48 protein-coding genes and 9 pseudogenes (2 of these 57 cut by a window edge) are annotated in these 57187 nt (G+C 60.7%); 36 read left to right on the top strand and 21 right to left on the bottom strand.

Annotation, left to right across the window (positions count from 1 at the left end; translation table 11 throughout):
- The 3 pseudogenes from KW062_RS04645 to KW062_RS04655 all read right to left on the bottom strand — a co-directional run.
- A pseudogene (locus tag KW062_RS04645) lies at positions 1–381 on the bottom strand (ABC transporter substrate-binding protein); it reaches 1226 nt to the left of the window's first position.
- A 289-nt stretch (positions 382–670) separates the two neighbouring features.
- Positions 671–2295: pseudogene (locus KW062_RS04650) on the bottom strand (ABC transporter substrate-binding protein).
- Between the two features lie 357 nt (positions 2296–2652).
- Positions 2653–3368, bottom strand: a pseudogene (locus KW062_RS04655) (SIMPL domain-containing protein).
- 323 nt (positions 3369–3691) lie between these two features.
- Between KW062_RS04655 and KW062_RS04660 the strand changes: the two are divergent.
- From KW062_RS04660 to KW062_RS04700, 9 genes and pseudogenes are all read left to right on the top strand, one after another.
- Positions 3692–4958: pseudogene (locus KW062_RS04660) on the top strand (ATP-binding protein).
- Positions 4951–5510: pseudogene (locus KW062_RS04665) on the top strand (response regulator transcription factor). The pseudogenes KW062_RS04660 and KW062_RS04665 overlap by 8 nt, the downstream one beginning before the upstream one ends.
- A 96-nt stretch (positions 5511–5606) precedes the next feature.
- Positions 5607–7335: pseudogene (locus tag KW062_RS04670) on the top strand (ABC transporter ATP-binding protein/permease).
- A 119-nt stretch (positions 7336–7454) separates the two neighbouring features.
- Positions 7455–8207: pseudogene (locus tag KW062_RS04675) on the top strand (FadR/GntR family transcriptional regulator).
- 306 nt (positions 8208–8513) lie between these two features.
- A pseudogene (gene kdgD, locus KW062_RS04680) lies at positions 8514–9429 on the top strand (5-dehydro-4-deoxyglucarate dehydratase).
- A gap of 58 nt (positions 9430–9487) precedes the next feature.
- Positions 9488–10931: pseudogene (locus KW062_RS04685) on the top strand (aldehyde dehydrogenase family protein).
- A gap of 149 nt (positions 10932–11080) precedes the next feature.
- Positions 11081–12442 (top strand): MFS transporter, encoded by a 1362-nt coding sequence (locus tag KW062_RS04690; RefSeq protein WP_027618497.1) that lies wholly within the window; start codon positions 11081–11083, stop codon positions 12440–12442.
- Between the two features lie 11 nt (positions 12443–12453).
- Complete coding sequence (gene garD, locus KW062_RS04695) at positions 12454–14007, top strand: galactarate dehydratase (protein ID WP_027618498.1); 1554 nt, start codon at positions 12454–12456, stop codon at positions 14005–14007.
- Between the two features lie 208 nt (positions 14008–14215).
- On the top strand, positions 14216–15157 hold the full coding sequence (locus KW062_RS04700) for an AEC family transporter (protein ID WP_027618499.1): 942 nt from the start codon (positions 14216–14218) through the stop codon (positions 15155–15157).
- On the opposite strand, the gene KW062_RS04705 is transcribed toward KW062_RS04700, so the two are convergent.
- The 6 genes from KW062_RS04705 to gatC all read right to left on the bottom strand — a co-directional run bounded on the left by KW062_RS04705 (position 15154) and on the right by gatC (position 20391).
- A complete protein-coding gene (locus tag KW062_RS04705) occupies positions 15154–15549 on the bottom strand; it encodes a carboxymuconolactone decarboxylase family protein (RefSeq protein ID WP_027618500.1) in 396 nt (131 codons plus the stop codon). The genes KW062_RS04700 and KW062_RS04705 overlap by 4 nt on opposite strands.
- Positions 15546–16628, bottom strand: a complete 1083-nt coding sequence (locus tag KW062_RS04710) for a calcium/sodium antiporter (protein WP_256351108.1) — start codon at positions 16626–16628, stop codon at positions 15546–15548. Before KW062_RS04710 ends, KW062_RS04705 begins: the two co-directional genes overlap by 4 nt.
- Before the next feature lie 33 nt (positions 16629–16661).
- Entirely contained in the window at positions 16662–17033 is a 372-nt protein-coding gene (locus KW062_RS04715; RefSeq protein WP_027618502.1) for a septal ring lytic transglycosylase RlpA family protein, read from the bottom strand.
- A gap of 146 nt (positions 17034–17179) precedes the next feature.
- The gene (gene gatB, locus KW062_RS04720; RefSeq protein WP_105755065.1) at positions 17180–18625 is read right to left on the bottom strand and encodes an Asp-tRNA(Asn)/Glu-tRNA(Gln) amidotransferase subunit GatB; all 1446 of its coding nucleotides are present in this window, start codon (positions 18623–18625) and stop codon (positions 17180–17182) included.
- Positions 18626–18635: 10 nt separating this feature from the next.
- Positions 18636–20087, bottom strand: coding sequence for an Asp-tRNA(Asn)/Glu-tRNA(Gln) amidotransferase subunit GatA (gene gatA / locus KW062_RS04725; RefSeq protein WP_027618504.1), 1452 nt, complete (start codon positions 20085–20087; stop codon positions 18636–18638).
- Positions 20088–20103: 16 nt separating this feature from the next.
- Positions 20104–20391: an Asp-tRNA(Asn)/Glu-tRNA(Gln) amidotransferase subunit GatC gene (gene gatC / locus KW062_RS04730; protein WP_027618505.1), complete on the bottom strand. Its 288-nt coding sequence runs from the start codon at positions 20389–20391 to the stop codon at positions 20104–20106.
- A 210-nt stretch (positions 20392–20601) separates the two neighbouring features.
- On the opposite strand from gatC, the gene mreB reads away from it, so the two are divergent.
- From mreB to tldD, 8 genes are all read left to right on the top strand, one after another.
- Entirely contained in the window at positions 20602–21639 is a 1038-nt protein-coding gene (mreB, locus tag KW062_RS04735) for a rod shape-determining protein MreB (protein WP_002555108.1), read from the top strand.
- Positions 21640–21781: 142 nt separating this feature from the next.
- Complete coding sequence (mreC, locus tag KW062_RS04740) at positions 21782–22885, top strand: rod shape-determining protein MreC (protein WP_081786350.1); 1104 nt, start codon at positions 21782–21784, stop codon at positions 22883–22885.
- Positions 22885–23367: a rod shape-determining protein MreD gene (gene mreD / locus KW062_RS04745; protein ID WP_027618507.1), complete on the top strand. Its 483-nt coding sequence runs from the start codon at positions 22885–22887 to the stop codon at positions 23365–23367. Before mreC ends, mreD begins: the two co-directional genes overlap by 1 nt.
- A gap of 46 nt (positions 23368–23413) precedes the next feature.
- On the top strand, positions 23414–24025 hold the full coding sequence (locus KW062_RS04750) for a Maf family protein (protein ID WP_105755066.1): 612 nt from the start codon (positions 23414–23416) through the stop codon (positions 24023–24025).
- A gap of 40 nt (positions 24026–24065) precedes the next feature.
- The gene (rng, locus tag KW062_RS04755; RefSeq protein WP_105755067.1) at positions 24066–25523 is read left to right on the top strand and encodes a ribonuclease G; all 1458 of its coding nucleotides are present in this window, start codon (positions 24066–24068) and stop codon (positions 25521–25523) included.
- 69 nt (positions 25524–25592) lie between these two features.
- Positions 25593–29393: a YhdP family protein gene (locus tag KW062_RS04760; RefSeq protein ID WP_105755068.1), complete on the top strand. Its 3801-nt coding sequence runs from the start codon at positions 25593–25595 to the stop codon at positions 29391–29393.
- Positions 29394–29456: 63 nt separating this feature from the next.
- Complete coding sequence (locus tag KW062_RS04765; protein ID WP_105755069.1) at positions 29457–30305, top strand: carbon-nitrogen hydrolase family protein; 849 nt, start codon at positions 29457–29459, stop codon at positions 30303–30305.
- A 16-nt stretch (positions 30306–30321) separates the two neighbouring features.
- Positions 30322–31764 (top strand): metalloprotease TldD, encoded by a 1443-nt coding sequence (gene tldD, locus KW062_RS04770; protein WP_027618512.1) that lies wholly within the window; start codon positions 30322–30324, stop codon positions 31762–31764.
- A 48-nt stretch (positions 31765–31812) separates the two neighbouring features.
- Here the strand turns inward: tldD and yjgA are convergent, their stop codons facing one another.
- On the bottom strand, positions 31813–32337 hold the full coding sequence (gene yjgA / locus KW062_RS04775) for a ribosome biogenesis factor YjgA (RefSeq protein ID WP_027618513.1): 525 nt from the start codon (positions 32335–32337) through the stop codon (positions 31813–31815).
- A gap of 108 nt (positions 32338–32445) precedes the next feature.
- Here yjgA and pmbA point away from each other — a divergent pair, with 108 nt between their 5' ends.
- The 6 genes from pmbA (at position 32446) to KW062_RS04805 (ending at position 37719) form a co-directional block, all read left to right on the top strand.
- A complete protein-coding gene (gene pmbA, locus KW062_RS04780) occupies positions 32446–33792 on the top strand; it encodes a metalloprotease PmbA (RefSeq protein WP_027618514.1) in 1347 nt (448 codons plus the stop codon).
- 158 nt (positions 33793–33950) lie between these two features.
- On the top strand, positions 33951–34346 hold the full coding sequence (locus tag KW062_RS04785; RefSeq protein ID WP_027618515.1) for a hypothetical protein: 396 nt from the start codon (positions 33951–33953) through the stop codon (positions 34344–34346).
- Positions 34339–35715, top strand: coding sequence for a class II fumarate hydratase (locus tag KW062_RS04790; RefSeq protein WP_105755070.1), 1377 nt, complete (start codon positions 34339–34341; stop codon positions 35713–35715). The genes KW062_RS04785 and KW062_RS04790 overlap by 8 nt, the downstream gene beginning before the upstream one ends.
- A 26-nt stretch (positions 35716–35741) precedes the next feature.
- A complete protein-coding gene (locus KW062_RS04795; protein ID WP_105755071.1) occupies positions 35742–36179 on the top strand; it encodes a hypothetical protein in 438 nt (145 codons plus the stop codon).
- Position 36180: 1 nt separating this feature from the next.
- The gene (locus tag KW062_RS04800; RefSeq protein WP_027618518.1) at positions 36181–36792 is read left to right on the top strand and encodes a superoxide dismutase; all 612 of its coding nucleotides are present in this window, start codon (positions 36181–36183) and stop codon (positions 36790–36792) included.
- A 33-nt stretch (positions 36793–36825) separates the two neighbouring features.
- Positions 36826–37719 (top strand): ZIP family metal transporter, encoded by an 894-nt coding sequence (locus tag KW062_RS04805; protein ID WP_105755072.1) that lies wholly within the window; start codon positions 36826–36828, stop codon positions 37717–37719.
- A gap of 18 nt (positions 37720–37737) precedes the next feature.
- On the opposite strand, the gene KW062_RS04810 is transcribed toward KW062_RS04805, so the two are convergent.
- From KW062_RS04810 to KW062_RS04855, 10 genes are all read right to left on the bottom strand, one after another.
- A complete protein-coding gene (locus KW062_RS04810) occupies positions 37738–38010 on the bottom strand; it encodes an HPr family phosphocarrier protein (RefSeq protein WP_027618520.1) in 273 nt (90 codons plus the stop codon).
- A 15-nt stretch (positions 38011–38025) separates the two neighbouring features.
- Complete coding sequence (gene rapZ, locus KW062_RS04815; RefSeq protein ID WP_027618521.1) at positions 38026–38883, bottom strand: RNase adapter RapZ; 858 nt, start codon at positions 38881–38883, stop codon at positions 38026–38028.
- Between the two features lie 2 nt (positions 38884–38885).
- Positions 38886–39350, bottom strand: a complete 465-nt coding sequence (ptsN, locus tag KW062_RS04820; protein WP_027618522.1) for a PTS IIA-like nitrogen regulatory protein PtsN — start codon at positions 39348–39350, stop codon at positions 38886–38888.
- Between the two features lie 12 nt (positions 39351–39362).
- Positions 39363–39671, bottom strand: a complete 309-nt coding sequence (gene hpf, locus KW062_RS04825) for a ribosome hibernation-promoting factor, HPF/YfiA family (protein WP_027618523.1) — start codon at positions 39669–39671, stop codon at positions 39363–39365.
- 108 nt (positions 39672–39779) lie between these two features.
- Complete coding sequence (locus KW062_RS04830) at positions 39780–41273, bottom strand: RNA polymerase factor sigma-54 (RefSeq protein WP_027618524.1); 1494 nt, start codon at positions 41271–41273, stop codon at positions 39780–39782.
- Between the two features lie 181 nt (positions 41274–41454).
- Complete coding sequence (gene lptB / locus KW062_RS04835) at positions 41455–42180, bottom strand: LPS export ABC transporter ATP-binding protein (RefSeq protein WP_027618525.1); 726 nt, start codon at positions 42178–42180, stop codon at positions 41455–41457.
- Positions 42181–42729 (bottom strand): lipopolysaccharide transport periplasmic protein LptA, encoded by a 549-nt coding sequence (lptA, locus tag KW062_RS04840; protein WP_027618526.1) that lies wholly within the window; start codon positions 42727–42729, stop codon positions 42181–42183.
- Complete coding sequence (gene lptC, locus KW062_RS04845) at positions 42716–43288, bottom strand: LPS export ABC transporter periplasmic protein LptC (protein ID WP_105755073.1); 573 nt, start codon at positions 43286–43288, stop codon at positions 42716–42718. Before lptC ends, lptA begins: the two co-directional genes overlap by 14 nt.
- Positions 43289–43295: 7 nt before the next feature.
- Positions 43296–43820 (bottom strand): KdsC family phosphatase, encoded by a 525-nt coding sequence (locus KW062_RS04850; RefSeq protein WP_027618528.1) that lies wholly within the window; start codon positions 43818–43820, stop codon positions 43296–43298.
- Positions 43820–44794, bottom strand: coding sequence for a KpsF/GutQ family sugar-phosphate isomerase (locus tag KW062_RS04855; RefSeq protein ID WP_105755074.1), 975 nt, complete (start codon positions 44792–44794; stop codon positions 43820–43822). The genes KW062_RS04850 and KW062_RS04855 overlap by 1 nt, the downstream gene beginning before the upstream one ends.
- A 278-nt stretch (positions 44795–45072) precedes the next feature.
- On the opposite strand from KW062_RS04855, the gene KW062_RS04860 reads away from it, so the two are divergent.
- The 10 genes from KW062_RS04860 to hisC all read left to right on the top strand — a co-directional run bounded on the left by KW062_RS04860 (position 45073) and on the right by hisC (position 53275).
- A complete protein-coding gene (locus KW062_RS04860) occupies positions 45073–45882 on the top strand; it encodes an ATP-binding cassette domain-containing protein (RefSeq protein WP_027618530.1) in 810 nt (269 codons plus the stop codon).
- The gene (gene mlaE, locus KW062_RS04865; protein WP_027618531.1) at positions 45882–46679 is read left to right on the top strand and encodes a lipid asymmetry maintenance ABC transporter permease subunit MlaE; all 798 of its coding nucleotides are present in this window, start codon (positions 45882–45884) and stop codon (positions 46677–46679) included. The genes KW062_RS04860 and mlaE overlap by 1 nt, the downstream gene beginning before the upstream one ends.
- Positions 46679–47146: an outer membrane lipid asymmetry maintenance protein MlaD gene (gene mlaD, locus KW062_RS04870; RefSeq protein ID WP_027618532.1), complete on the top strand. Its 468-nt coding sequence runs from the start codon at positions 46679–46681 to the stop codon at positions 47144–47146. The genes mlaE and mlaD overlap by 1 nt, the downstream gene beginning before the upstream one ends.
- A gap of 11 nt (positions 47147–47157) precedes the next feature.
- Positions 47158–47799 (top strand): MlaC/ttg2D family ABC transporter substrate-binding protein, encoded by a 642-nt coding sequence (locus KW062_RS04875; RefSeq protein ID WP_027618533.1) that lies wholly within the window; start codon positions 47158–47160, stop codon positions 47797–47799.
- Positions 47796–48101, top strand: a complete 306-nt coding sequence (locus tag KW062_RS04880) for an STAS domain-containing protein (protein WP_027618534.1) — start codon at positions 47796–47798, stop codon at positions 48099–48101. Before KW062_RS04875 ends, KW062_RS04880 begins: the two co-directional genes overlap by 4 nt.
- Positions 48102–48215: 114 nt before the next feature.
- On the top strand, positions 48216–48467 hold the full coding sequence (locus tag KW062_RS04885) for a BolA family protein (RefSeq protein ID WP_027618535.1): 252 nt from the start codon (positions 48216–48218) through the stop codon (positions 48465–48467).
- 22 nt (positions 48468–48489) lie between these two features.
- Positions 48490–49755 carry a UDP-N-acetylglucosamine 1-carboxyvinyltransferase gene (murA, locus tag KW062_RS04890; protein WP_027618536.1) on the top strand — a complete coding sequence of 422 codons (1266 nt, stop codon included), beginning with the start codon at positions 48490–48492 and terminating at the stop codon, positions 49753–49755.
- A gap of 127 nt (positions 49756–49882) precedes the next feature.
- A complete protein-coding gene (hisG, locus tag KW062_RS04895; RefSeq protein WP_027618537.1) occupies positions 49883–50518 on the top strand; it encodes an ATP phosphoribosyltransferase in 636 nt (211 codons plus the stop codon).
- Positions 50519–50894: 376 nt separating this feature from the next.
- The gene (hisD, locus tag KW062_RS04900; protein ID WP_027618538.1) at positions 50895–52220 is read left to right on the top strand and encodes a histidinol dehydrogenase; all 1326 of its coding nucleotides are present in this window, start codon (positions 50895–50897) and stop codon (positions 52218–52220) included.
- 2 nt (positions 52221–52222) lie between these two features.
- The gene (gene hisC, locus KW062_RS04905; RefSeq protein ID WP_105755075.1) at positions 52223–53275 is read left to right on the top strand and encodes a histidinol-phosphate transaminase; all 1053 of its coding nucleotides are present in this window, start codon (positions 52223–52225) and stop codon (positions 53273–53275) included.
- 80 nt (positions 53276–53355) lie between these two features.
- Here hisC and algW read toward each other — a convergent pair whose 3' ends face one another.
- On the bottom strand, positions 53356–54516 hold the full coding sequence (algW, locus tag KW062_RS04910) for a Do family serine endopeptidase AlgW (RefSeq protein WP_027618540.1): 1161 nt from the start codon (positions 54514–54516) through the stop codon (positions 53356–53358).
- A 102-nt stretch (positions 54517–54618) separates the two neighbouring features.
- Here algW and KW062_RS04915 point away from each other — a divergent pair, with 102 nt between their 5' ends.
- The 3 genes from KW062_RS04915 to cysN all read left to right on the top strand — a co-directional run.
- Positions 54619–55377, top strand: a complete 759-nt coding sequence (locus tag KW062_RS04915; protein WP_027618541.1) for a Nif3-like dinuclear metal center hexameric protein — start codon at positions 54619–54621, stop codon at positions 55375–55377.
- A gap of 134 nt (positions 55378–55511) precedes the next feature.
- Positions 55512–56429 carry a sulfate adenylyltransferase subunit CysD gene (gene cysD / locus KW062_RS04920; RefSeq protein ID WP_027618542.1) on the top strand — a complete coding sequence of 306 codons (918 nt, stop codon included), beginning with the start codon at positions 55512–55514 and terminating at the stop codon, positions 56427–56429.
- Positions 56430–56438: 9 nt separating this feature from the next.
- On the top strand, positions 56439–57187 hold the beginning of the coding sequence (cysN, locus tag KW062_RS04925) for a sulfate adenylyltransferase subunit CysN (RefSeq protein WP_027618543.1). Its footprint extends 1150 nt past the window's final position; 749 of the gene's 1899 nt are visible here — the first part of the coding sequence; its start codon is at positions 56439–56441; the stop codon falls past the right edge of the window.

A 57187-nucleotide genomic window follows, 5' to 3' on the forward strand; every position in this document is an offset into this window, starting at 1 on the left:
TCGGCATCGAGCATGCGGTTGAAGGTGAAGAGCACGTCGTCGGCATTGAAGTCGCGGCTCGGTGTGAAGTACTTGGTTGGTGGTGTGAAACTTCACCCCTTCGCGCAGGTGGAAGGTGTAGGTCAGGCCATCCTCGGATATATCCCAGTCGGTCGCCAGGCCCGGCACCACGGTGGTCGCGCCTTTTTCGAACTCGACCAGGCGGTTGTACAGCGGCTCGGCGGCATCGTTGTCGGTCGCGGTGGTGTATTGCGCGGTGTCGAAACCGGCCGGGCTGCCCTCGGAGCAGAACACCAGGCTGTTGCTTGCAGCGTGACTGATGGATGTGGCGGCCAACAGGCCGGTGCCCAACAGGGCGGATAAAACCAGTTGATGGCGCATGACGCTCCCTCTCTTATTCGATGTAAACCCTTGTCCCGTCCGGGGGACGTGCGGGTACAGATCCATGGATTCAGCAAAACCGGCTCCAATACGATACGACCGGTCGTCGACGGTAGTCAGTCGAGGCTCGGGTAGTAAAGTAAATGCGTAAGGTCCGAAAGACAGGTAAGAAAAGTCGACGCGTCGTAGCCCTGCGAAGTAGTTCGCAATGCTATGGATGTGTAGGCAAAGTCCGCTGTCTGGGCAGGTTGCGCCGTGGCGACGTCATTGACGTCGCCACGGCTGACCCTTACTTGCTGACGCTGACGCCGTAGAAGGAGTTCAAGCCAAACGGGCTGATCTTGAAGTCCTGCACGGTGTTGCGCATGGGTTGATACACCGTCGAGTGCGCGATAGGTGTCATCGGGACTGCATCTTTGAGGAGGTGTTGCGCCTGCTTGTACAGCTCGGTGCGTTTGGCAACGTCGGTGGTCGCCTTGGCTTCCTTGATGATGGTGTCGTACGGCTTGTCACACCATTTCGAGAAGTTGTTACCGCTCAGGGAGTCGCAGCCGAACAGCACGTTCAGCCAGTTGTCCGGTCACCATTGTCACCGCTCCAGCCAATGATCATGGCCTGGTTCTCGCCACCTTTGGAACGCTTGATGTACTCGCCCCACTCGTAGCTGACGATGTTGACCTTGAGGCCGATCTTCGCCCAGTCCGACTGCAGCATTTCAGCCATCAGCTTGGCGTTCGGGTTGTACGGACGCTGGACCGGCATGGCCCACAGGGTGATTTCGGTGCCCGGCTTGATGTCGGCCTTTTTCAGCAGTTCCTTGGCCTTTTCCGGATCGTACTTGGCGTCCTTGATGGTGTCGTCATAGGACCACTGGGTCGGCGGCATGGCGTTGACCGCCAACTGGCCGGCGCCTTGGTAAACCGAGTCGATGATCTGCTGTTTGTTCACCGCCATGTCCAGCGCCTGGCGAACTTCGAGCTTGGCCAGCGGGTTGGCGTCGGTGCGGCCCTTGAGCACCGGCATCACGTTGTAGGCGATGTAGCCGAGGTTGAAGCCGGCCTGGTGCGGCAGTTGCAGGTTCTTGTCTTCGCCCAGGGCCTTGAGGTCGGCCGGACGCGCGGGAACAGGGTGACCTGGCACTCGTTTTTCTTCAGCTTCTGGATACGCACCGACGGGTCGGTGGTGATGGCAAAGATCAGGTTGTCGATCTTCACGTCTTCAGGCTTCCAGTAGTCCTTGTTGCCGGTGTAGCGGATGTTGGAGTCTTTCTGGTAACTCTTGAACACGAATGGACCAGTGCCGACCGGCTTCTGGTTGATGTCGCCGGGCTTGCCTTCCTTCAACAGTTGCGCGGCGTATTCGGCGGACTGGATCGAGGCGAAACTCATGGCCATGTTCTGGATGAATGCGGCGTCGACAGTGCCCAGGGTGAACTTGACGGTCTTATCGTCGATTTTTTCGATGTTCTTGATGTTGGTGTCCATCCCCATGTCCGTGAAGTACGGGAACTCGGTGGTAGGCTTTGCGGAACGGCATGTCCTTGTCGATCATGCGGTTGAAAGTAAACAGCACGTCGTCGGCGTTGAATTCACGGGTCGGCTTGAAATACGGTGTGGTATGGAACTTGACCCCTTCGCGCAGGTGGAAGGTGTAGGTCAGGCCATCCGGGGACACGTCCCAGCTGGTCGCCAGGCCAGGCACCACGGCGGTGCCGCCACGTTCGAACTGGCTCAGGCGGTTGAACATGGTTTCTGCCGAGGCGTCGAAGTCGGTTCCGGTGGTGTACTGGCCTGGGTCAAAACCGGCCGGGCTCCCTTCGGAGCAGAACACCAGGTTAGTCGCAGCGGAGGCGAAGGGTGCGCTAGCTAGCAAGCTGGCGCCGACTAAAAACGGAATGACCGCGTGTTTGAGCATGGTGGCCTCATGATTTGTTGTCATTTTTGGAATTAGAGGACGACCTCGTGAGTCGACCTGCGGATACTTATGCAGGGGCTATACCCAATGCAAGATGCCGAGCGGCTACAAGGATTAAACAGTGGTACGAACGTACCTTAATGTCGCATATGTATAAACTTTGCCGCATTTGACCGTTTGCGCAGGGTTTTTTTTCAGTGCAATGGTCGCACCAATATGGTGCCTGGGCGGTAGCGATCGCCCCCTGTTGGGGCGGCGGTGTTACCGAACTATACGTACAGCCTAGACGGCTTTTTCGTGTTGGCGAGAGGGAAAACAAACCCGCAGGAGGCCCTGCAGGTTTTGTCGCGCGAGGGGTTACGGCATCAGTACTTCAATCGAGCCATCGGCGGTCATGCTCACCTGGCTGGTGCCGGCTTCGACATCCGGGGTGACGGTGCTGAATCCATGGCGGCGGCCTTCATCATCATCGGCGCGCGCATGTAGGGCTGTGGATAACCGTTGGTGTTGAGGTTCAGGTTGACGATCTTGTAACCCTTGCCGCCCAGGGCTTCGGTGGTCAACTGGGCGCGAGCCTTGAACGCGTTCACCGCCTGCTTGAGCAGGGCATCTTCGCTGGCCTTGCGGGTCGGGTCGGCAATGGCGAAGTCCATGCCGGCCATTTTCAGTCCGGTGAGCAATTCGCCGGTGAGCTTGGACAGCGCGGCGAAGTCCGAGCTTTCCAGGCGCAGTTCGGCGCGCTCACGCCAGCCGGTGATTTTCTGGCCCTTGTCGTCGTAGATCGGGTAGCTGTTGCGGCTGCCCTGGCGCAGGGTCACGTCCTTGACCTGGCGGGCCTGGCCGAGGGCCTTGTTCATGGTGGTGCTGATGTCGGCGGCGAGCTTGGCCGGATCGGTGTTCTGCTCTTCGGTGTAGAGCGTCACGATCATCAGGTCGCGGGCCACTTCCTGGCTGACTTCGGCGCGCAGGGAAATCTGGTTGTAGTGCAGTTCGTCCGCGGCCAGGGTCGGGAGGCTGGCCACGGTGCCGGCGCTGAGGGCGAGAAGGGCGACGCTGCGGCGAAAAGTGTGCATGAAAGCTCCTTGGATAATGCGCAGGGATAATGATCCGAACCTGCGTTGACCCATCAGACTCTAGCTTTTAATGTCCGGTTCACCCAGTTACAACTTCTATACAGATCTGAATGTGGCAGCGGAAAAAACCTCGTAGGAGCGAGCTTGCTCGCGAAAAGCGTAAACGATAACGCGGTCCTTCTGAACAAACGTGGCGCTCTCAAGTTTTTCGCGAGCGGGCTCGCTCTTACAGACCTGTGGCGCTTTGCCGCACTTTTGCCTGTCGGCGCCCCTGCTTGGTTATACTCGACGCGATCCGCCTGGAGCGCTCATCAGGAGAGCTCATGCTCGCCCCCGTACAACTACTATCCGCAACGCGCCAGAACCTCTGGCGTCTGACTTTCATCCGCACCCTGGTGCTGGCCGCCCAGGCCGGTTCGGTCGGGCTCGCCTATTGGTTCGATCTGCTGCCGCTGCCCTGGCTGGAGCTGGCGGCGACCCTCGGTTGTTCGATGCTGCTGTGTGCGCGTTCACCGCCATCCGCTTGCGCACCTCCTGGCCAGTGACTGAGCTGGAGTACGCCGTGCAGCTGGCCTGCGACTGTTTATCCACAGTGCGCTGCTGTACTTCTCGGGCGGCTCGACCAACCCGTTCGTTTCCTATTACCTGGTGCCGCTAACCATCGCCGCGGTGACCTTGCCCTGGCGTTATTCGGTGATCCTCTCGGGCATCGCCCTGACCATGTACACCTTGCTCCTGGCGCAGTTCTATCCGCTGGAAACCTTCCCGATGTACCGGGAAAAAATGCAGATCTACGGAATGTGGCTGAGCTTCGCCCTGGCGGCGGCGGTGATCACCTTCTTTGCCGCGCGCATGGCCGAAGAGTTGCGACGCCAGGAAGAGCTGCGCGCGATCCGCCGTGAAGAGGGCCTGCGCGACCAGCAACTGCTGGCCGTGGCGACCCAGGCGGCCGGTGCCGCCGCCCATGAATTGGGCACACCGCTGGCGACTATGAGCGTGCTGCTCAACGAGATGCAGCAGGATCATCAGGATCCCTTGCTGCGCGAGGACCTGGGCGTGCTGCAGGACCAGGTCAAGCTGTGCAAACAGACCTTGCAGCAACTGGTGCGCGCCGCCGAGGCCAATCGCCGGCTGGCGGTGGAGATCCAGGACGTGAGTGTCTGGCTCAAGGAGGCGCTGGATCGCTGGCATCTGATGCGCCCGGAGGCGACCTACCGCCTGCTGCACATGGGCATGGGCGAGGAACCGCGCCTGGCGCCACCTCCGGATCTGACCCAGGCGCTGCTGAACCTGTTGAACAACGCCGCCGATGCCTGCCCCGAAGGGCTGGAAGTGACGCTCGACTGGGACGCCCTCGAGCTGACCATCAGCATCGCGCGACCACGGTGCCGGCGTGCCATTGGCGATTGCCGAGCAAATCGGCAAGCCATTTTTTACCACCAAGTAAAGGTTTCGGCCTCGGCCTGTTTTTGAGCAAAGCCAGCGTGACACGCGCCGGTGCTCTCAGTGAAACTCTATAGTCATGAGGAAGGCGGTACGCTCACCGAGCTGCGCCTGCCCCGTTCCGCACGAGGAGACGAACATGAGTGAAGAGATCCAAGTCGAAGGCGAAGACCTGCCGCATCTGTTGCTGGTAGACGACGACGCCACATTTACCGGGTCATGGCTCGCGCCATGAGCCGTCGCGGTTTTCGCGTGAGCACCGCCGGCTCGGCCGAGGAAGGCCTGGTCATCGCCCAGCAGGACCTGCCGGACTACGCCGCGCTCGACCTGAAGATGGACGGCGATTCCGGGCTGGTGCTATTGCCCAAGCTGCTGGAACTCGACCCGGAAATGCGCGTGCTGATTCTCACCGGCTATTCGAGCATTGCCACCGCCGTCGAGGCGATCAAGCGCGGCGCCTGCAATTACCTGTGCAAACCAGCCGACGCCGACGACGTGCTGGCCGCCTTGCTCTCCGAGCATGCCGACCTCGACACCCTGGTGCCGGAAAACCCGATGTCGGTGGACCGCCTGCAATGGGAGCACATCCAGCGCGTCCTCACCGAGCATGAAGGCAATATCTCCGCCACTGCCCGGGCCCTGGGCATGCACCGCCGCACCTTGCAGCGCAAGTTGCAGAAGCGCCCCGTGCGCCGCTGAACCTGCGCTGAACGAAATTTGCCGGCCTTCGCGACAAACCGAACCGATCATCTATGATCGGTTCGTACATCCTGTATTTTCTACCGAGCCTGAACCATGAATCAGAACGCTGAATATTCCGCGGTCAACGATGCGGTGCGCGGTGATTTTTTCCGCCGTGTCTGGCAGATGATCACGCCGTACTGGCGCAGTGAAGAAAAGGGCAAGGCCTGGGTGCTGTTGATTGCGGTGATCGGCCTGTCGCTGTTCAGCGTAGCGATTTCGGTGTGGATCAACAGTTGGTACAGGACTTCTACAACGCCCTGCAGAAGAAAGACGACGCGGCGTTCTGGAGCCTGATCCTGTATTTCTGCGGGATCGCTGCGGTGGCGATCCTCGGCGCGGTCTACCGCCTGTACCTGACGCAGATGCTGACCATCCGCTGGCGGGCCTGGCTCACCGAAAAGCACTTCAGCCGTTGGCTGGCGCACAAGAACTACTACCAACTGGAGCAGGGCGGCTACACCGACAACCCGGACCAGCGGATCTCCGAAGACCTCAACAACTTCACCAGCAACACCCTGAGCCTGGGCCTCGGGCTGATCCGCACCGTGGTCAGTCTGGTGTCGTTCTCGATCATTCTGTGGGGCGTGTCCGGCAGCATTGAAGTGTTCGGCTACACCATCCCCGGCTATATGTTCTGGTGCGCCCTGGTCTATGCCCTGGTGGGCAGCTGGATCACCCACTTGATCGGCCGCCGGCTGATCGGCCTGAACAACCAACAACAACGCTTTGAAGCCGACCTGCGTTTCTCCATGGTTCGCGTGCGCGAGAATGCCGAGAGCATCGCCCTGTACAACGGCGAGGCCAATGAAAACCAGCGTCTGAGCACCCGTTTCGGCAGGGTCTGGCACAACTTCTGGGACATCATGAAAGTGTCCAAGCGCCTGACCTTCTTCACTGCCGGTTACGGCCAGATCGCGATCATCTTCCCGTTCATCGTTGCCGCGCCGCGCTACTTTGCCGGCAAAATCGAGCTCGGTGAGCTGATGCAAATCAACTCGGCCTTCGGCAACGTCCAGGAGAACTTCAGTTGGTTCATCAGCGCTTACGCCGACCTCGCGTCCTGGCGCGCCACCTGTGACCGACTGCTGAGTTTCCGCCAGGCTATGAGCGAAAACGAAGAGCGCGCGCGCCGGCCATCGATGTGCAGCAGCAAGGACATGAACTGAAAGTGCAGCACGTTGGCCTCGATCTGGCGGACGGCCGGCATCTGTTGACCAGCGCCGACATGACCGTGGAGCAGGGCGACCGGCTGATGCTCAGCGGCCGCTCCGGCAGTGGCAAAAGCACCTTGCTGCGGGCCATGGGTGGCTTGTGGCCGGCCGGGCATGGGGCGATTCGCCTGCCCAGCGCGCGCTATCTGTTCCTGCCGCAAAAGCCTTATTTGCCGATCGGTACCCTGCGCGAGGCCCTGAGTTATCCACAAGCGGGTGATACCTATGCCGCCGAGCGCTATGAGCAGGTGCTGGAAACCTGCCGACTGCCGCACCTGATCCCCCGCCTGGACGAAGCCAACCACTGGCAGCGTCTGCTGTCGCCCGGTGAACAGCAACGTCTGGCCTTCGCTCGCGCCCTGTTGTACGCGCCGCAATGGCTGTACATGGATGAAGCCACGTCGGCGATGGATGAGGAGGACGAAGCCAGCCTGTACCAGGCGCTGATCGATCAACTGCCGGGCTTGAGCATCGTCAGTGTCGGCCACCGCAGCAGCCTCAAGCGCTTCCACCCACGGCATGTGCGGATCGAAAACGGCCATTTGCAGGAACAGGCCGTGATCGCCTGAACCGGCGATTGACCTGCAATGCACGCATAAAAAACGCGGACATTGCAGGTCAGCAGTGATCGTACAACTGCGCTGCGCTATGATGTGTCAATCACTGCTCGCCTGAGACCGATGTTGCCATGGAAAACCCGATCGACACCCCCCGTCTGCCCCGCAAGCGCCGCAGCCTCGCGCAGGAGCTGGTGACGGTGCTGACCGAGCAGATCCGCGATGGGTTGCTCCAGCGTGGCGACAAACTGCCCACCGAGTCAGCGATCATGGAAGCCCATGGCGTCAGTCGCACGGTGGTGCGTGAAGCGATCTCGCGCTTACAGGCGGCGGGCCAGGTGGAAACCCGTCATGGCATCGGCACCTTCGTCCTCGACACCCCGAGCCCGAGCGGATTTCGCATCGATCCGGCCACCGTGGTGACCCTGCGCGATGTGTGCTGGCGGTTCTTGAACTGCGCATCAGCCTTGAAGTGGAGTCCGCTGGCCTGGCCGCGCAACGCCGCAGCCCCGAGCAACTGGCACTGATGCGCGCAGCCCTGGATGCGCTGAACGAAAGTGCGGGCCCATGCCAGCGACGCGGTGGCCTCGGACTTCCAGTTCCACCTGCAGATTGCCCTGGCCACCGGCAACCGCTATTTCACTGACATCATGACCCACCTGGGCACCAGCATTATCCCGCGCACTCGCCTCAACTCGGCGCGCCTGGCCCATGATGACCACCAGCACTACATGAGCCGCCTGGCCCGTGAGCACGATGAAATCTACGACGCCATCGCCCGCCAGGACTCCGACGCCGCCCGTGCCGCCATGCGCCTGCATCTGACCAACAGCCGCGAACGCCTGCGCCACGCCCATGAAGAAGCCCAGGCGCAGCACGGCTAAGCGCCTTTTCCGGCCCATCGTTGCGCATTGATCAGCAGTCGAGCCCTCGACTGCTGAGTGTCGGACATCTCATGACTCTCTCGATGATCACGTCCTGTGGTGCATGAAATCGAATTTCCAATTCGATTTATTTATTCTTTTAAAATCAATTAGATATCTAAAATTTAGGCGCGTGATCGGGAGAAATATCCCGACGGCGGATGAAATGCAGTTGACGGTTGTATTTTTAAGTTGTACGATGACATACAACTTCAGCCAAGGCTGAGCGGCTTTTCATCACAACGTGCAACCCAGGGTGTTCGAATAATGAATCCACAAGAACTGAAGTCCATCCTCTCTTCCGGTCTGCTGTCCTTCCCGGTCACCGACTTCAATGCGCAAGGCGATTTCAACCGCGACGGCTACATCAAGCGTCTGGAATGGCTGGCGCCGTACGGTGCATCGCGCGCTGTTCGCCGCCGGTGGTACGGGCGAGTTTTTCTCCCTGGCCGCCAGCGAGTACTCGCAGATCATCAAGACCGCCGTCGTCGACACTTGCGCCACCAGCGTGCCGATCCTCGCCGGTGTCGGTGGTTCGACCCGCCAGGCCATCGAATACGCACAAGAAGCCGAGCGCCTGGGCGCCAAGGGCCTGTTGCTGCTGCCGCACTACCTGACCGAAGCCAGCCAGGACGGGGTTGCCGCCCACGTTGAAGCCGTGTGCAAATCGGTAAAAATCGGCGTAGTGGTCTACAACCGCAACGTCTGCCGCCTGACCGCACCATTGTTGGAACGCCTGGCCGAACGCTGCCCGAACCTGATCGGTTACAAGGACGGCCTGGGTGACATCGAGTTGATGGTGTCGATCCGTCGCCGCCTCGGTGATCGCTTCAGCTACCTCGGCGGCTTGCCAACCGCAGAAGTCTACGCCGCGGCCTACAAGGCCCTGGGTGTGCCGGTTTACTCCTCGGCGGTGTTCAACTTCATTCCGAAAACCGCGATGGACTTCTACCACGCTATTGCCCGCGAAGATCACGCCACCGTTGGCAAGATCATCGACGACTTCTTCCTGCCGTACCTGGACATCCGTAACCGCAAGGCAGGTTATGCCGTGAGCATCGTCAAGGCCGGGGCAAAAATCTCCGGCTACGACGCAGGTCCGGTACGTGCGCCGCTGACCGATCTGCTGCCTGAAGAATACGAAGCACTGGCCGCCTTGATCGACAAGCAAGGTGCGCAGTAACAACTTGATCAAACAAGGCCGCTGAGCAATCAGCGGCCTTTTGCGTAAGGAGACTGCCGTGGCAGACGTAAAGCGATTCGACAACTACATTGGCGGCCAATGGGTAGCCGGTGCCGACTACTCGACCAACATCAACCCATCGGAGTTGTCCGATGTGATTGGCGAGTACGCCAAGGCTGACCTGGCTCAGGTCAACGCGGCCATTGATGCGGCTCGCGCAGCCTTTCCCGCCTGGTCGACCTCGGGTATCCAGGCGCGCAGCGACGCGCTGGACAAGATTGGCAGCGAAATCCTCGCCCGTCGTGAAGAACTCGGCACCCTGCTGGCCCGGGAGGAGGGCAAGACCCTGCCCGAAGCGATTGGCGAAGTGTCGCGTGCCGGCAACATATTCAAGTTTTTCGCCGGTGAGTGCCTGCGTCTGTCCGGCGACTACCTGCCGTCGGTGCGTCCGGGGGTGAACGTCGAAGTCACTCGCGAAGCCCTGGGCGTGGTCGGCCTGATCACCCCGTGGAACTTCCCGATTGCCATTCCTGCCTGGAAGATCGCCCCGGCCCTGGCCTACGGTAACTGCGTGGTACTGAAGCCGGCTGACCTGGTACCGGGCTGTGCCTGGGCCCTGGCGGAAATCATCTCCCGAGCCGGCTTCCCGGCGGGCGTGTTCAACCTGGTAATGGGCAGCGGCCGGGTGGTTGGCGAGGCGCTGGTCAACAGCCCGAAAGTCGACGGCATCAGCTTCACCGGTTCGGTGGGCGTCGGCCGGCAGATCGCGGTCAATTGCGTGTCGCGCCAGGCCAAGGTGCAGTTGGAGATGGGCGGCAAGAATCCGCAGATCATTCTCGATGACGCCGACATCAAGCAGGCGGTCGAGCTCTCGGTGCAAAGCGCGTTTTATTCCACCGGCCAGCGCTGCACCGCGTCGAGCCGGTTGATCGTCACTGCCGGGATTCACGATCAATTCGTCGAGGCCATGGCCGAGCGAATGAAGTCGATCAAGGTCGGCCATGCGCTGAAATCCGGTATCGACATCGGTCCGGTGGTGTCCCAGTCCCAGCTTGAGCAAGACCTGAAGTACATCGACATCGGCCAGTCCGAAGGTGCGCGTCTGGTCAGCGGCGGTGGCCTGGTGACCTGCGACACCGAGGGCTACTTCCTCGCGCCAACGCTGTTTGCCGACAGCGAAGCCGCGATGCGCATCAGCCGCGAAGAGATTTTCGGCCCGGTGGCCAACATCGTTCGGGTTGCCGATTACGAGGCGGCGCTGGAAATGGCCAACGACACCGAGTTCGGCCTGTCGGCGGGCATCGCCACCACGTCGTTGAAATACGCCAACCACTTCAAACGCCATTCCCAGGCCGGGATGGTGATGGTCAACCTGCCGACCGCCGGCGTGGATTACCACGTTCCGTTCGGTGGGCGAAAAGGTTCATCCTATGGATCTCGTGAGCAAGGTCGCTATGCACAAGTTTTACACGGTCGTAAAAACTTCCTACATCGGATCGTAATTCACGCAATACCTGTGGGAGCTGGCTTGCCAGCGATAGCATTATCCCGGGGTGACTGACACCCCGAGTCGCCTGGATCGCTGGCAAGCCAGCTCCCACAAAAACAAGATTTACCCGCGCATAAAAATAATCAGTGGGAGTACTTTTACATGCAAGCGACCAAGCCGACCCACGTCCGCTATTTGATCCTGCTCATGCTGTTCCTGGTGACCACGATCAACTACGCCGACCGTGCCACTATCGCAATCGCAGGCTCCAGCCTGCAAAAAGACCTCGGCATCGACGCGGTCACCCTCGGCTATATCTTCTCTGCCTTCGGATGGGCCTACGTCGCCGGACAAATTCCCGGAGGCTGGCTGCTGGACCGTTTCGGCTCGAAAAAAGTCTACGCCCTGAGTATTTTCACCTGGTCCCTGTTCACCGTGCTGCAAGGCTTTGTCGGTGAATTCGGCATGTCCACTGCGGTAGTCGCACTGTTCATGCTGCGCTTCCTGGTCGGCCTGGCCGAGGCGCCATCCTTCCCCGGCAATGCGCGTATCGTCGCCGCCTGGTTCCCTACCGCTGAACGCGGCACCGCCTCGGCGATCTTCAACTCGGCGCAATACTTTGCCACCGTGTTGTTCGCCCCGCTGATGGGCTGGATCGTCTATTCCTTCGGCTGGGAACATGTGTTCATCGTCATGGGTATCCTCGGCATTATCTTCTCGCTGGTCTGGCTGAAAGTGATCTACAGCCCGCGTGAACACCCGCGGATCAACGACGCCGAGTTCAAGCACATCGCCGACAACGGCGGCATGGTCGACATGGATCAGAAGGGTAAGAAGTCCGACGGTCCAAAATGGGATTACATCCGCCAGTTGCTGACCAACCGCATGATGCTCGGCGTGTACCTGGGCCAGTACTGCATCAATGGCATCACCTACTTCTTCCTGACCTGGTTCCCGGTATACCTGGTGCAGGAGCGCGGCATGACCATCCTCAAGGCTGGCTTCATCGCCTCGTTGCCAGCGATCTGCGGCTTTATCGGCGGCGTGTTGGGCGGGGTAATTTCCGACTACTTGCTGCGCAAGGGGCACTCCCTGACCTTCGCCCGTAAGGCGCCGATCATCGCCGGCCTGCTGGTGTCCAGCAGCATCGTGGCTTGCAACTATGTCGAAGTGGAATGGATGGTGGTCGGCTTCATGGCCCTGGCCTTCTTCGGCAAAGGCGTTGGCGCACTGGGTTGGGCGGTGGTTTCCGACACCTCGCCGAAACAGATCGCCGGGCTCAGCGGTGGTTTGTTCAACACCTTCGGTAACATTGCCTCGATCACCACGCCTATTGTCATCGGCTACATCATCAGCTCCACCGGTTCGTTCAAGTGGGCCCTGGTGTTTGTTGGCGCCAACGCCCTGGTCGCGGTATTCAGTTACCTGGTGATCGTCGGCCCGATCAAGCGGGTGGTGCTCAAAGAGCCACCAACCAACGGCGGTTCCGAAGCCGCTGGCAAATTGTCTCAAGCGCATTCCTGAGGAGCGGCGTCATGCAGTTGATTGAACATTCCGACTCGCCGCGCTACATCCGCCTGCACGAGCGGGACAACGTGGTAGTAGTGGTCAACGACCAGGGCGTACCGGCGGGGACGGAGTTCCCCGACGGCCTGGTGACCGTGGATTTCGTACCGCAGAGCCACAAGGTGACTCTGCAGGACATTCCCGAAGGCGGCCAGGTGATTCGTTACGGCCAGGTCATCGGTTATGCCTTGCAGCCGATTCCCCGTGGCAGCTGGGTCAAGGAAGATCAACTGCGTATGCCCACCGCGCCGCCGCTGGATAGCTTGCCGCTGTCCACCGAAGTGCCGGCGGCGCAGGCGCCACTCGAAGGCTTTACTTTCGAGGGTTATCGCAACGCCGACGGCACGGTCGGTACCCGCAACATTCTCGGGATCACCACCACCGTGCAGTGCGTCACCGGCGTCCTCGATCACGCGGTCAAGCGGATCAAGGACGAGTTGTTGCCGCGCTACCCCCATGTCGATGACGTGATCGCCCTGACCCACAGCTACGGCTGTGGCGTGGCGATCACCGCCACCGATGCCTATATCCCGATTCGCACCGTGCGCAACCTGGCGCGTAACCCGAACCTGGGCGGCGAAGCGCTGGTGATCAGCCTCGGTTGCGAGAAGTTGCAGGCCGGGCAAGTGATGCATGACAACGACAGCTCGGTGGATCTGAGCGAACCGTGGTTGTATCGCCTGCAGGACGCCAGTCACGGTTTCAGCGAAATGATCGAGCAGATCATGGAGCTGGCCGAAGTACGCCTGAAGAAACTCGACCAGCGTCGCCGGGAAACCGTGCCGGCCTCGGAATTGATTCTCGGCATGCAGTGCGGCGGCAGCGATGCGTTCTCCGGCATCACCGCCAACCCGGCCCTGGGCTTTGCCTCGGACCTGTTGCTGCGGGCCGGGGCGACGGTGATGTTTTCCGAAGTCACTGAAGTGCGCGATGCCATCTACCTGCTGACCTCGCGGGCGGAAACCGAAGCGGTGGCCGAGGAACTGGTGCGGGAAATGGACTGGTACGACCGTTACCTGGCCAAGGGCGAAGCCGACCGCAGCGCCAACACCACGCCGGGCAACAAGAAGGGCGGGTTGTCGAACATTGTCGAGAAGTCCCTGGGCTCGATCGTCAAGTCCGGCAACAGCGCGATCAACGGCGTGCTCGGTCCGGGCGAGCGCTTCAAGCGCAAGGGCCTGATCTTCTGCGCGACGCCGGCCAGCGATTTTGTCTGCGGCACCTTGCAACTGGCCGCCGGGATGAACCTGCATGTGTTCACCACCGGTCGGGGCACGCCTTACGGCCTGGCCATGGCGCCGGTGGTCAAGGTCTCGACCCGCAGCGAACTGGCGCAACGCTGGCCGGACTTGATCGACATCGATGCCGGACGGATTGCCACCGGACGGGCATCCATCGAGGAGCTGGGTTGGGAGCTGTTCCACTTCTATCTGGACGTGGCCAGCGGGCGCAAGGAAACCTGGGCGCAGCGGCACAAGCTGCATAACGACATCACCCTATTCAATCCGGCGCCGATTACCTGAGACCTGTGGGAGCGAGCCTGCTCGCGATGAGGCCATTAGCAACACGTGGCGCCTGAATCGCTGGCAGGCCAGCTCCCACAGGGTCATCAGCGTAATCCTGGGCGCTGGCTTGTCGGGACACCGCACCGGAACGATCCAGCAGACGCCAATGTCCCCGGTGGCTTATCATTAGCCACCTAACGACACCTCTATCCCCAAGGTCCCCGGCATGCTGGCAATTTTCCTGCAAACCCTGAGCATCACCGCCCCGGTGTTTGCCATGTTGTTCCTCGGGGTTTTGCTCAAACGCATTAACTGGATCGACGACAACTTCATCCACGTTGCCTCCTCGCTGGTGTTCAACGTCACCATGCCGGCGCTGCTGTTTCTCGGGATCCTCCACGCCGACCTGCATTCGGCGCTCAAGCCCGACCTGCTGATCTATTTTTCCCTCGCCACCCTGGTCGGTTTCGCGATCGCCTGGGGCTGGGCTATTTTCCGTTGCCCCCGTGAAGATCGCGGGATCTACACTCAGGGCGCGTTTCGCGGCAACAACGGAGTGATTGGCCTGGCGCTGGCGGCGAGCATGTACGGCGCCTACGGGATTTCCCTCGGGGCGATTCTCGCGGCGCTGGTGATCCTGTTCTACAACACCCTGTCGACCATCGTCCTGGCGGTGTACAGCCCGGTGATCAAGTCCGATCCGTGGAGCATCTGCAAAAGCGTGGTGAGCAATCCGTTGATCATCAGTGTGCTTGCGGCGGCGCCGTTCGCCTACTTCCAGATCCCTTTACCGGGTTGGCTGGAAACCTCCGGCAGCTACCTGGCGCAAATGACCCTGCCGCTGGCGCTGATCTGCATCGGCGGCACGCTGTCGCTGGCGGCGTTGCGCAAAAGTGGTGGGATGGCCCTGAGTGCGAGCCTGGTGAAGATGATCGGCTTGCCGATCCTGGCCACGGTGGGCGCCTGGTTCTGGGGCTTTCGCGGGGCGGAACTGGGGATCCTGTTCCTTTACTTCGGCAGCCCGACCGCCGCAGCCAGTTTTGTCATGGCCCGGGCGGCCAATGGCAATCATGAACTGGCGGCAGCGATCATTGTGATCACCACGTTGATGGCGGCGATCACCACCAACATCGGCATTTTCGTACTGCAGTGGGGCGGCTGGATCTAGCGCGCTTCGGCGCTGTAGCTGTCGATCACTTCCTGCGCCGCACGGAAGGCTTCCATCGCCGCTGGCACGCCGGCGTACACCGCGCAATGCATCAGGGTTTCGCGAATCTCGTCGACCGTGCAGCCGTTGTTCAGCGCGCCGCGCACGTGGCCCTTGAGCTCCTGCGGGCACTTGAGCGAAGTCAGCGCGGCCAGGGTGATCAGGCTGCGGGTCTTGAGTTCCAGCCCGCCACGATTCCACACCGCGCCCCAGGCGTGCTCGTTGACGAAGTCCTGGAAGGGCCGGGTCAGCTCGGTGGCGTTGCCCATGGAGCGGTCGACGAACGCGTCGCCCATGACCTGGCGACGTACTTCGATGCCGGTCGGTTTGCTGGAGCTGGATTGATCGGTCATGGCGATTCTCTTTTGTTGTGTTGGCGGCGCCAGGCGCGCAATGACGTGAACAGCAAAAATGCCAGCAGTGCCGGCAGGACATACAGCAGCATCAGCCGCTCGAGTCGGCCGGCCAGCGGCATGCCCATGGTGAACGACACCACGTGCAGACCGTAGACCGCGTACAGGGCCAGCAGCAGCAAGCCTTCGGCGCGGGTGATGCGGTAGCCGGTGTAGAACATCGGCAGGCACAGCACGGTGACGCCGAGCATCACCGGCAGATCGAAATCCAGGGCGTTAGGGGAGACCGACAAGGGTGTGGGTGCCAGCAGCGCGGTGATGCCCAGCACCCCGAGCAGGTTGAACAGGTTACTGCCGATGATGTTGCCCACCGCCAGGTCGCGTTGGCCGCGCAGGGCGGCGATCAGCGAGGTGGCGAGGGCCGGCAGTGAGGTGCCGACGGCGACGATGGTCAGGCCGATGATGCGTTCCGAGAGGCCCAGTTCGACCGCCACGTCCACCGCCGCCGCGACCAACAGGCGACCGGCCACGATCAGCAGGGCCAGGCCGACCAGCATCAGCAGGACGCTGCTATTCCAGGGTTTTCCCGTCGACGCAGATACGCTGAGGGCTTGCTGCGGATCCGCTGCGTGCCGCGACTGGCGCCACAGCAGTCCGAGATACATCACCAGCACGCCAAGCAGGAGTGCGCCGTCGAAGGCGCTGAGTTGTTCATTCCAGGCCAGACCGAAGACCAGCGCGCTGGCGCCGATCAGCAGCGGGATGTCGAGGCGCAGCAGGTGCCGGGACACTCGCAGCGGGATGATCAGTGCGGACAGGCCAAGTGTTACCAACAGGTTGAAGATGTTGCTGCCCATCACGCTGCCGACGGCGATGTCGCTGTTCTGCGCGAAAGTCGCTTGCAGGCTCACGGCCATCTGCGGTGCGCTGCTGCCCAGGGCGACGATGCTCAGGCCAATGATCAGCGGACGTACCTTGAGGTGGGCTGCCACGCGTACTGCCGCGCGTACCAGCATTTCCGCGCCGATGATCAACAGCAGCAGGCCGCTGAGCAGTTGCAGGACGCTGGGCAGGGGCAGGTTGGCTAAAGCGGAAATGGTCGAGGCTCCCGGTCAGTTGTTCAGCGCTTGCACGCGGACTCGGGCGGTGCCGCTGCGGAGCATGCCCAACTGGCTGGCGGCGGCCTGCGACAGGTCGATCAGGCGACCCCGGGTGTGCGGGCCACGGTCGTTGATGCGGACCACGACGCTCTTGTCATTGTTCAGGTTGGTGACCTTCACCCGCGTGCCGAACGGCAGTTGGCGGTGGGCGGCGGTCAGCGAATTCTTGTCGAAACGTTCGCCACTGGCGGTACGTTTGCCTTGGTGTTTGCTGCCGTAATAGGAGGCGGTACCGGTTTCGTCGTAGCCGCGGGGATCGACGTCGTAACTGGCGCAGCCGGCGAGCAGCGAAAACAGGGCGCAGGCACCGAGGAGGCGTTTCATGGAGGGGATTCCGGAGAGCAATTGTGGGCGCGAGGCGGCTCGCGATGACTGTTCAGTGACATTGATGTCGGCTGGCAGTTCATCGCGAGCGGGCTCGCTCCTACAAAAGAAGGGTGAGCCAGATAGAGCAACTGGCTCCATACCCATTAGCCTTCGAGCTTGCTTTTCAGCAGTTCGTTGACTTGTTGCGGATTGGCCTTGCCTTTGGAGGCTTTCATGGCCTGGCCGACGAAGAAGCCAAACATTTTGCCGCGTTTGGCTTCGTCCGCCGCGCGGTATTGCTCGACCTGCTCGGCGTTGGCCGCGAGCATTTCATCGAGAACGGCCGAGATTGCGCCGCTGTCGGTGACTTGCTTGAGGCCACGCTTTTCGATGATCTCGTCAGCGCTGCCTTCGCCGTTGGCCATGGCTTCGAACACGGTCTTGGCAATCTTGCCGGAGATGGTGTTGTCCTTGATCCGCAGGAGCATGCCGCCCAGTTGCCCGGCGGTCACCGGCGCCTCGTCGATTTCCAGGCCCTGCTTGTTCAACAGGCTGCCCAGTTCGACCATGACCCAGTTGGCTGCGAGCTTGGCGTCGCCGGCAATGCTCACGACCTTCTCGAAGTAGTCGGCTTGTTCGCGGCTCGACGCCAGGACGCTGGCATCGTAGACCGACAGGCCGAACTGCTCCTGGAAGCGCTCGCGTTTCTGCGGCGGCAGTTCCGGCAGTGTGGCGCGGATGTCGTCGAGGTAGGCATTTTCGATGACCACCGGCAGCAGGTCCGGATCGGGGAAGTAACGGTAGTCGTTGGCTTCCTCTTTGCTGCGCATGGCGCGGGTTTCGTCTTTGTTCGGGTCGTACAGGCGGGTCTGCTGGATCACCTTGCCGCCGTCTTCGATCAGTTCGATCTGCCGGCGTACTTCAGTATTGATCGCCTTCTCGATGAAGCGGAACGAGTTGACGTTCTTGATCTCGCAGCGCGTACCGAACTCGACTTGGCCTTTTGGTCGGACCGACACGTTGCAGTCGCAACGCAGCGAACCTTCGGCCATGTTGCCGTCGCAGATGCCCAGGTAGCGCACCAGCGCGTGGATCGACTTGACGTAGGCCACGGCTTCCTTGGCGCTGCGCATGTCCGGCTCGGAGACGATCTCGAGCAGCGGGGTGCCGGCACGGTTCAGGTCGATGCCGGTGGCGCCGTTGAATTCTTCGTGCAGGCTCTTGCCGGCGTCTTCTTCCAGGTGCGCGCGGGTGATGCCGACGCGCTTGACCGTGCCGTCCTCGAGCGGGATGTCCAGGTGGCCCTTGCCGACGATCGGCAGTTCCATCTGGCTGATCTGGTAGCCCTTGGGCAGGTCAGGGTAGAAGTAGTTCTTGCGCGCAAACACGTTGTGCTGACCGATTTCGGCGTCAATCGCCAGGCCGAACATCACCGCCATGCGCACCGCTTCCTGGTTCAACACCGGCAGCACGCCGGGCATGCCCAGGTCTACCAGGCTGGCCTGGGTGTTCGGCTCGGAGCCGAAGGTGGTGGCGCTACCGGAGAAAATCTTCGATTGGGTGGCGAGCTGGGTATGAATCTCCAGCCCGATCACGACTTCCCATTGCATGTGTTTCTCCTCAGAAGCCTGTCGGGGTGCGGGTGTGCCAGTCAGTGTTGAGCTGATACTGGTGCGCAACGTTGAGCAGGCGGCCTTCCTGGAAATAAGGGGCGAGCAGTTGCACGCCGACCGGCAAGCCATCGACAAAACCGGCTGGCATCGACAGGCCCGGCAGGCCCGCGAGGTTGGCGGTGATGGTGTAGACGTCTTCCAGGTACGCAGCGACCGGGTCGCTGTTCTTGGCGCCGAGTTTCCAGGCCGGGTTCGGCGTGGTTGGGCCGAGGATGATGTCGACCTCATTAAAGGCAGCCATGAAGTCGTTCTTCACCAGGCGACGGATCTTTTGCGCCTTCAAGTAGTACGCGTCGTAGTAACCGGCCGACAGGGCGTAGGCACCGACCATGATCCGGCGCTGAACCTCGGCACCGAAACCCTCACCGCGTGAGCGCTTATAGAGGTCGGTCAGGTCTTTCGGGTCTTCGCAGCGATAGCCGAAACGCACGCCGTCGAAACGCGACAGGTTGGAAGAAGCCTCGGCCGGAGCGATCACGTAGTACGCCGGAATCGCGTGCTGCATGTTCGGCAGGCTGATTTCCTTGACCACGGCGCCGAGCTTCTGCAGCTCCTTGACGCTGTTGTGGATCAGCTCGGCAATACGTGGGTCGAGACCGGCGCTGAAGTACTCTTTTGGCACGCCGATGCGCAGGCCCTGCAAAGAACCATTGAGGCCGGCGCTGTAGTCCGGAACCGGCTCGTCGATGCTGGTGGAGTCGTTCGGATCGAAGCCTGCCATACCTTGCAACAATATTGCGCAGTCTTCAGCGGTGCGCGCCAAAGGGCCACCCTGATCGAGACTGGACGCGTAGGCGATCATGCCCCAGCGCGAAACACGACCGTACGTCGGTTTCAGGCCTGTCAGGTTGGTAAAGGCTGCCGGCTGTCGGATCGAGCCGCCGGTGTCGGTGGCGGTGGCCGCCGGCAACAGACGAGCGGCAACGGCCACTGCCGAACCGCCGGACGAACCGCCTGGCACGTGCTCCAGGTTCCACGGGTTCTTCGCGGGGCCGTAGTAGCTCGATTCGTTGGCCGAGCCCATGGCGAACTCATCCATGTTGGTCTTGCCCAGGGTCACGGCGCCGGCGGCAGCCAGCTTGGCGACCACGGTGGCGTCGTACGGGGCCTTGAAGTTGTCGAGCATCTTCGAGCCGCAGCTGGTGCGGATGCCCTGGGTGCAGAACAGGTCCTTGTGGGCAATCGGCGCGCCCAGCAGGGCACCGCTCTCACCTTTGGCGCGGCGGGCGTCGGCGGCTTGCGCCTGCTGCAGTGCCAGCTCTTCGGTGAGGCTGATGAAGCTGTTGAGCTGCGGGTCGAGCTGGGCAATACGCGCCAGCAGGACGCGGGTCAGCTCTTCGGAGGAAAATTTCTTGTCGGCGAGTCCGCGGGCGATCTCGGCCAGAGTCAATTGATGCATTGCAGGCTCTTTCCCTTTAGTCGATGACTTTCGGAACCAGATACAGGCCGTTTTCGACCGCTGGTGCGATGGACTGATAGGCCTCGCGGTGATTGGACTCGGTGACAACGTCTGCACGCAGGCGCTGGCTGGCTTCCAGTGGGTGGGCGAGGGGCTCGATACCGTCGGTATCGACCGCCTGCATTTCGTCGACCAGCCCGAGAATGCTGTTCAGGGCCGAAGTGATGTGTGGAAGATCGGCTTCATCGAGGCCGAGGCAGGCCAGGTGAGCGATTTTTTCCACGTCGGAGCGTTCAAGCGCCATGGGATTCTCCAGTGGAAAACAAAACGGATCTCGTCCGTGTGTTAGATTGTCGGAACACTACCGCATTTCTACGGTCATAAGGCCGCGATTGTGGGGGTTGGTGCACGGAAAAGCGGCCAATTTAACATATTGGCGCCTTGCCCAAAATCCCTGTCGTTGTTAGAGTTTGCCGCACTTTTTTACCCACGCGTTGCCTAGGGTCCCTTTCCCATGTTCAAGAAACTGCGTGGCATGTTTTCCAGCGATCTATCCATCGACCTGGGCACTGCCAACACCCTTATTTACGTGCGTGAGCGCGGTATCGTCCTGAATGAACCCTCGGTTGTGGCCATTCGGACGCACGGTAACCAGAAAAGTGTTGTTGCCGTCGGTACCGAAGCCAAGCGCATGCTCGGTCGTACCCCGGGCAATATCGCTGCCATTCGTCCGATGAAGGACGGCGTGATCGCCGACTTCAGCGTCTGCGAAAAAATGCTCCAGTACTTTATCAACAAGGTTCACGAAAACAGCTTTTTGCAGCCAAGTCCTCGTGTGTTGATCTGCGTTCCGTGCAAATCCACCCAGGTTGAGCGTCGCGCCATTCGTGAATCGGCCCTGGGTGCCGGTGCCCGTGAAGTGTTCCTGATCGAAGAGCCAATGGCTGCAGCGATCGGTGCCGGCCTGCCGGTAGAAGAAGCCCGTGGTTCGATGGTCGTCGATATCGGCGGTGGTACCACCGAAATCGCGCTGATCTCCCTGAACGGTGTGGTTTATGCCGAATCCGTGCGGGTTGGCGGCGACCGCTTCGACGAAGCGATCATCACCTACGTGCGTCGCAACTACGGCAGCCTGATCGGTGAATCCACTGCCGAGCGCATCAAGCAGGAAATCGGTACTGCCTACCCAGGCGGCGAAGTGCGTGAAGTCGACGTACGTGGCCGTAACCTGGCCGAAGGCGTGCCACGTGCCTTTACCCTGAACTCCAACGAAGTGCTGGAGGCGTTGCAAGAGTCGCTGGCGACCATCGTTCAGGCGGTCAAGAGCGCCCTGGAGCAATCGCCTCCGGAACTGGCGTCGGATATCGCCGAGCGTGGCCTGGTGCTGACCGGTGGTGGCGCCTTGCTGCGTGACCTCGACAAGCTGCTGGCCCAGGAAACCGGCCTGCCGGTGATCGTTGCCGAAGATCCTCTGACCTGTGTGGCTCGCGGCGGTGGCCGTGCACTGGAAATGATGGACAAGCACACCATGGACCTGCTCTCCAGCGAGTAATTTCGCCGCAGGCTTCTATGCTGTTCGCGCACAGGCAGCACTTTGCAGTGCTGCCTGTTGGCGTTTATCTTCTGTCAATCTGCATCCAGGCCGGTTTGATGCCGTATGAATAAACAGAACATTTGCCTGGGAGGAGCGGCTTATTAAACCGCTCTTCACCAAAGGTCCCTCGTTGGGTGTGCGCTTTCTGGTGCTGGCCGTGCTATCGGTCGCATTGATGGTGGTGGATGCCCGCTTCGACGCCCTCAAGCCTGCGCGCAGTCAGATGTCGCTGGTGTTGATGGACGCCTATTGGATCACCGACCTGCCCGAGCGTTTGTGGCAAGGAGTGAGCAGCCAGTTTGGCAGCCGCACCGAGTTGGTCGCCGAGAACGAAAAACTCAAGACCGAAAACCTGCTGTTGCAGGGCCGCATGCAGAAGCTCGCGGCCCTGACCGAGCAGAACGTGCGGTTGCGCGAGTTGCTCAACTCTTCGGCACTGGTGAATGAAAAGGTTGAGGTAGCCGAGTTGATCGGCGTCGATCCCAACCCGTTTACCCATCGAATCATCATCAACAAGGGCGAACGCGACGGCGTGGTTCTTGGCCAGCCGGTGCTCGACGCCCGTGGCCTGATGGGCCAGGTAGTCGAGTTGATGCCGTACACCTCGCGGGTGTTGCTGCTGACCGACACCACCCACAGCATCCCTGTGCAAGTGAATCGCAATGGCTTGCGGGCAATTGCCAGCGGCACCGGCAATCCGGAACGCCTGGAATTGCGCCATGTTGCGGACACGGCGGATATCAAGGAAGGCGACCTGCTGGTGAGCTCCGGTCTTGGTCAGCGCTTCCCGGCGGGCTACCCGGTCGCCACGGTCAAGGAAGTCATTCACGACTCCGGCCAGCCTTTCGCTATTGTCCGCGCAGTGCCGACGGCCGCGCTCAATCGCAGTCGCTACATGTTGCTGGTGTTCAGTGATAGCCGCACGCCGGAAGAGCGGGCCAATGAGGCTGCCCAGGCTCAGGATGCCCAGGATCAGCACGCCGGCAGCGCCGTGGTGGTGCCGGCGGCCGTGCCTGCGCCTGCCGCAGCAGCACCTGTGACGACCACTGCCCCGGTAACCGCTCCGGCCGCAGCGAAACCGGTGACACCGGCCAAGCCTGCTGCCCACGCCACCCCGGCCAAGCCGGTGGCGACTCCGGTCAAGCCGGCAGCGACCAAGCCGCCCGCGACGACGCCCGCAGCCACTCCTCAGGGTAGAGAATAATGGTCAGTACCCGCTCGCGTAATGGCTGGATGATCTGGATGACCTTCGCCATTGGCATGCTGCTCAGCGTCGTGCCATTTCCCCATGTCGAGATCCTGCGACCGATGTTCCTCGCGCTGCCCCTGGCCTACTGGGCCCTGGAAATGCCGCACAAGATCGGTATGGCCAGCGCGTTTTGCCTGGGCCTGGCACAAGACGTACTGTTCGGCACCCTGCTCGGACACAACGCGTTGATCCTGACCTTGATCACCTTCCTGATCCTGTCGCTGCAGCAGCGGGTGCGGATGTTTCCAATGTGGCAGCAAAGCCTGGTGATCCTGGTGGTGCTCGGGCTCGCACAACTGTTGCAACTGTGGCTCAGCGCCCTGACCGGTAACCGGCAGACGCTGGCGGTTTTGTTGCCCGCGCTGATCAGCGCCTTGCTCTGGCCCTGGGTCAGCTTCGGATTGCGTGGGTTGAGCCGCCGCTACAAAATCAACTAATCATTCGGTCAGGCATTGGCCCGCACCTCGACAGGGAGATGTCTTGATGAATCCGCTTTTCCTCGCCTCAGGTTCACCACGCCGGCGTGAGCTGCTGACGCAGATCGGCGTGGCGTTCAGCGTCATCGGCGCCGAAATCGATGAAACCCCTCTGCCAGATGAATCCCCAGCGGCCTATGTCGAGCGCCTCGCACGGGGCAAGGCCCAGGCCGGTCGTGCGCGACTGAATGCCAATGCCCAGGCTTGTGTGCTGGGTGCCGACACCGCCGTGGTGCTCGACGGAAAAATCCTCGGCAAGCCCCTCGACGAAGCCAATGCGCTGGCGATGCTGATGAGCCTTTCGGGCCAGGAGCATGAGGTGCTGACTGCGATTGCCTTGCTCGACGGCGAGCGCTGCGAATCGCGGGTGGTGCGTAGCCTGGTACGTTTTCGTCCCATCAACGCGGCCGAGGCCAGTGCTTACTGGGCCGGCGGTGAACCCCGGGACAAGGCCGGCGGCTATGGCATCCAGGGGCTTGGTGCGGTGTTCGTCAGCGGCCTCAATGGCAGTTATTCCGCGGTCGTCGGCCTGCCTTTATGCGAAACCGCAGAACTGCTCGGCCATTTCGGCATACCCTGTTGGCAAACCCCAAGCGCGCCCAGCGCCGTACTGACTTGATGCGGCCATAATCGTGAACATGCCTGAACGAGATCCTGCCATGAGTGAAGAGATTCTGATCAACATCACGCCGATGGAGTCACGCGTGGCGGTGGTCGAAAACGGTGTCCTGCAAGAAGTGCACGTCGAGCGCACGCAGAAGCGCGGGATCGTCGGCAACATCTATAAAGGCAAGGTGGTGCGGGTGCTGCCGGGCATGCAGGCGGCGTTCGTCGACATCGGGCTGGATCGCGCGGCGTTTATTCACGCTTCGGAAATCTCTCTGCGCGAAGGGCCTGCGGTGGAAAGCATCAGTGCCCTGGTACATGAAGGGCAGAGCCTGGTGGTGCAGGTCACCAAGGACCCGATCGGCTCCAAGGGCGCGCGCCTGACTACCCAGCTGTCGATTCCTTCGCGTTACCTGGTGTACATGCCGCGTACCGCCCACGTTGGCATTTCCCTGAAAATCGAGGACGAAGCCGAGCGCGAACGCCTCAAGCAAGTGGTCACCGATTGCGTGGCCAAGGAAGGCATCAAGGAAGCCGGCGGCTTTATCCTGCGTACCGCAGCCGAGGGTGCGGGTGCCGACGAAATCCTCATGGACATCCGCTACCTGCGCCGTTTGTGGGATCAGATCGGCGCGCAGATCAAGACCATTGGCGCGCCCAATGTGATCTACGAAGACCTGGGCCTGGCCTTGCGCACCCTGCGCGACCTGGTGAGTCCGAAAATCGAGAAGATCCGCATTGATTCCCGGGAAACCTTCCAGAAAACCACGCAGTTCGTTGCCGAGTTGATGCCGGAGATCGCCGACCGCCTGGAGCACTACCCGGGTGAGCGGCCGATTTTCGATCTGTACGGGGTCGAGGACGAAATCCAGAAAGCCCTGGAACGCAAGGTGCCACTCAAGTCCGGCGGCTACCTGGTGGTCGACCCGGCCGAAGCCATGAGCACGATTGACGTTAATACCGGCGCTTTCGTCGGGCACCGCAACCTTGAAGAGACTATCTTCAAGACTAACCTTGAGGCAGCGACGGCGATTGCCCGGCAACTGCGCCTGCGCAACCTGGGCGGGATCATCATCATTGACTTCATCGACATGGAAGACGAGGAGCATCAGCGCCAAGTCCTGCGCACGCTGGAGAAGCAGTTGGAGCGCGATCACGCCAAGACCAACATCATCGGCATCACCGAGTTGGGCCTGGTGCAGATGACGCGCAAGCGCACCCGCGAAAGTCTTGAGCAGGTGCTGTGCGAGCCGTGCAGCAGTTGCCAGGGCCGAGGCAAGTTGAAGACTCCGGAAACCGTGTGTTATGAGATTTTCCGAGAGATTCTGCGTGAGGCGCGTGCCTATCAGGCGGAAGGCTATCGCGTACTGGCCAACCAGAAAGTGGTGGATCGCCTGCTGGACGAGGAGTCGGGCAATGTCGCCGAACTCGAGGGATTTATCGGGCGCACCATTCGCTTCCAGGTGGAGACCATGTATTCCCAGGAACAATACGACGTGGTGCTGCTCTGAATCGCTGTGTTCCATTCCTCATGGCTGGCCTGTGCTCGCTGAACCTGTTTTCTTTGGGAGCCAACTGACATGGAGCGTCTGATGCGCATTCTGGGCACGCTGACCCGCTGGGGCCTGGGGTTGTGCGCGTTGCTGCTGGTGCTGATCGCGCTCTACGTCAACCTGGGTCGTGAGTTGATCCCGCTGGTCGCTGAGTACCGTGCCGAGGCGCAGGCCAAGGCTCGGGAAGCGCTGGACATGCCGTTGGAGATCGGCAGCCTGGAAGGGCGCTGGAGCGGCATGGCCCCAGTGTTGTTGGCCCATGACGTGACCGTGGGTGAGGGTGCCAATGCCCTGCATCTGGAGCAGGTGCGCGTGGTTCCGGATATTTGGGGCAGCCTGCTGGCGCGCGCGGTGCGTATCGAACACCTCGAGCTCAACGGCCTCAAGCTCAGCCTCAAGGAAGGCGCCGACGGCCAATGGGCGCTGGAAGGTGTGCCGGTGCAGCAGAACAAACCGCTGGATCCCACGCAACTGTTCAATCAGATGCAGATGGTCAGCCGCCTGTCGGTGCTCGACAGTCAGGTCACCCTGCAACCGCTGGACCATGCGCCGCTGACCCTGACCTACGTCGGCCTGACCCTCAAGACCGGCCCCAGTCGCCAGCGTCTCGACGCCCGCCTGACCCTGCCCGATGGCCAGCCTCTGGCGCTGAGCCTGCGCAGCCGGATGCGCACCGATCAGTGGCAGGATGCTGAAATCGAAAGCTACCTGAGCCTGCCGCAAAGTGACTGGGCGCGCTGGGTGCCGGCCAGGGTGACCCAGCAATGGAAGCTCTCTGAGCTCAAGGCCGGTGGCGAGTTCTGGGTGAGCTGGGCCAAGGGCACCCTGCAAAGCGCTGCAATCCGCCTGAACGCCCCGCAATTCAAGGGCGCCTACGCCGAGCGCAAGCCGGTGCAGATCAATAACCTGGCACTCAATGCCTACTTCAAGCGCAGCGGCGAAGGTTTCCAGCTGTCCCTCGATTCGCTGGCGATGAACCTCGGCAAGACCCGCTTCGATACCCGTCTGCAGCTACAGACTACAAACACCGAGAAAGAAGGGGAGCGCTGGCACCTGCAGGCCGATCGCCTTGACCTCACGCCACTGACCCCCATCATCAATGCCCTGGGGCCTTTGCCGGAAGGGGTGGCGACCACCATCGAACGCCTCAAGGTCACCGGTACTCTGCGTAACGTGCTGATCGACATTCGGCCCAATGCCACCGATGACAGCAAATTCAGTTTCGCCGCCAATCTGGAACAGGTCGGTTTTGACGCCTACCACGGCGCACCAGCGGCGCGTAACGTCAGCGGCAGCATCAGCGGCGACCTGGGTCAGGGCGAGCTGCGCATGGACAGCAAGGATTTCATGCTGCACCTGGACCCGATCTTCGCCAAGCCCTGGCAGTACCTGCAGGCCAACGCGCGGCTGACCTGGAAACTCGACAAGCAAGGCTTCACCCTGATCGCGCCGTACCTGAAGGTGCTGGGTGAGGAGGGCAAGATTGCCGGCGACTTCCTGATTCGTCTGCATTTCGACCACAGCCAGGAAGACTACATGGACCTGCGGGTCGGCCTGGTGGAGGGCGACGGCCGCTACACCAGCAAATACCTGCCCAAGGTCCTCAGTCCTGGGCTGGACGAGTGGCTGCGTACGGCCATTCTCAAAGGCGCGGTCGATGAAGGTTTCTTCCAGTACCAGGGCTCGCTGAGCCACGACGCGGGCGAGGCTGATCGCAGCATCAGCCTGTTTTTCAAGGTGCACGATGCCGAGCTGGCGTTTCAACCGGGCTGGCCGCACCTGAGCAAGATCAATGGCGATGTGTTCGTCGAAGACAGCGGCGTGCGTATCGTTGCCAGCCAGGGGCAGTTGCTCGACACCCAGGTTCGCGATGTTTTCGTCAACATTCCCCATGTGCCGGCCGAGAAAAACACCCATATGTACATCGATGGCGCCTTCGCCGGCGGCCTGGGCGACGGGGTGAAGATTCTCCAGGAGGCGCCGATCGGCACCGGTCCGACCTTTGCGGGCTGGCAGGGCGAAGGGGAGTTGCAGGGCAAGCTGAAACTCGACATTCCGCTGGAAAAAGGCGAAGAGCCGAAAATCCTGGTGGACTTCAAAACGGCCAAGGCGCGCCTGAAACTCAGCGAGCCGGAGCTTGAACTGACCCAGCTCAAGGGCGATTTCCGTTTCGACAGCGCCAAAGGCCTGAGCGGTCAGGGGATCAGCGCGCGGGCCTTTGATCGACCGGTGACGGCGCAGATTTTCGCCGACGGCAGCGCCGGCAAACTCAACACCCGTGTCACCGCCTCGGGCCAGGTCACGGTGAAGAAACTCACTGAATGGCTGAAGGTCACCCAGCCGTTGCCGGTTTCCGGAGATATCCCTTATCAGTTGCAAGTCACCCTCGATGGCGCCGACAGCCAGTTGATGGTCAGCTCCAGCCTCAAGGGCGTTGCCGTGGATTTGCCAGCGCCATTCGGCATGCCCGCCGAGCAGGGGCGCGACACGGTGTTCCGCATGACGTTACAAGGCAGCGAGCGACGCTACTGGCTGGACTATGGTGACCTCGCAGACTTCACCTTTGCGGCGCCGAGCAACAATTTTGCCGACGGCCGTGGTGAGCTGTTCCTTGGCAGCGGCAATGCCGTATTGCCGGGCAACAAAGGCCTGCGCGTGCGTGGGGTGTTGTCGGAGCTGGATGTCGAGCCGTGGAAAAACCTGGTGGACAAGTATGCCGGGCAAGATCCGGGCGGCAGTGCCAAGCAATTGCTCAGTGGCGCAGACTTCAAGGTCAACAAGCTCACTGGCTTTGGTACCACCCTGGATCAGGCGCGCGTGCAACTGGATCGCAAGCCCGGTGCCTGGGCCCTGCAGCTCGACAGCCAGCAGGTCAAGGGCAACGTCGGGCTGCCTGATGCCAAGGGGGCGCCGATTGCGGTGAATCTGCAGTACGTGCGCCTGCCGGCACCGGACCCAAAGGTGCAAGCCGACGAAAATGCGCCGGATCCGCTGGCCTCGGTTGATCCGACCAAGGTGCCAGCGCTGGATATCAATATTGCGCAGTTGTTCCAGGGCAAGGACCTGGTGGGCGCCTGGACGCTGAAGGTGCGGCCAACGGCTAAAGGCCTGGCGTTCAATTCCATGAGCCTGGGGCTCAAGGGCATGCAGTTGCAGGGCGCGGGCGGCTGGGAGGGCGTGCCGGGCGCGAGTAGCAGTTGGATCAAGGGTCGCCTGGAAGGCAAGAACCTGGCGGATGTACTTCAGGGTTGGGGTTTTGCACCCACGGTCACCAGTGAAAACTTCCATGTCGATATCGACGGTCGCTGGCCTGGCTCACCAGCCTGGGTCGGGTTGAAGCGCTTTTCCGGCAGCCTCGATGCGTCGCTGAACAAGGGCCAGATGGTCGAAGTCGAAGGCGGTGCCCAGGCCCTGCGGGTGTTTGGTTTGCTCAATTTCAACTCGATCGGCCGGCGCCTGCGCCTGGACTTCTCCGACCTGTTCGGCAAAGGCCTGAGCTACGACCGGGTCAAGGGCCTGCTGGTCGCCAGCAACGGGGTGTTCGTCACCCGCGAGCCGATTATCCTGACTGGCCCTTCGAGCAACCTGGAGCTCAACGGCACGCTGGACATGGCCGCCGACCGCATCGACGCAAAGCTGTTGGTGACCCTGCCGCTGACCAATAATCTGCCCATCGCCGCGCTGATCGTCGGCGCGCCCGCAGTAGGCGGTGCGTTGTTCCTCATCGACAAGTTGATCGGCGATCGCGTGGCCCGCTTTGCCAGTGTCAAATACACCGTCCAGGGACCGGTCAAAGAACCGAAAATCACCTTCGAGAAACCCTTTTGAGGCGATTTTTCACAACCGCCGCCTATGGAGTAGCATGGCTGCATACCTGATACGGAGCGCACCATGTCCCTTGCGGTGATTCAAATGGTCAGCCAGAGCGATGTGCTGGCCAATCTGACCCAGGCGCGACGCCTGCTGGAACAAGCGGCGGCCACAGGCGCACAGCTGGCAGTGCTGCCGGAGAACTTCGCGGCCATGGGCCGGCGCGACGTTGCTGACATCGGGCGTGCCGAAGCCCTGGGCGAGGGGCCGATCCTGCCGTGGTTGAAACAGACCGCGCGCGACCTCAAGTTATGGATTGTGGCCGGCACGCTGCCGTTGCCACCGGTCGCCCAACCTCATGCCAAGTCCAACGCCTGTTCGCTGTTGATCGACGAGCACGGCGAAACCGTGGCGCGTTACGACAAATTGCACCTGTTTGATGTCGATGTTGCGGACAATCGCGGGCGCTACCGTGAATCCGATGACTATGCTCATGGCAGTGCCGTGGTGGTGGCCGACACGCCAGTTGGCCGGGTTGGCCTGAGTGTTTGCTACGACTTGCGTTTCCCCGAGCTGTACAGCGAATTGCGCGCTGCCGGCGCCGAGCTGATTACCGCGCCGTCGGCCTTTACCGCGGTGACCGGGGCGGCGCATTGGGAGGTATTGATCCGCGCACGCGCCATCGAGACCCAGTGCTACCTGCTGGCGGCGGCGCAAGGCGGCACCCATCCGGGGCCGCGCGAGACCTTTGGTCATGCGGCGATTGTCGATCCCTGGGGGCGGATCGTCGCGCAGCAGGATCAAGGTGAGGCCGTGCTGCTGGCCGAGCGCGACAGCAGCGAACAAGCGTCCATCCGGGCGCGGATGCCGGTGTCCAGTCACCGGCGCTTTTTCTCGCAGGGCGCCCAGCGACCTGCTTCAGAACGTTGAATTAAGGCGTAAACCTATGAGCGAGTTGTTGTCCTCAGTCAGTGAACATTTACTAGCGCCGGGCGGCGTGACCCTCGACAACCTGCAAAGTGTGCTGGGTGACCTGGCCGGGCCGGGCATTGATGCCGCCGACTTGTATTTCCAGGGGCAGATTTCCGAGTCCTGGGCGCTGGAAGACGGCATCGTCAAGGAAGGCAGCTTCAACCTCGACCAGGGTGTCGGCGTGCGCGCGCAATCCGGTGAGAAAACCGGTTTTGCCTACAGCAATGCCATCACCCTCGAAGCCCTCGGCGCCGCAGCCAGGGCGGCCCGTTCGATTTCCCGCGCCGGACAGCACGGCACGGTTCAGGCCTTCACCAGCCAGGACGTGGCTCAGCTGTATGCGCCGGACAATCCCCTGGAAGTACTGACGCGCGCTGAGAAGGTGGAATTGCTCAAGCGTATCGACGTTGCGACTCGTGCGCTCGATCCGCGTATCCAGCAGGTGACCGTGAGCATGGCCGGGGTCTGGGAGCGCATCCTGGTGGCAGCCACCGATGGCAGCCTTGCAGCGGATGTGCGGCCGCTGGTGCGCTTCAACGTCAGCGTGATTGTCGAGCAGAACGGTCGGCGTGAGCGCGGTGGCCATGGCGGCGGCGGTCGTACCGATTACCGTTATTTCCTCGCCGAAGACCGCGCCATGGGTTATGCCCGTGAGGCGTTGCGCCAGGCCTTGGTGAACCTGGAAGCGATTCCGGCGCCGGCCGGGACTTTGCCAGTGGTACTGGGCTCGGGGTGGTCCGGTGTGCTGTTGCACGAAGCAGTCGGCCATGGCCTGGAAGGTGACTTCAACCGTAAGGGCAGCTCCGCCTACAGCGGGCGCATGGGTGAGATGGTCGCCTCGAAACTCTGCACCATCGTCGATGACGGCACCTTGGCCGGCCGTCGTGGCTCGCTGAGCGTCGACGACGAGGGGACCCCGACCGAGTGCACTACGCTGATCGAAAACGGTGTGCTCAAGGGCTACATGCAGGACAAGCTCAACGCGCGGCTGATGGGCGTTGCACGCACGGGCAACGGTCGTCGCGAATCCTATGCGCACCTGCCGATGCCACGCATGACCAATACCTACATGCTCGGTGGCGAAAGCGATCCGGCAGAAATCATTGCTTCGGTGAAGAGGGGCATCTACTGCGCCAACCTCGGCGGTGGCCAGGTCGACATCACCAGCGGCAAGTTTGTGTTCTCCACCAGCGAGGCGTACCTGATCGAGGACGGCAAGATTACCGCGCCGGTCAAAGGTGCAACGTTGATCGGCAACGGGCCGGAAGCCATGAGCCGGGTGTCGATGGTCGGCAACGACCTGTCGTTGGACAGCGGTGTGGGGACGTGTGGCAAGGATGGTCAGTCGGTGCCGGTGGGTGTCGGTCAGCCAACCTTGAAAATCGACGCGATCACCGTCGGTGGCACGGGCGCGTAAGGGATGGAGCTGCGGGTGGGCTGCGTCGCAGTCCCACCCGGTCGAGGATCAACGCAGGCCGCGTTGAGTCTCGTCCAGCTCACGGATGTACTTGAAGATTTTCCGGCTGGAAGCAGGCGGTTTGTTATGCGCCGTTTCGTGCTGGGCCTGACGGATCAGCGAACGCAGTTGCTGGCGATCAGCTTCCGGGTAGTCGACGACGAACTTTTCCAGAACGGCGTCGTCGCCGGCGATCAGCCGATCGCGCCAGCGTTCCAGACCGTGGAAGCGTTCGTTGTACTGTTTGGTGGAGGCATCGAGTTGATCGAGCAAGACCAGAATGGCGTCAGTGTCCTGATCGCGCATCAGTTTGCCGATAAAGCTCAGGTGCCGTTTACGCGCGATATTCGCGGTGTGCTTGGGCGCATCGGCCAAGGCCCGGCGCATGGCGTCGGTCAACGGCAGTTTTGCCAGCAAGTCAGGCTTGAGTGTTGTAAGGCGCTCGCCGAGGTCAACCAGAGCATGCAGCTCGCGTTTGACCTGGGATTTGCTTTTTTCTCCCCCGTAGAGGGAGTCGTCGTAAGAATCAACCATGGTGGCAGTCCGCAAAGAAACGCCGCCATGATAACCAGTCGGGGGCCGCTTGTCCGGCCCGGTCGCTCGATGGCCTTAACCGAAAGCAGAATTTGAGTGGAGAACAGCATGAGTGCAGTTGAAAGCGTCGGCCCACAAGCGTTGCCGGCACTGCAGGAGCAAGTCGAGCAGATCATCGCCGAAGCCAGGCGCCAGGGCGCCAGTGCCTGCGAAGTGGCAGTGTCGCTGGAGCAGGGTCTGTCGACCTCGGTACGTCAGCGCGAAGTGGAAACGGTCGAGTTCAACCGCGACCAGGGCTTCGGCATCACCCTCTACGTTGGTCAGCGCAAAGGCTCGGCCAGCACCTCGGCCAGTGGCGCCGAAGCCATTCGTGAAACTGTCGCTGCCGCCCTGGCGATCGCCAAACACACCTCCGAAGACGAGCACTCGGGCCTGGCCGACGCGGCCTTGATGGCTCGCGATCTGCCGGACTTCGATTTGTTCCACGCCTGGGACATCACTCCGGAACAGGCCATCGAAAAAGCCCTGGCCTGCGAAGCCGCTGCCTTTGATGCCGACAGCCGAATCAAGAACGCCGACGGTACTACGCTGAATACGCACCAGGGTTGTCGCGTGTATGGCAACAGTCACGGTTTTATCGGTGGCTATGCCTCGACCCGGCACAGCCTCAGTTGCGTGATGATTGCCGAAGCCGATGGCCAGATGCAGCGTGACTACTGGTATGACGTCAATCGCCAGGGCAGCCTGTTGATGGATTCGCTCACTATCGGCCAGCGCGCCGCGCAGCGTGCCGCCAGTCGTCTGGGCGCGCGCCCGGTACCGACCTGCGAAGTGCCGGTGCTGTTCTCCGCGGAGTTGGCGGGCGGTTTGTTCGGCAGCTTCCTCGGGGCGATTTCCGGCGGTAACCTGTACCGCAAGTCATCCTTCCTTGAAGGCGCGCTAGGCCAGAAGCTGTTTCCCGAGTGGCTGACCATCGACGAGCGCCCGCACCTGATGCGTGCCATGGGTAGCTCGGCGTTCGACGGTGATGGCCTGGCGACCTATGCCAAGCCATTCGTCGAAAATGGCGAACTGGTGTCTTACGTGCTGGGCACCTATTCCGGACGCAAGCTGGGCATGCCGAGCACCGCCAATGCTGGCGGCGTGCATAACTTGTTCGTCACCCATGGCGACGAGGACCAGGCTGCGCTGCTCAAGCGCATGGGGCGTGGTTTGCTGGTGACCGAACTGATGGGCCACGGCCTGAATATGGTGACCGGCGATTACTCGCGTGGCGCGGCGGGCTTTTGGGTTGAAAACGGCGAAATTCAGTTCGCCGTGCAAGAAGTGACCATCGCCGGCAACATGCGCGACATGTTCAAACAGATCGTCGCGGTAGGTAACGACCTTGAGTTGCGCAGCAACATCCGCACCGGCTCGGTACTGATCGAGCGCATGACTGTCGCTGGCAGCTAAGCCTTCTAACTGTTGGAAAAAAGCGCGTCATCTCTTGGGTGACGCGCTTTTTTTACGTCTTGAAAACGGCTTTTCATCAACCCGCCTAATTTCGCGCTCTTGTTTTGGTTCTCATTATCATCTAATAATAAATCTCATTATCGAATGAGCCCTGGGTCATGAGTTCTGCCTTGCACGAGCAGCCTTACCTTGAAAGCTGGCGTTGGATGAGTCGCCAGATCCGTTGCGCGCTGGATCCTGACGAGCCGCGCCTGATCGAACATTATCTGGCCGAAGGCCGTTACCTCTCTTGCTGCACCGCTACCTCGCCGTGGACGGTCGCCGAAACCACCTTCCGTTTGCTGCTCGACACCGCTGCCGATGTCGCCTTGCCCTGGCATTGGCGCAGCCACTGCCTGGATCAGGCCTGGCGCCCGCTGCGCGACCTGGAGCGCCTGGCGTTGTGCAAGTGCCGGCTCAAGCGCTGGCAACGCTACACCTGGCAACTGGCCACCTGCGAGTTGCAGCCCTCGATCCCTCTTATTGAACTGGTGCAAGGATTTCCCGATGAGTAATACCCGTATCGAACGTGACAGCATGGGTGAGCTGCAAGTCCCGGTGGACGCCCTGTACGGCGCCCAGACCCAACGTGCAGTGGATAATTTTCCCATCAGCGGCCAGCGCATGCCGGCACAGTTCATTCGTGCACTGATCCTGGCCAAGGCGGCAGCGGCCAGGGCCAACGTCGAGCTCCAGCAGCTAAGCGAAGCCCAGGGCAAGGCGATTGTCGATGCGGCCCAGGGCTTGCTGGAAGGCGAATTCATGGCCCATTTCCCGGTGGATATCTTCCAGACCGGGTCCGGCACCAGTTCCAACATGAACGCCAACGAAGTGCTGGCAACCCTGGCCAGTCGTTTGCTGGGCGAGACGGTCAACCCGAACGATCACGTCAACTGCGGGCAAAGCAGCAACGACATCATCCCGACCACCATTCACGTCAGCGCCGCGCTGGCGCTGCATGAGCAATTGCTGCCGGCGCTCAAGCACCTGATCCAGGTCATCGAGCACAAGGCCGAGCAGGTTCACCCTTTCGTCAAGACCGGGAGAACACACTTGATGGACGCCATGCCGGTGCGCATGAGCCAGGTGTTGAACGGCTGGGCGCAGCAGCTAAAGGCCAATCTCGGGCATCTGGAGAATTTGTTGCCGGCCCTGCAATCCCTGGCGCAAGGCGGCACGGCGGTCGGCACCGGGATCAATGCGCATCCTCAGTTCGCGGCACGTTTCAGCCAGCAGTTGAGCGCCTTGACCCATGTTCCGTTTACCCCAGGCCAAGACCTGTTCGCCCTGATCGGCTCCCAGGACACCGCCGTTGCGCTTTCCGGCCAGCTCAAGGCCATTGCGGTGTCGCTGATGAAAATCGCCAACGACCTGCGCTGGATGAACTCGGGGCCATTGGCCGGCCTGGGTGAAATCGAGCTGGAAGGTTTGCAGCCCGGGTCCTCGATCATGCCGGGCAAGGTCAATCCGGTGATTCCGGAGGCGACAGCGATGGTCGCTGCGCAAGTGATCGGCAATGACAGCGTGATCACTGTGGCGGGCCAGTCGGGCAACTTCGAGCTCAACGTGATGCTGCCTATCATCGCTCACAATCTGTTGAGCAGCATCGAGTTGCTGGCCAATTCCAGCCGGCTGCTGGCGGACAAGGCCATCGCCAGCTTCAAGGTCAACGAGGCCAAACTAAAGGAAGCACTGTCGCGCAATCCGATTCTGGTGACTGCGCTCAACCCGATCATTGGTTACCAGAAGGCCGCCGAAATCGCCAAGACCGCTTACAAGCAGGGGCGGGCGGTAATTGATGTGGCCCTCGAACACACTGATTTGTCCCGCAGCCAACTGGAAGAGCTGCTAAATCCGGAAAAACTCACTGCCGGCGGCGTGTAATCCCCTCAGCGCATTGGAGGCTCACCATGGAGCATTGGAAACGCACGATCGAAAGGGCCAACCGCTGCTTTATGCTGGGCGAGCTGGTCGATGCCCGCGAGGCTTACTTGCAGGCCCTGGCGCTGGCTCAGGTGCTATTCGAGCGCTGGTCGGACGCCGACGAGGCGGTGGCCGCCTGCGTGATTTCCCATCACAACCTCGCCGACCTGCATTTGCGCCTGAACCAACCCGAGGAGAGCGCCGAGTACCTGTGCGCCATCCACCAACTGTTGCTGCAGACCATGCAGGACCCGCGCCTGGCTCCGGCCCTGCGCGAGGCGGCCTTGCATCAGAGCAGCAAGACTTATGTCGAACTGCTGAATTTCATCAGCGAACACGGCGAATACCCACGTACCCATCGCTTGCTGCACATCGGTACCGCGGCACAGCCGCATGATGCGCGCGCCCAATACGGAGTTCATTGAAATGGCTTTTACCCTGCCTGCATTGCCTTACGCCTACGATGCCCTGGAGCCGCATATCGATGCGCAAACCATGGAAATCCACTACACCAAGCACCACCAGACCTACATCAACAACCTCAATGCCGCGGTCGAAGGCACCGAGTATGCCGAATGGCCAGTGGAGCGCTTGGTGGCCAATGTCCAGCAGTTACCGGAAAAACTGCGCGCGGCGGTAATCAATCAGGGCGGCGGACATGCCAACCATTCGTTGTTCTGGGCCGTCATGGTGCCCAATGGTGGCGGTGCGCCGAGCGGCGACCTGGGCCGGGCCATCGATGAGCAACTGGGCGGCTTCGACAGTTTCAAGGAGGCGTTTACCAAGGCCGCACTGACGCGCTTCGGCAGCGGCTGGGCCTGGCTCAGCGTGACCCCGCAAAAGAGCCTGGTGGTGGAAAGCAGCGGTAACCAGGACAGTCCGCTGATGAATGGCAACACGCCGATCCTCGGTCTCGATGTCTGGGAGCACGCCTATTACTTGCGCTACCAGAACCGCCGTCCTGAATACATCAACGCGTTCTACAACGTGATCCATTGGCCCGAGGTCGCTCAGCGTTATCAGGCGGCACTGGCTTGAGTCTTCACTGTCATAAAGCAATCAAGGCGTTCTATGGGCACTGAGACACTGGCGATCAACAGCGGGCGAATGTTTCGATATGCACTGGGTTCGCTCCTGCTGTTGGCGGGAACCACCTTGCTGGTAGCGCACGGCCTGGCGTGGTTGAACCTTGAGCCGAGGTTGATGCGTGCGCTGCAGGGCGGGGCCATCTGTGCCTTGGGCACGGCCCTGGGTGCGGTGCCGGTGCTGGTGATTCGACGGATGCCCTTGGCGCTCAGCGATACCTTGTTGGGGTTTGGTGCCGGGGTGATGCTGGCCGCCACTGCCTTTTCGCTGATCGTGCCCGGGATTGCCGCCGCCGAGAGCCTGGGGCTAACGCCGTGGGCGGCCAGCGGGCTGATTTGCTTCGGCATCATGCTCGGGGCGATCGGCTTGTTCCTGGTGGATCGCCAGGTGTCCGGTGCATCGCCTGAGATGTTGGTGGGCACCCCGGAACGACCGGTGATCCCGCCGCGCATTTGGCTGTTTGTGTTCGCCATCATTGCTCACAACATTCCCGAAGGCATGGCAGTGGGCGTTTCGGCAGGCGGCGGCATGCCGGACGCCGACAGCCTGGCCATGGGCATTGCCTTACAGGACGTGCCGGAAGGGCTGGTGATCGCTTTAGTGTTGGCCGGGGCAGGGATGTCGCGGTTCAAGGCGTTTTTGATCGGCGCGGCATCAGGTCTGGTCGAGCCGGTTTTCGCCTTGTTATGTGCCTGGCTGGTGAGCTTGGCCGAGGTGATTCTGCCGTTGGGGCTGGCCCTGGCTGCCGGAGCGATGTTGCTGGTGGTGACTCACGAGGTGATTCCCGAATCGCGCCGCAATGGTCACGAGAAGCTGGCCAGCCTCGGATTGCTGATCGGGTTTTGCCTGATGATGGTGATGGATACTGCGTTGGGCTAATGAGAAGGAAGGCGAGTTTTACTCGCCTTCGTCGAAGTAGTTGTTGATCAGTTCGGCCAGCGCGTCCAGCGCCTCTTGCTCTTGCTCACCTTCAGTGAACAAGTGAATCTTCGTACCTTTGCCGGCCGCGAGCATCATCATCGCCATGATGCTTTTTCCGTCGACCATCGACTCAGGCGTGCGCCCGGCTCGAATCTGGCAGGGGAATCGACCCGCTACACCTACGAATTTCGCTGAAGCACGGGCATGCAGGCCCAGTTTGTTGATGATTTCAATTTCCAGAGCAGGCATCGCGGTGTGAATCCTTTAGCTAAGGTCGCGGTGGCGAACCTGGACGTTCTTCAGGGTTTTTTGCAGGATCTGCCCCAGGCGTTCGGTCAGGTACACGGAGCGGTGATGTCCGCCGGTGCAGCCGATCGCAATGGTGACGTAGGCCCGGTTACTGGCAGCAAATCGCGGCAGCCATTTGAGCAGGTAGCTGGAGATGTCTACAAACATTTCCTCGACATCCGGCTGCGCGGCCAGATAGTCGGCAACCGGTTGGTCCAGGCCTGACTGTGCCCGCAGATCCGGAATCCAGTAGGGGTTCGGCAGGCAGCGCACGTCGAACACCAGGTCGGCATCGACCGGCATGCCGCGCTTGAAGCCGAACGACTCCACCAGGAACGCCGTACCGGGCTCCGGCTGATTGAGCAGGCGCAGCTTGATGGTATCGCGCAACTGGTACAGGTTGAGATTGGTGGTGTTGAGCTTGAGGTCGGCGAGGTCGGCAATAGGCCCCAGCAGGGTGGTCTCATCTTCGATGGCTTCGGCCAGCGAGCGATTGGAGCTGCTTAACGGGTGCCGCCGACGTGTCTCGGAGAAGCGCTTGAGCAGGGTTTCTTCGTCGGCGTCGAGGTACAGCACATCACACTGGATGTGGCGGCTACGTACTTCATCCAGCAATTCCGGGAAACGGGTCAAATGACTGGGCAGGTTGCGCGCGTCGATGGAGACCGCGACCAGTGGCTGGCTCAGTTCATTGTGAATCAGTGCGCGTTCGGCCAACTCCGGCAACAGGCCTGCCGGAAGGTTGTCGATGCAGTAATAGCCGTTGTCTTCGAGGACATTGAGGGCCGTACTTTTGCCGGAGCCGGAGCGTCCGCTGACAATAATCAGGCGCATCATCAGTGACCGTTCTGCTCGTCCAGGACAACCTGGTACAAGTCTTGATTGCTGCTGGCGTTGCGCAGGCGATCACGCACTTCCTTACGGTCCAGCATGCTGGCGATCTGACGTAGCAGTTCAAGGTGCGCATCGGTAGCCGCTTGGGGGACCAGCAGGACGAACAGCAAGTCGACCGGAGCGCCATCGATGGCGTCGAAATCAATTGGGGCGTCGAGGTGCATCAGGGCGCTGATAGGGGATGTGCAACCCTTGAGGCGGCAGTGTGGAATGGCGATGCCGTTGCCAAAACCGGTCGAGCCGAGTTTTTCACGGGCAATCAACGCCTCGAAGACATCTTGCATCTCCAGATCCGGGACTTCCCGGGCGATCAGGTTGGCAATTTGTTCGAGGGCTTTCTTTTTACTGCCGCCCGGCACGTTCACGAGGGAACGGCCGGGGGTCAGGATGCTTTCAAGTCGGATCATGGGATGGGGGTGTTAACGACCGGTTGCGCCCTGGAGGAGGCTCTGGGTCTTTTCCTTATGCTTTTTGAGTTGACGGTCCAGCTTGTCGGTCAGCAGGTCAATGGCGGCATACATGTCGTCATGCTCGGCATTGGCAACCACTTCTCCGCCGGGGATATGCAGCGTGGCTTCGATTTTCTGCTTCAGCTTCTCGACATTCATCGTGACCTGCACGTTGGTGATCTTGTCGAAGTGCCTTTCCAGCCGGTCGAGTTTTTCGCCGATGTAGGTGCGCAGAGGTTCGGTAACTTCCAGTTGGTGTCCACTGATGTTGACTTGCATACAGCTTCTCCTTCGTTGCCAGTGCATAAGGCGGCAGGCTGTGATGCCTGCCACTGGGTGTATCCGGAACAATTCCGAACACACCCTGGAACGCGGTGGCGTGGCCCGTTACATCAAACGCTTGCGTTCGCTCGAAGGCGCGATCCCCAAGGATTCGCGGTACTTGGCGACGGTACGACGGGCCACCTGAATGCCTTGTGCCTCCAGTAAACCAGCGATTTTGCTGTCACTCAACGGCTTTTTCTGATTTTCCGCGGCAACCAGTTTTTTGATGATCGCGCGGATCGCCGTAGACGAGCATTCGCCGCCTTCGGAGGTGCTGACATGACTTGAGAAAAAGTATTTCAGCTCATAAATACCGCGCGGGGTGTGCATGAATTTCTGCGTGGTAACCCGCGAAATGGTCGATTCATGCATACCTACCGCTTCGGCGATGTCGTGCAGGACCAGGGGCTTCATCGCTTCGTCGCCGTATTCGAGGAAGCCGCGCTGGTGCTCGACGATCTGGGTGGCGACTTTCATCAAGGTTTCGTTGCGGCTCTGCAGGCTCTTGATGAACCAGCGGGCCTCCTGCAACTGGTTGCGCATGAAGGTGTTGTCGGCACTGGTGTCGGCACGGCGGACAAACCCGGCGTACTGAGGGTTGACCCGCAGGCGTGGCACAGACTCCTGGTTCAGTTCCACCAGCCAGCGCTCGTTGTCCTTGCGCACGATCACGTCCGGCACCACGTATTCGGCTTCGCTGGACTCGATCTGCGAGCCCGGACGCGGGTTGAGGCTCTGTACCAGCTCAATGACCTGGCGCAGTTCGTCTTCCTTAAGCTTCATGCGGCGCATCAGTTGGCTGTAGTCGCGGCTGCCCAGCAGGTCGATATAGTCGGTGACCAGGCGCTTGGCTTCGGCGATCCACGGGGTCTTGGCGGGCAACTGACGCAATTGCAGAAGCAAGCACTCGCCCAGGTTGCGGGCGCCGATACCGGCCGGCTCGAATTGCTGAATGCGGTGCAGGACGGCTTCGATTTCGTCCAGTTCGATGTCCAGTTCCGGATCGAAGGCTTCGAGGATCTCCTCGAGGGTTTCGTCCAGGTACCCCTGGTTGTTGATGCAGTCGATCAGGGTCACGCCGATCAGGCGATCGGTGTCGGACATCGGGGCCAGGTTCAGTTGCCAGAGCAGATGGCTTTGCAGGCTCTCACCGGCCGAAGTGCGGGTGGTGAAATCCCACTCGTCGTCATCGTTGCTCGGCAGGCTGCTGGCACTGGTCTGGTAGACGTCTTCCCAGGCGGTGTCGACCGGGAGTTCGTTGGGAATGCGCTCGTTCCACTCACCTTCCTCAAGGTTATCCACCGTGGGGGCGGTTTCCTGGTAGGAAGGTTCCTGGACGTCGGTGTTGGGTTTCTGCTCGATATTGTCGGCCATCGGGTCGGCGTTATCGAAGTCGTCGCCTTCTTCCTGGCGTTCAAGCATTGGATTGGATTCCAAGGCCTCCTGGATTTCCTGTTGCAGGTCCAGGGTCGACAATTGGAGCAGACGGATGGCCTGTTGCAGCTGCGGTGTCATCGTCAGCTGCTGGCCCATTCTCAAGACTAGCGATGGTTTCATGGCTGGGGCTTAACACCTTATTCGCCGGCGCACGTGCGCCATCCACTACAGGGCGCCGGAGCGCCTAACTTAAGCAAATTATATGCCCGAAACTGAAGTGTTTGCCTAGAGCGTCATGACAATAAAAAGATAGATAGTTTTATTGACATTACGCCCCGGCGGCGTCCAGACGCCTCGTCGCTTACAGGCGGAACTCGTGGCCCAGGTAAACCTCCTTGACCAGTTCATTGGCCAGGATGGTCTCGGCATCACCTTCGGCAATCAGCTGGCCGTCGTTGACGATATAGGCAGTTTCGCAGATATCCAGGGTCTCGCGTACGTTGTGGTCGGTGATCAGTACACCGATACCCTTGGCCTTGAGGTGATGGATGATTTGCTTGATGTCGCCCACCGAAATCGGGTCGACGCCTGCGAAAGGTTCGTCGAGCAGGATGAATTTCGGTGCGGTGGCCAATGCGCGGGCAATCTCGACGCGACGGCGCTCGCCACCGGACAGGCTCATGCCGAGGTTGTCGCGAATGTGGTTGATGTGGAACTCCTGCAGCAGGCTTTCCAGCTCCTTGCGACGGCCTGCCTTGTCGAGTTCCTTGCGGGTTTCGAGGATGGCCATGATGTTGTCGGCAACCGACAGTTTACGGAAGATCGACGCTTCTTGCGGAAGATAGCCGATGCCTGCTCGTGCACGGCCGTGCATCGGCTGATGGCTGACATCGAGGTCGTCGATCAGCACGCGGCCCTGGTCGGCGCGCACCAGGCCGACGATCATGTAGAAGCAGGTGGTCTTGCCGGCGCCGTTGGGGCCGAGCAAGCCGACGATCTGGCCGCTGTCGATGGACAGGCTGACGTCACGCACGACCTGGCGGCTCTTGTAGCTCTTGGCCAGGTGCTGGGCTTTCAGAGTTGCCATTTACGGGGCCTTTTGCTCGTCGGTTTTCTTTTTCGGCTGGATGACCATGTCGATCCGTGGGCGTGCTTCAGTCACCTTGCTGCCGGTGGCGCGGCCGGCACTGGCGAGCTTTTTCTCGGTGTCATAGACAATTTTCTCGCCCTGGGTGACGTTGCCGTCCTTGTCGATGACCTTGGCGCGGTCGATCAATACGACACGGTTTTGCTGGGCGTGGTACTGGATGGTCACGCCGTAGCCCTGGACCGGTTTGGTATCGCCAGCGGTCTGCATCTGTTCGAAGTAGGCCAGGTTGCCCACTGAAGTGACCACGTCGATGTCACCGTTCGGGGCGCGGGTCATGGTCACGGTATTACCGGTCACCTTCATCGAGCCTTGAGTGATGATCACGTCGCCTTTGTAGGTGGCGATGCCGTTGCGGTCATCCAGCTGCGCATCGTCAGCCTGAATGCGGATAGGTTGCTGGCTATCGGATGGCAGGGCCCAGGCGCTCACGCTTCCCAGTGCTGCGCCCAGACTGAGCAAAATAGGGAGGGTTTTAACGAGCGTCATACTGTCCTCTTACGTTCGATAGCAGGTGTATCCTGCTTTCTTTCAAATACGCTTTCATGCCGGTACCCGTCGATACGCCGCCAGCGCCGTCGATTTTAACGGGTTGCTGGGTCTGCGCATATTGCTGCTCCGGGAATACGGTCATGCGGGTGGTGGTGATGAGCATTGGGCGGTTCTTTTCGTCCGTGCGCGAAATGCGTACCGAGTCGATCAGTTCGACCTCGGTGCCGTCCGAATTGACCTCGCCGCGCTCGCTCTGCACGTGCCACGGAAACTCGGTGCCGCGATACATTTTCAGGTCAGGGTTGGTCAGTTGCGTCACTTCACTGGTCTTGACGTGCTCGAGCTTGTCCGACGTCATGTCGTACTGCAGCTTGCCGTCGGGCAGGAACTGCACGCTGTGGGCGTTGATTGCGTAATAGTCGATCTCGCTTTCATTGACGGCCGCTACCGGCTTGTCGAGAAAACGCTCGGGGCTGATGTTCCAGTATCCAACCGCAGCGAACAGTGCGGCAATGGCACCGAAAAACAGAAAATTGCGAAACTTTTTACTCAGCATAAATGACTCACAGGTACGCGGCTTGGGCGGATTCAAGGTTACCCTGGGCGCGTAAGATCAATTCACAAAATTCGCGGGCGGCGCCTTCGCCACCTCGGGCCACAGTGATGCCGTGGGCATGTTCGCGGACGAAGCTCGCGGCATTGGCGACCGCCATGCCCAAGCCTGCGCGGCGAATCACCGGCAAGTCCGGCAGGTCGTCACCCAGGTAGGCGACCTGCTCATAGCTTAGGCCCAGTTGCGCGATAAGCTCGTCGAGCACCACAAGTTTGTCTTCGCGGCCTTGGTAGAGGTGCGCTATCCCGAGGTTTTTCGCCCGTCGCTCCACCACCGGCGTTCTTCGACCGCTGATAATGGCTGTTGTTACACCGCTGGCCATCAACATTTTGATGCCCTGACCGTCCAGTGTATTGAAAGTCTTGAATTCGCTGCCGTCTTCGAGGAAGTACAGGCGGCCATCAGTCAGCACGCCGTCGACGTCGAAGACCGCCAGCTTGATCAACTTGCCCCGCTCGAGCAGGTCCTCGTGCATTACATCACTCCCGCACGCAGCAGGTCATGCATGTTCAGGGCGCCGACCGGGCGGTCCTCGTCATCGACCACGACCAGGGCGTTAATCTTGCTGTCTTCCATGATTTTCAGCGCCTGGGCGGCGAGCATTTCGGCGCGAACGGTCTTGCCATGGGGCGTCATGACGCTGTCGATGTCTGCTTGCCGCAAATCCACCGAGCGATCGAGGGCGCGGCGCAAGTCTCCGTCTGTGAAGATGCCGGCCAGTTTGCCGCCGGTCTCCAGAACCACCGTCATCCCCAAGCCCTTGTGGGTCATTTCCAGCAAGGCATTTTTCAGTGAAGTGCCGCGTAGTACCTGCGGCAAGCCGTCGCCGCTATGCATGACGTCTTCGACTTTCAGCAGCAGGCGGCGACCCAGTGCACCGCCTGGATGCGAAAACGCGAAATCCTCGGCGGTAAAACCGCGGGCTTCGAGCAGCGCGACGGCCATAGCGTCGCCCATGACCAGTGCTGCAGTCGTCGATGAGGTCGGGGCGAGGTTCAGCGGGCAAGCCTCATGCTCGACACGGACGTTGAGGTTCACGTCGGCGGCACGCGCCAGGGGCGAGTCAGGGTTGCCGGTCATGCTGATCAGCGTGATGCCCATGCGTTTGATCAGCGGCAGCAGGGTGATGATTTCCTGGGTAGAGCCGGAGTTGGAGAGCGCCAGCAGGGTATCGTCGCGGGTAATCATGCCCATGTCGCCGTGGCTGGCTTCAGCGGGGTGAACGAAAAACGCCGTGGTGCCGGTACTGGCCAAAGTTGCGGCAATTTTGTTGCCGATGTGTCCGGATTTGCCCATGCCGACCACGACCACCCGACCTTTGCTTGCCAGAATCAACTCGCAGGCGCGGACGAAATCTGCGTCGATCTGGCCCAGCAAGCCTTTTACGGCGTCCAGCTCGAGGCGGATCGTTCGTTGTGCCGATTTGATCAGGTCGCTGGATTGGCTCATGTCTAAAATCGAATAGCCCGGGAAAAGGTGACGATTATAACGGTAATGATCGATTCCCTCACGCTAGTTCGTAGGGGATTTGTGCGCTCTGCGTCACGGCAAGTCCTCAATTAAGCGTTTTTAAGCTTAATTGAAGCTGAATGCTGCGGTCTTCGGCCTTGGGCGCTTTGCGTGGGCAGTGATATAGTTCGTCGCCAGTTCGGCCTGCCCAGGAGGTTTTGTGCTCTCCCACGAGATCACGACGTCCGAGTGAGAGGCTTGCATCGCAAGGAGTTTAGATGAGTGCCGATAACGCCTATGCGGTCGAGCTGAAGGGAGTGTCCTTCAAGCGCGGCGCGCGTAGCATTTTCAATAATGTCGATATTCGCATACCGCGCGGTAAGGTTACCGGCATCATGGGGCCTTCCGGGTGCGGAAAAACCACGCTGCTGCGCCTGATGGGCGCGCAATTGCGCCCTTCCAGTGGCGAGGTGTGGGTCAACGGACAGAATTTACCGAGTTTGTCACGCAGCGATTTGTTCGATGCGCGCAAGCACATGGGTGTTCTGTTTCAGAGCGGCGCACTGTTCACCGACCTCGATGTGTTCGAGAACGTCGCGTTTCCGCTGCGTGTGCATACCGAGTTGCCGGATGAAATGATCCGCGACATCGTCCTGATGAAGCTGCAGGCCGTGGGCTTGCGCGGGGCCACTGAGCTGATGCCCGACGAGCTTTCCGGCGGCATGAAGCGTCGTGTGGCGCTGGCTCGGGCAATCGCCCTGGACCCCGGTATTCTCATGTACGACGAGCCTTTCGTGGGCCAGGACCCGATCGCTATGGGCGTGTTGGTGCGCCTGATCCGCCTGCTCAACGATGCCCTCGGGATCACCAGTATCGTGGTTTCCCATGACCTCGCCGAAACGGCAAGCATCGCCGATTACCTGTACGTGGTCGGTGACGGGCAAGTGCTGGGGCAGGGCACGCCGGCCGAACTGATGGATTCCGACAATCCGCGGATTCGCCAATTCATGACTGGCGATCCGGATGGGCCGGTACCGTTTCATTTTCCAGCGACGGATTACCGCGCAGATCTACTGGGGAAGCGCTGATGCGCAAGACTTCAATTCTGGAGAGAGTTCGCCGATTCGGCCTCGCCGCCATCGACAGCGTCGCGGTGCTCGGTCGCTCCTCCCTGTTCCTGTTTCATGCCTTGCTCGGGCGTGGCGGCATTGGCGGCGGCTTCGGCCTGCTGGTCAAGCAGCTGCATTCGGTAGGCGTGATGTCCCTGGTGATCATTGTGGTTTCGGGGATATTCATCGGCATGGTGCTCGCGCTGCAAGGCTTCAACATTCTCTCCAGCTACGGCTCGGAGCAGGCGGTCGGGCAGATGGTGGCATTGACCCTGTTGCGTGAGCTGGGACCGGTGGTGACCGCACTGCTGTTCGCCGGGCGCGCCGGTTCGGCGCTGACCGCAGAAATCGGCAACATGAAATCCACCGAGCAGTTGTCCAGTCTGGAGATGATTGGTGTCGACCCCCTGAAGTACATCATTGCCCCCCGGTTGTGGGCCGGCTTCATTTCCCTGCCGCTGCTGGCGATGATTTTCAGCGTGGTCGGAATCTGGGGCGGTTCCTGGGTGGCTGTCGATTGGCTGGGGGTATATGAAGGTTCCTACTGGTCGAACATGCAAAACAGCGTGACGTTCAACGGTGACGTGCTCAATGGCATCATTAAGAGCATGGTTTTTGCCTTTGTCGTGACCTGGATCGCCGTATTCCAAGGCTATGACTGTGAGCCCACTTCAGAAGGGATCAGTCGCGCCACCACCAAAACCGTGGTGTATGCCTCATTGGCCGTTCTCGGCCTGGACTTTATTCTGACCGCCTTGATGTTTGGAGATTTCTGATGCAAAACCGCACCCTGGAGATCGGTGTCGGCCTTTTCCTGCTGGCCGGCATTCTGGCTTTGCTGTTGCTTGCGCTGCGGGTCAGTGGACTGTCCCCGGTTTCGAGCACCGACAGTTATAAACTTTATGCCTACTTCGACAATATCGCCGGTTTGACGGTCAGATCGAAAGTGACCATGGCCGGTGTGACCATCGGCAAGGTCACGGCAATCGATCTGGATCGCGACAGTTTCACCGGGCGAGTCACGCTGCAGCTGGAAAAACGTGTGGATAACCTCCCATCCGACTCCACTGCATCTATCCTCACCGCGGGGTTGCTGGGCGAGAAATACATCGGTATCAGCGTCGGTGGCGAGGAGTCGTTGCTCAAGGATGGCGGGACTATCCATGACACGCAGTCGTCGCTGGTGCTCGAAGACCTGATCGGTAAATTCCTGCTCAATACTGTCAGTAAAGAAGCCAAATAAGGAGTTTCTCCATGATCTCTACCTTACGACGTGGCCTGCTGGTCCTGTTGGCGGCATTGCCGCTGGTGGCTAACGCCGTGACCGGGCCTTCAGCGCATGATCTGGTCGAAGATACGACCAAACGCCTGCTCCAGGACTTGGCAGCCAACAAGGAACAGTACAAGAAGGATCCGCAAGGTTTCTACGATGCGCTGAATACCATCGTCGGACCCGTAGTGGACGCCGAAGGCATTTCCAAAAGCATCATGACCGTCAAGTACTCGCGTAAAGCTACGCCGGCGCAGATGAAAACCTTTGAAGAGAATTTCAAGAAGGGTCTGTTCCAGTTCTATGGCAATGCTTTGCTCGAATACAACAACCAGGGCATCACCGTGGACCCTGCCAAGGATGAGTCGGGCGACCGTACCAGCGTTGGCATGACGGTCAAGGGCAGCAGCGGCGCGATCTACCCGGTGTCCTATACCCTCGAGAAGATCGGTGGCGAGTGGAAGCTGCGTAACGTGATCATCAACGGTATCAACATTGGCAAGCTGTTCCGCGACCAGTTCGCTGACGCCATGCAACGCAACGGCAACGACCTGGACAAGACTATCAATGGTTGGGCGGGTGAGGTCGCCAAGGCTAAGGACGCAACCGAGAAGCAAAGCCAATGAGTGAGTCGGCAGTGCGTTTGGGTCAGGCCGGCGAGCTGATGCTCAGTGGTGTACTCGATTACCGCTCCGGGCCAGGTCTGCGCAAGCAGGGCCAGGCTCTGATCAAGTCGAGTGGCGCGACTGCCGTCGTGCTCGATTGCTCGGGCGTGGTCAAGTCCAGCAGCGTCGGCTTGTCGTTGCTGTTGTCGTTCATTCGCGATGCGGCGGCGGCCGGCAAGGCGGTGAGCATCCGCGCGCTGCCCGATGATATGCGTGAAATTGCTGAGGTCAGTGGTTTGACCGAGCTTTTGACGCACCCTTAACCCTCATCTATAGATAAGCCCCCCGTCAGAGTCCTGCTTCGCGGGGTTCGCAGGCGCGGGGCTTTTTTGTATGATGTCCGACCCGTGCGCACAGGGCGCCGATTGAGGTTGAGCATGCAGGCCGTAGAAGTGAAGAGCTTTCTTGAAGGAAAGCTGTCCGAGACTCTTTCACAAGTGCAGATTGAAGTTGAAGGCGAAGGCTGCAACTTCCAGCTGAACGTGATTAGTGATGAACTGGCGGCGTTAAGCCCGGTCAAGCGTCAGCAGAGCGTCTATGCCCATTTGAACCCATGGATCGCCGATGGCAGCATCCACGCGGTCACTATGAAATTTTTCAGCCGCGCGGCCTGGGCCGAGCGCACCTGAGCCCAAGGGCGTCGAGATTCTTATGGATAAATTGATTATTACCGGCGGTGCTCGTCTTGATGGCGAAATCCGCATCTCCGGGGCGAAGAACTCTGCCCTGCCGATCCTCGCGGCAACGCTGCTCTGCGATGGTCCAGTGACAGTCGCCAACCTGCCGCACCTGCACGACATCACCACGATGATCGAGCTGTTCGGTCGCATGGGCATCGAGCCGGTGATCGACGAGAAACTCAGCGTCGAAATCGACCCGCGTACCATCAAGACCCTGGTCGCGCCGTACGAGCTGGTGAAAACCATGCGTGCCTCGATCCTGGTACTGGGACCGATGGTTGCACGCTTCGGTGAAGCTGAAGTCGCCTTGCCTGGCGGTTGCGCCATTGGTTCACGTCCGGTCGACCTGCACATCCGTGGCCTTGAAGCCATGGGCGCGAGCATCGACGTGGAAGGCGGCTACATCAAGGCCAAGGCGCCTGAAGGCGGCCTGCGTGGGGCCAACTTCTTCTTCGATACCGTCTCCGTGACCGGTACCGAGAACATCATGATGGCCGCCGCCCTGGCCAATGGCCGCAGTGTGCTGCAGAACGCCGCTCGTGAGCCTGAAGTCGTCGACCTGGCGAACTTCCTCAACGCCATGGGCGCCAACGTCCAGGGCGCGGGTACCGACACCATCACCATCGACGGTGTGAAGCGTCTGCACTCGGCGACCTACAAGGTAATGCCGGACCGTATCGAAACCGGCACCTACCTGGTCGCTGCTGCCGTGACCGGTGGCCGGGTGAAGGTCAAGGACACCGATCCGACCATCCTCGAGGCCGTTCTCGAAAAACTGCGCGAAGCCGGTGCTGAAATCACCACGGGCGAAGACTGGATCGAGCTCAACATGCACGGCAAGCGGCCCAAGGCGGTCAACGTGCGTACTGCTCCGTACCCGGCGTTCCCGACCGACATGCAAGCGCAGTTCATCTCCCTCAACGCCATCGCCGAAGGCACTGGCGCGGTGATCGAGACGATCTTCGAAAACCGTTTCATGCACGTCTACGAGCTGCACCGCATGGGCGCGCATATCCAGGTCGAAGGCAACACCGCGATCGTCACTGGTATCGACAAGCTCAAGGGCGCGCCTGTCATGGCCACCGACCTGCGCGCTTCCGCCAGCCTGGTGATCTCGGCGCTGGTTGCCGAAGGCGACACCCTGATCGATCGCATCTACCACATAGACCGTGGTTACGAGTGCATCGAAGAGAAGCTGCAGATGCTCGGCGCCAAGATCCGCCGCGTACCGGGTTAATCGTTGCTTCAGGGCGCAGGGACGCGCCCACAGATTTGTTCCAGTCGAGCCTGTTTCAGGCTCGATGTGTGTCCGGCGTCGTTTGCGACCGGGCATCAGTAGCCTGAATTAAGGACTGACGTTTCCCATGTTGACCATCGCACTGTCCAAGGGCCGCATCCTTGACGACACCCTGCCGCTTCTGGCTGAAGCGGGCATCGTGCCGACCGAGAATCCGGACAAGAGCCGCAAGCTGATCATCCCCACGACCCAGGCCGATGTGCGCTTGCTGATCGTACGCGCCACCGATGTGCCGACCTACGTCGAGCATGGTGCCGCGGACCTGGGCGTCGCCGGTAAAGATGTGCTGATGGAATACGGCGGCCAGGGCCTTTACGAGCCGCTGGACCTGCAGATTGCCCAGTGCAAGCTGATGACCGCTGGCAAGGTCGGCGCGGTCGAGCCCAAGGGTCGTCTGCGTATCGCCACCAAGTTCGTCAACGTGGCCAAGCGTTATTACGCCGAACAGGGTCGTCAGGTCGACATCATCAAGCTGTACGGCTCGATGGAACTGGCGCCGCTGATCGGCCTGGCCGACAAGATCATCGACGTGGTCGACACCGGTAACACGCTGCGGGCCAACGGCCTGGAGCCACAGGAATTCATCGCCGCCATCAGTTCCCGACTGATCGTCAACAAGGCTTCGATGAAAATGCAACACGCCCGTATCCAGGCACTGATCGACACCCTGCGCAAAGCAGTGGAGTCGCGACACCGCGGTTGATTCACCTGCGCGACGTTAAGTCGCGCCCGTCTATCCGCCTCATAGCCAGTATTCTCAGGTGCCCAAGCGGAACGACTGACGGGGAAGGTGCGCTGACGTTTAATAACGGTCGCGCCTTACTCCAAAAGGCAACTTGTAGCAGTAGAAAAAACTTCTCTCAGAAGTAAGAATCGCGCAGCGGCCTGCCTTTTGGGGCAAGGCCCTGCGGGTTGGCCCTGTGGCCGCGCCATGCTGCGTTGCAGGACTTGGTAAGGAAACAACCCTGACCTACGTCCTGCGCCTTGCCTGGCACGACCACCGCACCAACGCGATCGTTATTAAACGTCAGCGCACCTTCGGGCGCCTGAGTTTTCGCCAATCCTATGAGGCTCTCGCTATGACCGCACCGACTGCAATTCGCCGACTCAACGCTGCTGACCCGGATTTCGCGCATCATCTGGATCATCTGCTGAGCTGGGAAAGTGTGTCTGACGACTCGGTCAATCAGCGCGTGCTGGATATCATCAAGGCCGTGCGTGAGCGTGGCGATGCGGCGCTGGTGGAATTCACCGAGAAATTCGACGGCTTGCAGGTTGCCTCGATGGCCGACCTGATCCTGCCGCGCGAGCGCCTGGAACTGGCCTTGACTCGCATCACCGTGGCCCAGCGCGAAGCCCTGGAAAAAGCCGCGGCCCGTGTGCGCAGTTACCACGAAAAGCAGAAACAGGATTCCTGGACCTACACCGAAGCGGACGGCACCGTGCTGGGCCAGAAGGTCACTCCGCTGGATCGCGCCGGCCTGTACGTACCCGGTGGCAAGGCCTCGTACCCGTCTTCGGTACTGATGAACGCGATTCCGGCCAAGGTGGCCGGAGTCAGCGAAGTGGTCATGGTGGTGCCCACGCCGCGCGGTGAAATCAACGAGTTGGTGCTGGCTGCTGCCTGCATTGCCGGGGTTGATCGGGTGTTCACCGTTGGTGGTGCGCAGGCGGTTGCGGCGCTTGCGTATGGAACCGAAAGCGTGCCGAAGGTCGACAAGATCGTCGGCCCCGGCAACATCTATGTGGCCACTGCCAAGCGCCACGTGTTTGGCCAAGTCGGCATCGACATGATTGCCGGTCCTTCGGAAATCCTCGTGGTCTGCGATGGCCAGACCGATCCGGACTGGATCGCCATGGACCTGTTCTCCCAGGCCGAGCACGACGAAGACGCCCAGGCCATCCTGGTCAGCCCAGATGCCGAATTCCTCGATCAGGTGGCGGCGAGCATCGCCAAGTTACTGCCAACCATGGAGCGCGCCGGGATTATCGAGACCTCGATCAATGGCCGTGGCGCCTTGATCCAGGTGCGTGACATGCAGCAGGCCATCGAGGTGGCGAACCGCATTGCGCCGGAACACCTTGAGTTGTCAGTGGCCGACCCGCAAGCCTGGTTGCCGCAGATTCGCCACGCTGGTGCGATCTTCATGGGCCGTCATACCTCCGAGGCCCTGGGCGACTACTGCGCCGGCCCCAACCATGTGCTGCCGACTTCCGGCACCGCGCGCTTCTCCTCGCCGCTGGGGGTCTACGACTTCCAGAAGCGTTCATCGATCATCTTTTGCTCCGAAGCCGGTGCCAGCGAACTGGGCAAGACCGCCTCGGTGCTGGCCCGTGGCGAGTCGCTGACCGCGCACGCGCGCAGCGCCGAATACCGCATCGTGGCCGATAAGGAAGGGAATTGAACATGAGTAAGTTCTGGAGTTCGTTCGTCAAGGACCTGGTGCCGTACGTGCCGGGCGAGCAGCCGAAGCTGACCAAACTGGTCAAGCTCAACACCAACGAAAATCCCTACGGCCCGTCGCCGAAAGCCTTGGCTGCGATGCAGGCCGAGCTGAATGACAATCTGCGTCTGTACCCGGACCCGAACAGCGACTTGCTCAAACAAGCGGTGGCCAAGTACTACGGCGTGCAGGGTAATCAGGTGTTCCTCGGTAACGGTTCCGACGAAGTCCTGGCACACATCTTTCACGGCTTGCTGCAGCACGATAAGCCGCTGCTGTTCCCGGATATCAGCTACAGCTTCTACCCGGTGTACTGCGGCTTGTATGGCATCACGTTTGACGCCGTACCGTTGAATGAGCAGTTCCAGATCGATCCGTCGGACTACACCAAGCCAAACGGCGGGATCATCTTCCCCAACCCGAACGCGCCGACCGGCTGCCTATTGGCCCTCGAGGCGGTGGAGCAGATCCTTAAGGCCAGCCCGGACTCAGTCGTCGTGGTGGACGAAGCCTATATCGACTTCGGTGGTCAGACGGCGATCGGCCTGGTGGACCGTTATCCGAACCTGCTGGTAACCCAGACCCTGTCCAAGTCGCGCTCGCTGGCCGGCTTGCGGGTTGGCCTGGCGGTGGGGCATCCGGACTTGATTGAAGCGCTGGAGCGGATCAAGAACAGCTTCAACTCCTACCCGCTGGATCGCTTGGCCATCGTCGGCGCGGCGGCGGCTTTTGAGGACCGCGAGTACTTCGAGAGCACCTGCCAGCGAGTGATCGACAGTCGCGAACAGGTCATCGCCCAGTTGCAGAAGAAAGGCTTCGAAGTGCTGCCGTCGGCGGCCAACTTCATCTTCGCCCGCCACCCGCAGCATGACGCAGCCGGTCTGGCAGCCAAGTTGCGCGAGCAGGGAGTGATCGTGCGGCACTTCAAGCAGGAGCGGATTGCCCAGTTCCTGCGTATCTCCATCGGTACGCCGGAGCAGAACCAGGCGCTGATCGATGGCTTGGGCGACCTCTGAATCGCTGATAACCCTGCTGTGGGAACCCTAATGTGGGAGCGGGCAAGCCCGCTCCCACAGGTTTTTACAGGGCTGAGATCTTAGTTCTCTTCTTCCTTGGCCATCGGTGCCGGCGGTGGGCGCAGGCCGATTTCCGCGGTCAGCTTCAGCTCCTTGCCGTTGCGAATAACCACGATGTTGACCTTGTCGGTAGGCTTGATCCGCGCCACCTGGTTCATCGAACGGCGGCCATCGCCGGCCGGTTCGCCATCGATGCTCAGAATCACATCACCCAATTGCAGGCCGGCTTTTTGCGCCGGACCGTCGCGGAAAATTCCCGCCACCACAATCCCCGGACGACCAGACAGGCCGAACGACTCCGCCAGTTCCTGGCTCAGCGGCTGTACCTCAATCCCCAGCCAGCCACGAATCACCTGGCCGTGCTCGATGATCGACTTCATCACTTCCATGGCGAGCTTGATCGGAATGGCGAAGCCGATGCCCTGGGATCCGCCGGATTTGGAGAAGATCGCCGTGTTGATTCCGGTCAGGTTGCCATTGGCGTCCACCAGCGCACCACCGGAGTTGCCGGGGTTGATCGCCGCGTCGGTCTGGATGAAGTCTTCGTAGTTGTTAAGGCCCAGTTGATTGCGCCCGGTGGCGCTGATGATGCCCATGGTCACGGTCTGGCCGACGCCAAACGGGTTGCCGATGGCCAGTGCGACGTCGCCGACGCGGATGCTTTCCGAGCGGCCGACGGTGATTGCTGGCAGGTTCTTCAGGTCGATTTTCAACACTGCCAGGTCGGTTTCCGGGTCGCTGCCGATGACCCGGGCGAGAGTCTCACGGCCGTCCTTGAGGGCGACCACGATCTGGTCGGCACCAGAGGTCACATGGTTGTTGGTCAGCAGGTAACCTTCCGGGCTCATGATCACGCCGGAACCGAGGCTCGATTCCATGCGCTTCTGCTTGGGCGCGTTGTCGCCGAAGAAACGCCGGAACTGCGGGTCTTCAAACAGCGGGTGGCTGGTTTTGTTGACCACTTTGGTGGTGTAGAGGTTGACCACCGCCGGTGCGGCGATTACTACCGCGTCGGCGTAGGACACCGGACCCTGTTGCGTCAGCGTGGTCTGCGGGGCCTGCTGGAGGTTGACGTCCAGGCTTGGCAGCCCGACCCATTGCGGATAACGCTGGATAATCAGCAACGCAATCAGCACGCCGGCCAACAGCGGCCAGCCAAAAAAACGCAGACCCTTGAGCATTGAACAAATCCTGGGAGGTTACGAGGGGCCCGAGACGGCCCATAATGTCGCGCATTATACGAGGCCGCGCGCGCCTCTGAACGGGATATTTAGGAGTCTTTGATGGCCGTTGCCCTGAGCACCCTGGTAGAAGAAGCAGATCGTTATCTGGGCAGTTCGCGAATTGCCGATTATTGCCCCAATGGCCTGCAGGTCGAGGGCCGGCCGCAGGTCATGCGGATCGTCAGCGGGGTCACCGCCAGTCAGGCCTTGCTCGATGCTGCGGTGGAGGCCAATGCCGACCTGATCCTGGTCCACCACGGTTATTTCTGGAAGGGCGAAAACCCCTGCATCACCGGCATGAAACAACGTCGGCTGAAGACCCTGCTCAAGCACGATATCAGCTTGCTGGCGTATCACCTGCCGCTGGATCTGCATGCGGACGTCGGCAACAACGTGCAACTGGCCAGGCAACTGGACATCACCGTCGAAGGCCCGCTGGACCCGGATAATGCCAAAGTGGTCGGCCTTGTGGGTTCGTTGGCTGAGCCGATGACCGCGCGCGACTTCGCTCGGCATGTGCAGGAAGTGATGGGCCGTGAGCCGTTGCTGATCGAAGGTGAGGCGATGATTCGTCGCATTGGCTGGTGCACCGGTGGCGGCCAGGGCTATATCGATCAGGCGGTGCAAGCGGGTGTCGATCTGTACCTGAGCGGCGAGGCTTCCGAGCAGACCTTCCATAGCGCCCGGGAAAATGGCATCAGCTTCATTGCCGCTGGTCATCACGCCACCGAGCGGTATGGCGTGCAGGCGTTGGGCGAGTATCTGGCGCGCCGGTTTGCCCTGGAGCACATCTTCATCGATTGCCCGAATCCGATCTGACGGCCAAACAGGCAGGTATATTGATATACCCTTTCGATCTAGTTGGCGTCCTGATTAGAAGAGGACGCTGTGCTAGGATTTCCCGCTCGAACACGGCCCGCTGGCCGTTCATAAGAAAGTTTTCGTGAGTAGCCATGGTCGACAAACTGACGCATCTGAAACAGCTGGAGGCGGAAAGCATCCACATCATCCGTGAGGTGGCCGCCGAGTTCGATAACCCGGTGATGCTGTACTCCATCGGTAAAGACTCCGCCGTGATGCTGCATCTCGCGCGCAAGGCATTCTTCCCGGGCAAGCTGCCGTTTCCGGTGATGCACGTCGACACCCAGTGGAAATTCCAGGAGATGTACCGCTTCCGCGACAAAATGGTCGAAGAGCTGGGCCTGGACCTGATCACCCACGTCAACCCGGACGGCGTGGCGCAGGGCATCAACCCCTTCACCCACGGCAGTGCCAAGCACACCGACATCATGAAGACCGAGGGCCTCAAGCAGGCGTTGGACAAGCATGGTTTCGATGCAGCCTTCGGTGGTGCCCGCCGCGACGAAGAAAAGTCCCGAGCCAAAGAGCGCGTGTACTCGTTCCGCGACAGCAAGCACCGCTGGGATCCGAAGAACCAGCGCCCTGAGCTGTGGAACGTTTACAACGGCAAGGTCAACAAGGGCGAGTCGATCCGCGTATTCCCGCTGTCGAACTGGACCGAACTGGACATCTGGCAGTACATCTACCTGGAAGGCATTCCGATCGTCCCGCTGTACTTCGCCGCCGAGCGTGAAGTTATCGAGAAGAACGGCACCCTGATCATGATCGACGACGAGCGCATCCTCGAACACCTGAGCGACGAAGACAAAGCCCGCATCGTCAAAAAGAAAGTGCGTTTCCGTACCCTTGGTTGCTACCCGTTGACGGGCGCGGTGGAGTCCGAGGCTGAAAGCCTGACGGACATCATTCAGGAAATGCTCCTGACGCGAACTTCCGAGCGCCAGGGCCGTGTCATCGACCACGATGGCGCCGGCTCGATGGAAGATAAGAAACGTCAGGGTTATTTCTAAGGGGTTGTCATGTCGCACGTATCTGATTTGATCAGCGAGGACATCCTCGCCTACCTGGGCCAGCACGAACGTAAAGAGCTGCTGCGCTTTCTGACCTGCGGTAACGTCGATGACGGCAAGAGCACCCTGATCGGGCGCCTGCTGCACGACTCCAAGATGATCTACGAAGATCACCTGGAAGCCATTACCCGCGACTCGAAAAAAGTCGGCACCACCGGCGACGATATCGACCTGGCATTGCTGGTCGACGGCCTGCAGGCCGAGCGTGAACAAGGCATCACCATCGATGTCGCGTATCGCTACTTCTCTACCGCCAAGCGCAAATTCATCATCGCCGACACCCCCGGCCATGAGCAGTACACCCGCAACATGGCCACCGGTGCATCCACCTGTGACCTGGCGATCATCCTGGTCGACGCTCGTTACGGCGTGCAAACCCAGACCCGTCGCCACAGCTTCATCGCCTCGTTGCTGGGCATCAAGCACATCGTTGTCGCCATCAACAAGATGGACCTCAAGGGCTTCGACCAGGGCGTGTTCGAGTCGATCAAGGCCGACTACCTGCAGTTCGCTGAAGGCCTGAAATCGCAACCGACCAGCATGCACTTCGTGCCGATGTCTGCCCTCAAGGGCGACAACGTGGTGAACAAGTCCGAGCGCTCGCCGTGGTACACCGGTCAGTCGCTGATGGAAATCCTTGAGACCGTGGAAGTGGCGGGCGACCGCAACTTCACCGACCTGCGTTTCCCGGTGCAGTA

The sequence above is a fragment of the Pseudomonas fluorescens genome, from assembly GCF_019212185.1.
GTDB lineage: Bacteria > Pseudomonadota > Gammaproteobacteria > Pseudomonadales > Pseudomonadaceae > Aquipseudomonas.

Coding starts and splice junctions, on each gene's coding strand:
- KW062_RS04690 (WP_027618497.1), top strand. CDS start 11,081: ATGCAAGCGACCAAGCCGACCCACGTCCGCTATTTGATCCTGCTCATG.
- garD (WP_027618498.1), top strand. CDS start 12,454: ATGCAGTTGATTGAACATTCCGACTCGCCGCGCTACATCCGCCTGCAC.
- KW062_RS04700 (WP_027618499.1), top strand. CDS start 14,216: ATGCTGGCAATTTTCCTGCAAACCCTGAGCATCACCGCCCCGGTGTTT.
- KW062_RS04705 (WP_027618500.1), bottom strand. CDS start 15,549: ATGACCGATCAATCCAGCTCCAGCAAACCGACCGGCATCGAAGTACGT.
- KW062_RS04715 (WP_027618502.1), bottom strand. CDS start 17,033: ATGAAACGCCTCCTCGGTGCCTGCGCCCTGTTTTCGCTGCTCGCCGGC.
- gatB (WP_105755065.1), bottom strand. CDS start 18,625: ATGCAATGGGAAGTCGTGATCGGGCTGGAGATTCATACCCAGCTCGCC.
- gatA (WP_027618504.1), bottom strand. CDS start 20,087: ATGCATCAATTGACTCTGGCCGAGATCGCCCGCGGACTCGCCGACAAG.
- gatC (WP_027618505.1), bottom strand. CDS start 20,391: ATGGCGCTTGAACGCTCCGACGTGGAAAAAATCGCTCACCTGGCCTGC.
- mreB (WP_002555108.1), top strand. CDS start 20,602: ATGTTCAAGAAACTGCGTGGCATGTTTTCCAGCGATCTATCCATCGAC.
- mreD (WP_027618507.1), top strand. CDS start 22,885: ATGGTCAGTACCCGCTCGCGTAATGGCTGGATGATCTGGATGACCTTC.
- KW062_RS04750 (WP_105755066.1), top strand. CDS start 23,414: ATGAATCCGCTTTTCCTCGCCTCAGGTTCACCACGCCGGCGTGAGCTG.
- rng (WP_105755067.1), top strand. CDS start 24,066: ATGAGTGAAGAGATTCTGATCAACATCACGCCGATGGAGTCACGCGTG.
- KW062_RS04760 (WP_105755068.1), top strand. CDS start 25,593: ATGGAGCGTCTGATGCGCATTCTGGGCACGCTGACCCGCTGGGGCCTG.
- KW062_RS04765 (WP_105755069.1), top strand. CDS start 29,457: ATGTCCCTTGCGGTGATTCAAATGGTCAGCCAGAGCGATGTGCTGGCC.
- tldD (WP_027618512.1), top strand. CDS start 30,322: ATGAGCGAGTTGTTGTCCTCAGTCAGTGAACATTTACTAGCGCCGGGC.
- yjgA (WP_027618513.1), bottom strand. CDS start 32,337: ATGGTTGATTCTTACGACGACTCCCTCTACGGGGGAGAAAAAAGCAAA.
- pmbA (WP_027618514.1), top strand. CDS start 32,446: ATGAGTGCAGTTGAAAGCGTCGGCCCACAAGCGTTGCCGGCACTGCAG.
- KW062_RS04785 (WP_027618515.1), top strand. CDS start 33,951: ATGAGTTCTGCCTTGCACGAGCAGCCTTACCTTGAAAGCTGGCGTTGG.
- KW062_RS04790 (WP_105755070.1), top strand. CDS start 34,339: ATGAGTAATACCCGTATCGAACGTGACAGCATGGGTGAGCTGCAAGTC.
- KW062_RS04795 (WP_105755071.1), top strand. CDS start 35,742: ATGGAGCATTGGAAACGCACGATCGAAAGGGCCAACCGCTGCTTTATG.
- KW062_RS04800 (WP_027618518.1), top strand. CDS start 36,181: ATGGCTTTTACCCTGCCTGCATTGCCTTACGCCTACGATGCCCTGGAG.
- KW062_RS04805 (WP_105755072.1), top strand. CDS start 36,826: ATGGGCACTGAGACACTGGCGATCAACAGCGGGCGAATGTTTCGATAT.
- KW062_RS04810 (WP_027618520.1), bottom strand. CDS start 38,010: ATGCCTGCTCTGGAAATTGAAATCATCAACAAACTGGGCCTGCATGCC.
- rapZ (WP_027618521.1), bottom strand. CDS start 38,883: ATGCGCCTGATTATTGTCAGCGGACGCTCCGGCTCCGGCAAAAGTACG.
- ptsN (WP_027618522.1), bottom strand. CDS start 39,350: ATGATCCGACTTGAAAGCATCCTGACCCCCGGCCGTTCCCTCGTGAAC.
- hpf (WP_027618523.1), bottom strand. CDS start 39,671: ATGCAAGTCAACATCAGTGGACACCAACTGGAAGTTACCGAACCTCTG.
- KW062_RS04830 (WP_027618524.1), bottom strand. CDS start 41,273: ATGAAACCATCGCTAGTCTTGAGAATGGGCCAGCAGCTGACGATGACA.
- lptB (WP_027618525.1), bottom strand. CDS start 42,180: ATGGCAACTCTGAAAGCCCAGCACCTGGCCAAGAGCTACAAGAGCCGC.
- lptA (WP_027618526.1), bottom strand. CDS start 42,729: ATGACGCTCGTTAAAACCCTCCCTATTTTGCTCAGTCTGGGCGCAGCA.
- lptC (WP_105755073.1), bottom strand. CDS start 43,288: ATGCTGAGTAAAAAGTTTCGCAATTTTCTGTTTTTCGGTGCCATTGCC.
- KW062_RS04850 (WP_027618528.1), bottom strand. CDS start 43,820: ATGCACGAGGACCTGCTCGAGCGGGGCAAGTTGATCAAGCTGGCGGTC.
- KW062_RS04855 (WP_105755074.1), bottom strand. CDS start 44,794: ATGAGCCAATCCAGCGACCTGATCAAATCGGCACAACGAACGATCCGC.
- KW062_RS04860 (WP_027618530.1), top strand. CDS start 45,073: ATGAGTGCCGATAACGCCTATGCGGTCGAGCTGAAGGGAGTGTCCTTC.
- mlaE (WP_027618531.1), top strand. CDS start 45,882: ATGCGCAAGACTTCAATTCTGGAGAGAGTTCGCCGATTCGGCCTCGCC.
- mlaD (WP_027618532.1), top strand. CDS start 46,679: ATGCAAAACCGCACCCTGGAGATCGGTGTCGGCCTTTTCCTGCTGGCC.
- KW062_RS04875 (WP_027618533.1), top strand. CDS start 47,158: ATGATCTCTACCTTACGACGTGGCCTGCTGGTCCTGTTGGCGGCATTG.
- KW062_RS04880 (WP_027618534.1), top strand. CDS start 47,796: ATGAGTGAGTCGGCAGTGCGTTTGGGTCAGGCCGGCGAGCTGATGCTC.
- KW062_RS04885 (WP_027618535.1), top strand. CDS start 48,216: ATGCAGGCCGTAGAAGTGAAGAGCTTTCTTGAAGGAAAGCTGTCCGAG.
- murA (WP_027618536.1), top strand. CDS start 48,490: ATGGATAAATTGATTATTACCGGCGGTGCTCGTCTTGATGGCGAAATC.
- hisG (WP_027618537.1), top strand. CDS start 49,883: ATGTTGACCATCGCACTGTCCAAGGGCCGCATCCTTGACGACACCCTG.
- hisD (WP_027618538.1), top strand. CDS start 50,895: ATGACCGCACCGACTGCAATTCGCCGACTCAACGCTGCTGACCCGGAT.
- hisC (WP_105755075.1), top strand. CDS start 52,223: ATGAGTAAGTTCTGGAGTTCGTTCGTCAAGGACCTGGTGCCGTACGTG.
- algW (WP_027618540.1), bottom strand. CDS start 54,516: ATGCTCAAGGGTCTGCGTTTTTTTGGCTGGCCGCTGTTGGCCGGCGTG.
- KW062_RS04915 (WP_027618541.1), top strand. CDS start 54,619: ATGGCCGTTGCCCTGAGCACCCTGGTAGAAGAAGCAGATCGTTATCTG.
- cysD (WP_027618542.1), top strand. CDS start 55,512: ATGGTCGACAAACTGACGCATCTGAAACAGCTGGAGGCGGAAAGCATC.